Consider the following 55,706-nt stretch of genomic DNA (forward strand, 5'->3'; position numbering starts at 1 on the left):
AGCAGAAGACCATCCGAAGCCCATGAACGGGGATAATGCATCTTTCGGCATTGACTTTCGGCACGCTGTTGAGTTCTCAAAAATCGGGCGCACACCGCGCTTCAAACTTTCGTTTGAAGCTCCGGGGCAACTCGCCAAACTTTACTGTTTCGTCCGCGGCCGGTCAAATCGGCCTCTTTCGTCCCAGTCCCCCTGCGTGACTCAGTGTCCGAAACCCGCCGAGGCGTGTTTCGGCTTCCGAGACCTTCAGGGAGTTTGTCGGAGGACCGGCCGCTTTCGCGTCCTGCGCCTCGCTCCAACAAGAAGAACATTACTGACATTCGCGGTGCGGATGCAAATCGGGGTCCTGGACCCCTCCGATGCCCGCCGGCCGCGGCCTTCTCGTCCCTCTGTTCCCATCCGCCACTCACGTCTCCGCGAGCGGTGGAACCTCCATCATCCACCCCCGGTCAAGGGGCGGCAGGTGGATCGGGTGGGAGACGATCGCTCGTCCCCCACCCGAGGTACCGCGACTGTCCGGCAGACGCCTCTCGGCGAGTGGCCGCTCGAAGCGGCGGAGGTTGAGGCCCGGGGTCATACATCGGACAGTCGAGAGGTGTAACCCCGGTGCTCGCACACCTATTCCCGGGTGTGCGTCGCTCAGGTGATGCGCGTGCAGGGGATCTCCTCGTCGTTCTGGATGAAGACCAGGTCGCCGTCGCGGAGCTCGAGCTCGGTGTCTGCGGTGGAGGCTGCGAACCTGGTCGCGGAGCGCCCGCTGAAGTGCAACGGGTTCTGCTTCTCGAACGTCACCTCGAGTCCACTCCCCCGCAGTACGACATCGAACGCCGGGCCGCCGTCCAGCCGGTACGCACCGGCCAGTTCAGCTGGAGCCTGTGACGGGAGATCCGGCAGCTCGACGTCCATCGGGTAGCCCTCCCAGCCGTACGCCGCGGCTGCCGCAGCGAAAGCGCGCAGGACGAGCCACATGCCGTTGTCGCTGTTGGTCATCACCGCCGCGCCCTGTCCGCTGTCCCGGTAGGCCAGCAGATGGCACTTGAATCCTTCGTTGCCTCCGCTGTGGCCGAAGCGCTGACCGGCGTCGTCGAGGAACAGTCCCAGTCCGAGATGGCTCAGGCCACCGATCCGCTCGCTGGCAGAGATCTGGGGCGTGAGCATCTCGCGGGCGAGGTCTGGCGACAACACCGCACCATCCACGCCTGCGTAGGCCTGATGGATGCCGATGGCGAACTTGGCGAGATCGGTCGGGGTTGTCCACAATCCTGCCGCGGCCAACTCCGGGTAGGCATGCCAGCGTCCGTCGATGGGCCGGCCTACCTCGTCGTGAGCTGTCGCTGCGGTGGCGTACAGCTCTGGCGGTAGCGGTTGGGCGTAGTCGCTGGCTGACATGTTGAGTGGTTCGAGAACCAGTTCCCGGGCGAGTTGCCGGAACGGTGTGCCCGTCACGTCCTCGAGAAGCTGTTGCAGGACGATTGTGCCGCCGCCGGCGTACCGGAACTGGGTCCCGGGGACGGTGTCGACGCGTACGCCGAAGGTGTTGGTCGGGCTGACGCCGTCGAGGATCTGCCTGGTAGTCGGGAGCGTGGCCTCATGGTGGTACCCAGGGAATCCGTGCACCGTGAGGCCCGCACTGTGGCTGGCCAACTGCCGCAACGTGACGACCGGCTGCCAATCTCCAGTGGGCGGCACTTGCCACGACGTCAGCCGTTTGTTCACATCCTCATCGAGATCCAGCAGGCCGCGATCGACCAGCCGGAGCATCGCGAGGACCGCGACCGGCTTGCTGATCGAGCACGCCTGGAACAAGGTGCCCGGTCCCACCGGCGCAGACTCGCCTGCCTGCATCACGCCGGCGGTCCCGGTGTACCTGATCTCGCCACCCTCGATCACCGCCCAGCTCGCGCCGGGCACCCGGAACTTCTCGAGATCGGCCTCGATCCCCTCGCGCAGAACGTCCACGTTCCCTCCCCTCGGCTCCAACCGGCTCGGAGCCTCGTGGAGGGAACGCTACGACGCGAACGGTGCTACCTCGACGGTTGCGGCGCGCTGCAGTCGATCTTCGGGTTCGCGCCGATGTAGTTCAGTGGACCGGCGACGATGGTGACCAGCGTCGTACCCACCTTGGCGCACGTCGCGTCCGAACCCGCGAAGTAGTTCCGCTGGACCGCGGCCGCGAGGCCGATCAGCAACCAGACGAGAACGATGATCGTGATGGCTCGGGAACCGGTCGTAGACGCTCTACGTGTGCGCATGTCCACCTCCTGGCTGGGCGCACCCCCGTGTGGAACTCCCTTCCGGTGCCCGCTGCGTGACCGCCGGAAACGCAGAGTCAGACTTCGCGACAGTCGTAGTACGGCTTGATGTGCTTGTTCACGTAGGCGCCGATGCTCGGTGCGGCGAGCAGAGCGGCGTACGTCGGCTGCGGGACTTCGTCGTACTGGTAGACGTACCCGTTGACGTACTCGAGCTCGAGCGTGCCGTCGGACCAGCCGACCGACTTGATGCTCGACGAGTTCACCGGCCGCCGTCTCATGCCTCACTCCTTCTGTACGCCGCCACAGGTCAGTGTGCCGGTGATCGCTCCGGCTCGGGCGACTCCAGGCGCGCCACGGCGCGGGCGAGGTCGCCGATGGCTGTGTTGAGCTGGTCGAGCACGGCGTGGTCGAGCGGGATCCGTCGCTCGTCCAGGCCGAGATTGGCCTCGAACCGGACCAAGGCATCAGGCGGCGCGTTCTTGAGTGAGGTGTCGAGTGCCTCCTGTAAGTACGGACTGGGCACGATCTCGGGTCTCTCCCGCCACTTCGTGACCGTGCGAGGCGCAATGCCGAGGTGCTCGGCGAAGGCTTCGTTCGTCAGCCGCAGCGCCGTCCGCAAGGCGTGCGCGTGCCGGCCGGTCCATTCTTCGATGACTGTCATCGGGTTCGCTCCTTGGGCGTCGATCACTCCTTGCAATCAGATTACGGCGATTGGGTGACCGTCGGAGTGCACAATTTGTGCCCTGTGGATACCGGTTGGGTTCATGGTGCGGACCGGCTCCGGCGCGTTGACTTCAGGCATGAACGAGATCGGCGGAAGAACCCCGACGCTGCTGCGGACGATCCCGCGCCGGCGTCATCTGAAGGTCGCGAACAAGTCCGGGCCACGCTGCTTCCAGCTGGTCCGTCATGTCGACGTCTCCGGCATCAGCGGTACGGGCGTCGTCGCCGAAGGGGTCGAGTGGAGCGACGGGACGGTGGCCCTGCACTGGGGAGGCCGCTATCCCACCACCACGGTCTGGCCGGACGGCGTGCACGCACTGCTCACCGTCCACGGCCACAACGGTGCGACCACGATTCGCTGGCTGGACGAGTAGCCATGTGGACCCGATCTCGGTGGGGCGGGCCTCCCCTGCAGCCGGCCCGCCTCACCGACCTACTCCGAGAAGAACTGCTCGCGGTACTCGGCCGGCGTCTCCGTGCTCGATCGGGGTGCAGAGCCGTTCAGTCCCGGAGACGTGGTGGGCGTCGCGCTCGGCTTGTCGACCTCGCTTGGGGGCTGCGTGCCGGCGTCAGGCGGGGCCGGCTGCTGGTGCGATTCGTCCGGTTCCACCAGAGTGTCGACCGCGGCGTTGAAGGCGAGTTCGGCCCGGGTCGGCTTGGTGTGCTCGATGGCGTCGGCGGACGCACGCCGTGCCGGGAGGTCGTTGGCGGCCGCGGACAGTTCGGCGAGGGTGTCGAGCAGACCGAGGGCCGTCTCGACCTCGCCGGGGTGATTGACCAGCCACCAGACCGCAGCCGAGCCAGGCGTAGCAAAGACGTCGTCCTTCAGGTATGCGCGTTTGTCCTGCTCCATCCGGCGTTCGAGCAGAGTCGTCTGCTCCCGGCGGTGCAGAGCCGCGAGATGCTGGAGATGCTTCTGGTCCGCGTCGGGCAGCCGCAGCCGGATCTCGGTCGCCCAGCAGCGCACCTGTCCCTTCTCGTCCAACGCGGGCTCACCAAGGGTCGCGGCGAGGCGGTGCTGGTTGAGCGACTCCTCGGTGACCTGTTGGGTCGCGGTCAGAGCTCTGGCCCGCTCGAGCAAGGCGTGGACGGCGACCGCACCGAGGTCCGCGTGGCGCGAGCCCGACAGCACGGTGGACCACTGCACCACCGCCGAGAAGCTGAACTGGAAGTCGGGCGACGCGGACGGCAGCCGGATGTCGGCCACCGTGCGCGACGGCGGTCCGGAGAAGACGGGGTCCGGATCGGGCAAGACGACGGATGGTGCCGGCGTCTGCCTGGCGATCACGGGACGCGGTTCGTCGGGCTGCTTCCAGACCACCGCCAGCAGGATGAGCAGCACCACCGTGAGTACAACGGCAGCCCAGGCCGGGAGGCCGACGACGAGCGATACGACGTAGAGGACCAGGACAATCGCGGCAGCAGTCAGGAGGGAATTCCGGTGGAGCTTCATGGTGGCGTTCCTTCACCGCGTCGGGCGGACGTCAGTAGGTCGGCGAATGCATACCGGACGGCTTCCCCGTCCTCCGCCACCCAGGTCACCGGCAACCCAGACCACGGATCCCGCCACTCAGCGAGACCACAAAAAGTCTCACATGCGCCACCGAAAGTAGCCGCCCGGAGCGTGTCGGTAGCCGAGCGTGAGTCAGCCGGTGAGGGAGCGGAGGGCTCGGCGGGACGGGGTGAGCACCACGGGCTTGTACGGGCAGCGGGCGTCGGTGAGAGTTTCGTAGGCGCGGATGGCTCGGTTGGCGGCGTCCCAGCCCTGCTCGGCGGGGGTGCGGCCGAGGCCGCGATTGCGGACCAAGGCGCCGTAGAAGGCGGAGCAGAAGACGGTCGCCTCGTACCAGCCGATGACCGTGCTGGTCCCGATGTAGGTGATGTCGTCCTGGAGACAGTCGCGGATGGCCCGCTGCCATTTGCCGATGCCGGTCTTGCAGCCGTCGGCGATGACGACACCACTCGCAATGCCCCACTGCCGGTCGAGGAACCACTCCGCGAGCGAGCGCAGCGAGACCTGGGTCTTCCCGTCGGTCGAGAGGAACGACGGCTCCTCGCTGTGGTCACCGTGTGCCATCACGTGCAGGACGGTCGACGGGGTGGTCAGGGCCGAGAACGCGGTCTCGTGGTCGCGGGTGCGGACGAAGTTCACATCGATCACCGGCTGGTCCCAGCCGGCGTTGATGTTGCCGGTGATGCCCTGGACGAAGCTCATCGAGGCGTCGAACGAACTGTCCAGACCGAGATCCACCAGGGTGATCAGCCGGTTCTTCATTCGCCCATCCCTCCCAAGCGTTTCCTTCCCCGCCGCACCATGATGAACCACGGATCCGACAGTTCGCGCCCCTGTTTATCTGGGCTGAGACGGCCCGCTCGGGTCCGGGCCGGACCGTACGACGTACGGCGGTCGGGCGCCGGTGGAGGACGCGGGAGCGGACCGTGAGCGGCGGTACGGTGGCGGGGCAGCGGCTGCCGAAGGAGGACAGGATGAGTCAGGTTCCGAGTGTCACGCTGAGTCATGGATCGGTGATGCCACGGGTCGGTCTGGGAACGTCACCGATGAACGACGCGGACGCGGAACGGGCAGTCAGTCAGGCGCTCGAGGTTGGATATCGGCTGTTCGACACGGCGGAGAACTACCGCAACGAGGTCGGGGTCGGACGGGCGCTGCGTGGTGCGCCGCGCGACCAGGTGTTCGTCACGTCGAAGTTCAACAAGCGGTGGCACAGCGTCGACGGGGCGCGGACCGCATTCGAGGCCAGCGCGGAGAAGCTAGGCCTCGAGTACCTCGACCTGCTGCTGATTCATTGGCCTAACCCGGAGCAGGACCGGTACGTCGACGCGTGGCGCGGGCTGATCGAGTTGCGGGAGGCGGGGTTGGTGCGGGCGATCGGTACGTCGAACTTCAAGCCTGCTCACCTGTCGCGGCTCATCGACGAGACCGGGGTGGCGCCTGAGGTCAATCAAGTGCAGCTGAGTCCGGTGTGGGCGAAGGCCGCGGAGCGGGAGTTCCATGCGCAGCACGGGATCGTCACCGAGGCGTGGAGTCCGTTGGGTAAGGGGACCGATCTGCTGAGCCATCCGGCTGTGCAGGAGATTGCCAAGGCCCATGGGCGGTCGCCGGGTCAGGTGGTTCTGCGTTGGGAGACCCAGCAGGACGTCGTACCGATTCCCAAGTCAGCCAACCCAGGCCGGCTCGCCGACAACCTGGATATCTTCGACTTCGACCTGACGCCCGCCCAGCTGTCCGCCCTAGCAGCCCTCGACGGCACCAGCCGCCCCGCCGCCAACTCAGACCACTCCGGCCACTAACCACCACCCCCGGACCTCCCCGGACCGGCGCAGAACGGGCGGCTGCTCGTTTGAGCGGGGTTAGGGCTTGTGGGCTAGGTAGTAGGCGTTGAAGGCGTCTGCTTCTACTTGGGCGATGTCTATGGAGGCGAAGCCGGCGTTGGTGAGCATTTCGTGGGCCTTCTGATGGCCCCAGACGGTGCCGAGGCCGGTGCCGCCGGCGGACAGGGAGACGGTCATGCAGTGCATGGTCGAGACGCCGTACAGGAAGGTCGCGAACGGGTTGTCCAGGTTGTCTTCGAGGTTGCTCGACGCCTGGATGTCGACCATCAGGAACACACCGCCTGGGCGCAGCGACGCCGCGATTCCGGCGAGCACCGCCGCCGGCTGTGCCTGGTCGTGGATCGCGTCGAAGGCGGTGACGAGGTCGAATCGTTCGTACTCCCCCAGGTCAGCAACATCGCGAACCACGAACTCCGCGTTCCCCAGACCGTCCGCCTCGGCACGACCGGCCGCGATGCCTTCCGTGGAGATGTCGTAGCCGACGCACCGACTCCGCGGATAGGCCGCGGCGATCAGGTTGATGGCGTGCCCGCTGCCACAACCGATGTCCGCAACGTCGATGCCGTCGACGAGCCGCTCCGGCAGTCCAGGGACCAGCGGCAGGATCGAGTCGAGTAGTGCCGCATCGAAGAGGGCACCACTGTCTTCGGCCATCAGCCGGTGGAACTCGGTGTACTCCGCGTACGGAACACCGCCACCGTGGCGGAAGCACTCGATCAACCGCGACTCCACTCCCGCAAGCAATGCGATGAACTGCGTCGCGCCCGCGAGGTTGTCCGGCCCGGCAGCGCGGGTCAGGAGAGCGGCGTGTTCCCGCGGTAACCAGTAGGTCCGGCGCTCGGCGTCGTACTCCACCATCCGCGCGACCGTCATCCCGCCCAGCCACTCCCGCACGTACCGCTCCTGCAGGCCCGCGGCTCCCGCGAGCTCATGACTCGTGACGGGCGGCAGTTCCGCCATCGTGTCGAATAGGCCCACCTGATGTCCGATGCTCATGAGCAGCGTGAGCACCCCATGGTTGAGCACCTCACCCATCTGCGCGCCGAAAGCCTCGACGCGTGGAGTGTCCAAAAGCATTGTCCGCACCTCCCACAGGCAGCATCACCCCGGAAGATCGCGCGCAGCATCGGTGAACTCGCCTATTCCTCCAGGCGGGTGAGGTACGCGGCCGCCTCGGTCCGGTTACGGACTCCGAGCTTGGACAAGATGCTGGCCACGTGATGCTCGACGGTACGGCGGCTGATGTACAGCCGGGCCGCGATCTCCGGATTGGGCAGCCCGTCGGCCAGCACCGCGAGTACGTCCCGCTCCCGTTTCGTCAGCAAACCAAGGCCCCTGGGACCGGACCGAGCCGCGGACACACCAGCTGCCCGTAGCCACGCAGCCGCCGCATCCGCATCGCGCGAGGCACCGACGTCCTCGAACACCGTGAGCGCCATCCGCGCCTCAGCCACAGCGGGCGCCGAGCCGCCCTCGGCACAGAGCGCCTCGGCCAGCAGCATCCGGGTCCGCGCGACCTCGACCGGCATCTCCAGCAGACCGAACCACGTCAGCGCCGCCGACAACCGGCGTACCGCCACATCAGCCTCTGCCTGGGCCAGCAATACTCGCCCACACAACCGGGCAGCCCGTGCCGCGATCAGTCCGCTGTCGGTCGTCGTACCCAGAGCAGACAGGTGTTCGGCCTCCACAGCAGCGCCCGCAGCGTCGCCGCGAGCGAGACAGGCCTCGCCAAGCACCTCACGGAGTCGGGCCGCCTCCAGCGGATTCGCATCGACGAGCTGACGCCGCACGAGCGACTCAGCCATCGCCGCGTCCCCGGCCGCGAGGTGGACGGCCGCCAGCACCGGCCGTACGACGGGGCGATCCTCGAAGCCGGCGAGGAGCTGCCGAGCCTCGGCAACCCGGCCCTGGCCAAGCCGGAGCTCGGCCAGGAGGGCAGCCGCCTCTGCCTGGACGGCAGGCAACGAGTTACGCGCCAACGCGGCCGCGGCGGTCAGCTCGTTCTCCGCGCGTGGCCAATCGCCGGTCGACACCAGGACAGCGCCGTACGCCGCTCGGCAGGTCGAGTGGAGGTACGGACAGCCGTAGCGATCGATGAACTCGTCCAGCGAACGCATCCACTGCACAACGCGCAGGAAGTCCGCACCGCGCACGCACGACCGCATCAGCAGACAGCTGGTGAGGACGACCGTGTCAGGTCGAGCCCCCTCGCCACCCAGCGCGCCGGCCAGAGCCTCGTCCAGCAACGCGGTGCCTTCCAGCACCTGCCCGAGGTCGATCAGGGCCGCACCCCAGATGCTCAGCGCGCACAGCTCGAGGTCGCGATCCTCCGCCACCGCAGCAACGTCGTACGCCGCTTCCGACCAGGCTGCGGCGAGCTCGGGATCGTCGCCGGACGACGCCCGGGCCAGCGACGCCCACGCCACCAGTACGGGCTCGGCGACCTCCGAGGCGATGCGGACTGCCCGTGCTGCCCATCCCTGTGCTGCGGCGCGATCCCCGAAGTTCGCGTCGTACGAGAGGCTGAGGCCAAGGGCCACGAAGACGGCGTCTGCAGGATCGGACTGACGGTAGAGCGCGTAGGCGCGTTCCCAGCAGGAGAAGGCGGCGGGTACGTCGCCCAGCCACCACTGGGCGTCACCCAGCCCAGCCAGACCTCGAGCCGTTGCCGAGATCCCGACTGCTTCCGCGAACACCGCGCGCGCCGCGCTCCAGTCTCCCTCGCCGAGTGCCTTCGCCCCGGTCGCGAGGAGACCGTCGATCCCCTCCACAGCTTCGACGGTAAACGCGCCGCGGTCCCCGGGAAATAGGCAATTCCGTGTTCGGCCCCATCTACGCGGTGGCTCGCTGCGAAGGCCCGGGCATTCGACCCCGACACTCGGAAGGACAGGACATGACTCTGCGCAATCGCGCCACGATCGTGGCCCTCGCCGCGGTGCTGGCGGCGGGCTCGCCGGCTGCGGCCGGCAATCATCACGCGACAGAAGGCCCGTCATCGTTGGGTCCGGTGTTCGTCCTGGACGGAGGTCGTTACAGCGCCTTCGACCCGCCCGACGGCATCAGCGCCAACGAGTTCGTCGACCTCAACGACCGCGGACAGGTCGCCGGAACGTACGTCGACGCCGACACCGGAGCCAGCCACGGGTTCCTCCGCGAGAAGCGCGGCCGGTTCACCCGCTTCGACGCTCCGGGCGCGATCGACACCTACGTCGCTGAGATCAACGACCGCGGCCAGATCGTTGGCACCGCCTGCGACTCCGAACCGTGCACGCAGTACGGCTTCCTGCGCGACGCACGCCGCTTCGCCACGATCCGCAAGCCGGGCGCCGTCGCCACCCAGGCGTTCGGCCTGGACGACCGCGGTCGGATCGCCGGCGACTACCTCGACAAGGGCGGCAAGTATCACGGCTACCTGTGGGCGAACCGGAAGTTCACCACCATCGACGTCCGCGGCGCCGCCGGGACAACGCTGATGGGCGTCAACGACCGCGGTGACACGGTCGGGCTGTACTTCGAGTCCGACGGATCCATCCACGCGTTCTTCCGCGACGCCCGCGGCCGGGTCACCACGATCGACGCGCCGGACGCGAAGCTGACCTTCCCCGCCGACATCAACGACCGCGGCCAGATCGCCGGTTTCACCACGGATGCGCTGCCGTTGCCCACGGCCACCAATATTCAAGGATTCGTGCTGAGGAACGGACCCACCGGCCCCGTCACTCGGATCGACTACCCCGGCGCGTCGCGAACGATCGTGTTCGGCCTCAACGACCACGGCAGCATCACCGGCGTCTACGAGAACCCGACCCCAGCCGGCGGCGCCCCGCCCAAGGAGGACCGATGAAGACCCGCGCCCTGGCAGGCATATCCGCCGTCGCGCTCGCCACACTCGCCGTACTTCCCGCAGCAGCCGACCCACCGCCGACCGCCGTGGGGAACACAATCCACGGGTTCGTGGTCGCGGACGGCCGACCGCGCACGGTCGACCACCCCCGGGCCACGACCACTCCCGCCACATCAGACGGGTACGCCGGGACCGGCACGCTCGGGATCAACGACCGCGGCGACATTCTCGGTGTGTACGTGGATCGACGCGGCGGCATCATCCGTCACTTCGTCCTCGACCGGAAGGGTCGCTACCGCGAGATCGCACCACCCCGCCAACGCCCACCCGGCCTGTCCGACGAACTGGTCGACATCAACAACCGCGGCGAGATCGTGGGCTTCTACGACGACGACCAGGGGTTCACGACCACGTCGTTCCTCCGCACCAGGAGCGGCCGGTACGTCGGCATCCGCTACCCCGGCTCGCAGGTGACCGGCGTACTGAAGATCAACGACCGGCGTCAGGCCGTCGGCATCTACGCCGACAGCACCGGGGTCCACGGCATGCTCTGGGACAACGGTCGCTACCGGACCGTCGACGTCCCGGATGCCACTGCCACGCTGCTGACCGGGATCAACAACAGAGGTCAGATCGTCGGGTCGTACGTCGACAAGGACGGTGCGTACCACGGCTTCCGCCGGGACCCGGCCGGCGACATCGCGACTCTTCCCGAGGCTCCCGGCGCCGACCCCACCAGCGGAGGGACGCAGCCGGCCTCGATCAACGAACGCGGTCAGATCGTCGGACTCGCGTACGACGCCAACGGCGGATCCCGAGCGTTCCGGTTCCAGCGCAGCCGCTACACGATGTTCGACGGCCCGGATGCGACGTACACCCGCGCGCTCGACCTCAACAACCGCGGCCAGATCGTCGGCGACTACGGCACCAACCCGCCCCGCTCGAGCCCATAGGTAGACGCGCTGCGGCCCCCGGGGAATGTGGGAAGTTCCCGGGGGCCGTGGCGCTATCAGCTGGGGTGGTGCGGCGGCGGACAGCACACCCGCCGCCGCACCCCGTTGGTGTCAGCTGCAGCCGGAGGTGCTGCCGCAGCCTTCGCAGACGTAGCAGGAGCCGCTCGGACGCATCTTCGTGCCGCAGGTGAAGCACAGTGGTGCGTCGACCGACGTACCCGTGATGAGCTCGAACATCTCGGCGGTCGTGCGGACCTCAGAGGTGTCGAGCGGCTTGGCCGCGGCCGCTTCCGCCACGACCGGCTTGTCGGCGCTCTCGGCGGCCGGCTCGACCGACTTCAACGACTCGGCCTCGGAGACCTCGACCGGGGCCGGCTCGTAGGAACCGGTGTCGAGCTGCCGGGACCGCTCGTCCGCGGAGTAGATGCCCAGGGCGGCCCGGTCGTCGAACGGCAGGTAGTCCAGGGCCAGGCGCCGGAAGATGTAGTCCATGATCGACTGCGCCATCCGCACGTCCGGGTCGTCGGTCAGACCGGCCGGCTCGAACTTCAGGTTGGTGAACTTCTGGACGTAGGTCTCCAGCGGTACGCCGTGCTGCAGCGCGATCGAGATCGCGATCGAGAAGGCGTCCATCACCCCGGCCAGGGTCGAACCCTGCTTGCCCATCTTCAGGAAGACCTCGCCCAGACCGTCGTCCGGGTAGGAGCCGGCGGTCATGTACCCCTCGGCGCCGCCGACGCTGAACGACGTGGTCCGCGAGGGCCGCGACTTCGGCAGGCGCTTGCGGGTCGGCCGGTACTCGATGATCTTCTCGACGACCTTCTCCGCGACCGCATCGGTGTCCGCCGAGGCCGATGCCGCGGCGGCCTCGGAGGCCTTCTTCGCCTTGGCGTCGGCCAGCGGCTGACCGACCTTGCAGTTGTCGCGATAGACCGCGAGCGCCTTCAGGCCGAGCTTCCAGCCCTGGAAGTAGACGTCGGCGATCTCCTCGACCGTCGCGGTCTCCGGCAGGTTCACCGTCTTGGAGATCGCGCCGGACAGGAACGGCTGCGCGGCCGCCATCATCCGGACGTGGCCCATCGGCTTGATCGACCGCTCACCCATCGCGGTGTCGAAGATCTCGTAGTGCTCCGGCTTCAGGCCGGGAGCGTCGACCACGTGACCGTGCTCGGCGATGTACTCGACGATCGCCTCGATCGTCTCCTCGGTGTAGCTGTACTGACGCAGCGCCCGCGGCACGGTCTGGTTGACGATCTGCATCGAGCCGCCGCCGACCAGCTTCTTGAACTTGACCAGCGAGAAGTCCGGCTCGATCCCGGTGGTGTCGCAGTCCATCATGAAGCCGATGGTGCCGGTCGGTGCGAGCACCGAGGCCTGCGCGTTCCGCCAGCCGTTCTTGCCGCCGACCTTCAGTACGGCGTCCCACGCGGCCGTGGCGTGCGTGTGCACGTCCTTGTCGATCTCGTGCAGCGTCCGGATCGCGTCGTTGGCCGCGGCGTGCTTGCGCATCACCCGGGTGTGCGCGTCCTTGTTCCGCTCGAAACCGTCGTACGGGCCGACGACGCCGGCCAGCTCGGCCGAGCGCTTGTACGACGTACCCGTCATCAGCGAGGTGATAGCGCCCGCCAGTGCGCGACCACCGTCGGAGTCGTAGGCGTGACCCGTTGCCATCAGCAACGCACCGAGGTTCGCGTAGCCGATGCCGAGCTGCCGGTACGCGCGGGTGGTGTCGCCGATCGCCTCGGTCGGGAAGTCGGCGAAGCAGATCGAGATGTCCATCGCGGTGATGATCAGCTCGACGGCCTTGACGAACTTCTCCGAGTCGAACAGGTCGTCGTCGCGGAGGAACTTCATCAGGTTCAGCGACGCCAGGTTGCAGGACGAGTTGTCCAGGTGCATGTACTCCGAGCACGGGTTGGACGCGGTGATCCGGCCCGTCTCCGGCGTGGTGTGCCAGTCGTTGATGGTGTCGTCGTACTGCAGACCCGGGTCGGCACAGGCCCACGCGGCCTGGGCGATCTTGTCGAACAGCGACCGCGCGTCGACGGTCTCGATCACCGAGTTGTCCAGCCGCGCCCGCAGCCCGAACTCGCCCTTGTCCTCGACCGCGCGCATGAACTCGTCGGTGACCCGGACCGAGTTGTTGGCGTTCTGGTACTGCACCGAGGTGATGTCGCGACCGCCGAGGTCCATGTCGAAGCCCGCGTCGCGCAGGACCCGGATCTTCTCCTCCTCGCGCATCTTGGTGTCGACGAACTCCTCGATGTCGGGGTGGTCGACGTCGAGCACGACCATCTTGGCCGCGCGCCGGGTGGCGCCGCCGGACTTGATCGTCCCGGCGCTCGCGTCCGCGCCGCGCATGAAGCTGACCGGGCCGGACGCCGTACCGCCGCTGGACTGCAGCAGCTCCTTCGACGAACGGATCCGGGACAGGTTCAGACCGGCGCCGGAGCCGCCCTTGAAGATCAGGCCCTCTTCCTTGTACCAGTTCAGGATCGAGTCCATCGAGTCGTCGACGGCGAGGATGAAGCAGGCCGACACCTGCTGCGGCGACGAGGTCCCGACGTTGAACCAGACCGGCGAGTTGAAGCTGAAGTACTGGTGCAGGAGCATCCAGGTGAGCTCGTGCTCGAACACTTCGGCGTCGGCCGGGGTGGCGAAGTACCCGTGCTCCTCGCCGGCCTTGCGGTAGGTCTTCACGACCCGGTCGAGCAACTGCCGCAGGCTCCACTCGCGGTTGTCGTGACCGACCGCGCCGCGGAAGTACTTCGTGGTGACGATGGTGGACGCGTTCACGCTCCAGTAGTCGGGGAACTCGACCCCGCGCTGCTCGAAGACGGTCTCACCGGTCTTCCAGTTCTGCTGTACGACGTCGCGGCGCTCCCACGTCACCTCGTCGTACGGGTGCGCGCCCTCGGTGGTGAAGATGCGCTCGATGGTGAGTCCCGCGGGCGCGTTCTTGCGCCCACGGAACCCGGCCGCCGACCTCTTGGTCGACCCCGAGTGGCCGGTCACCGTCTCTGTCATGGTTGCTCCTCGCCGTGTGTCTGCACTGCCGCGGTCTGTCGGGACCGCCCCGTTGAGTAACGCCAGGTGTTGCAGATGGTGGTGCTGAATCCCCGATTTATGTCTGCTGGGTCGGCTTCAGCGGGCGCGGCTCGGTGCCCTCAGGCTCCTTCTCCGCCCGCAGCAGCGCGATCTCCGTCTCGAAGTCGTCGGCCGACTCGAACTGCCGGTAGACGCTCGCGAACCGCAGGTAGGCGACCTCGTCGAGCTCCCGCAGCGGCCCGAGGATCGCGAGTCCGACCTCGTGCGCGGGCACCTCCGGCGAGCCGCTCGCCTTGAGCGCGTCCTCGACCTTCTGGCCCAGCCGGGCCAGCGCGTCCACGTCGACCGGCCGGCCCTTGCAGGCCTTGCCGACGCCGTTGATGACCTTCTCCCGGCTGAACGGCTCGGTCGCGCCGGAGCGCTTCACGACCGTAAGCTGCATCTGCTCGACGGTGGTGAACCGCTTCTCGCACACCGGGCACTGCCGGCGGCGGCGGATCGCTCCGCCGTCCTCGGCCACCCTGCTGTCGACGACCCGGGAGTCGACGTGCCGGCAATACGGACAGTGCACGACGAATCACTCCTCCCGTGAGGCCGCCCGTGGGCGTCCTGTGGATCTTTCTGGGGACAACTTGTGTATGACGTGTGCGTAACCGACCACTACCTGTGGAAAATTACACCCGTGTAACCACTACATCTAGCGATCCTAGATCGCTGCTCCGACAGTTTGCAAGAACGCCGGAATCTCGCGCGCGTCTCTTTGTTCCAACACCCGCGCGGCCTGGTGTACTCCCGCGTGGCGCCGCCGGAACGGGCCCGCGGAGGAGCAAACTACGGCCCGCCGAGAGGGTCAGGAGCCGGGCAGGCAGAAGTCGAAATCGCAGCCCTGGTCCGCTCCCAGAACGTGGTCGCGGAACAACTTTCGGTAGCCGGTGACCATCGGCGGGGCGGACACCGGGAGATCGGCTCGGCGCTTGTCCAACTCGTCCGGCGGGACCAGCAGGTCGAGCCGGCCCTCGGACACGGACAGCCGGATCTGATCGCCCGTACGGACCAGAGCGAGCGGACCGCCCAGGGCGGCTTCCGGCGAGACGTGCAGGACGATCGTTCCGTACGCCGTGCCGCTCATGCGCGCGTCGGAGATCCTGACCATGTCACGGACACCGCTCCGGGCGAGCTTGGCCGGGATCGGCAGATAGCCGGCCTCGGGCATACCTGCTCCGAGTGGACCGGCGTTCTGCAGGACCAGTACGTCGGACGGCTCCACATCCAGCGCGGGATCGTCGATCCGGGCTGCCAAGTCCTCCAACGAGCTGAACACGACAGCACGCCCAGTCGTCTCGAAGAGCTCTGGGTCGGCGGCGGACCGCTTGATCAGCGCACCGGACGGCGCCAGAGACCCGCTCAGCCAGACCAGACCGCCCTTGTCCCGGCTCGGATCGCTCATCGGCCGCACGACATCCCGGTCCACCCAGGGCGGTCCGTCACCCAGCCGCTCCCCCAGCGTCTCCCCGGTCACCGTCAACGCAGACAGATCCAGCAAGTCCCGCAGCTCATGCAGTACGGCGGGCAATCCGCCGGAGGCATGTAGATCCTCCATGTAGTGAGCACCGGTCGGCTTCAGCTCGACCAGCACCGGTGTGGTGTCACTCAGCTCTTTCAGCTCGTCCGGATCGATCCTGAGCCCGAGCCGTCCGGCGATCGCAGTCAGGTGGATCAAGGCATTTGTCGACCCACCGATCGCCAACAGCACTCGTAACGCGTTGCGTACCGAGGCTGCGGTGACGACCTGGTCCGGCGTACGGCCGGCCACGGCGATCGACACTGCGGCGGCGCCTGTGGCTTCCCCGATCCGCAGCCGGTCAGCGTGCACCGCGGGAGCCGCAGCGCTGTCCGGCAGAGCCATGCCGAGAGCCTCGACGATGCAGGCCATCGTCGACGCAGTGCCCATGACCGCACAGGTGCCGGCTGTCGTCGCCAGGTTGCGCTCCACCCGCCCGATCTCTTCTTCCGACACCTCACCGGCTCGGTAGCTCGCCCAGAAGCGGCGGCAGTCGGTGCACGCACCCAACCGCTCGCCCTGGTACCGCCCGGTCGACATCGGGCCGGTGACGAGCTGGATCGCCGGGCGCCCAGCGGACAACGCTCCCATCAGCTGCGCCGGAACGGTCTTGTCGCAGCCGCCGACGAGGACGACACCGTCCATCGGCTGGGCCCGGACGAGCTCCTCGACGTCCATCGCCATCAGGTTGCGGTAGACCATCGAGGTCGGCTCGAGGAAGCTCTCCCCCAGCGAGACAGTCGGGAACTCCATCGGCAGTCCACCGGCCGCGATGATGCCGCGGGCCACCGACTTCACCAGCTCCGGCTGTTGCCGGTGGCAAGGGTTGTAGTCGCTGGCCGAGGTGGCGATACCGATCACCGGACGGTCCAGCGACTCCGGTGACCGGCCGCTGGCGTGCAGGAATGCCCGCCGCAGGAATCGCGAGAACTCCGGATCCCCGTAGCTGACCAGCCCCCGGTAGATGCCCTTCGTCATAGTGCTCCTGGGGTCCGACGCAGGTGCTCCTCCAGCAACCGCAGCATGCTCTGCGGTGGTACGGCGGCCGGCGCGCGAACGGCGTCGTAGGTGATCAGCCCGCGCAGGACGAGACTGCGCTTGCGCAGGCCGAGCGCGATCCCGGCCTGGAACTCGAAGTTGACCAGCGGCAGGTAGTCCCGCCAGACCTCCCGCGCCGCCTCGAAGCCACCGGATCGGTACGCCGCCACGCACGCGAGCAGCCCCTCCGGGACGGAGAAGCCGGTCATCGCGCCCGCGGCGCCGACCGCCAGTTCGTCGAGCAGGCAGGTGCCGCCGAGCCCGCCGAAGATCGGTACGTCGAGTCCGGCCGCCAACTCGGCCACCGCGGGCGGGCTCGGCGACGACTCGGACTTCACGGCCACAGCAGACGGCACGGCGCGTACGGCGGCGACCAGATCGGCGGTGGCGATCGAGATACCGGTGATCACCGGGTAGTCCTGGACCACGAGCGGGCGTTCGGTGCGCTCGGCAACCTCGTTCAGATGCTTGCTCAGGGCATCCGGATCGCTGGAGTTCACTTGAACCATGAGTCCGGCCAGGCGAGATCCGACCGCCGGCAACACGTTGGCGGCCTCGGCCACCACCTCGTCGAGCTTCAGTGCGCTGATGCCGATGACGAGCGGCAGCCGAGCCGAGGAGGCAACGACCGTCTCCACCACCGTCCGCCGCTCCGCGGGCGTCAGCCGAGCCGCTTCGCCGAAGACACCGAGCACGGTCAACCCGGTCGCCCCGATGGACTCGTAATGCCGGACCTGCCGCGCCAGCGACTCGGTGTCGACCGCGGATCCGTCCGCCGTCAGTGGCGTCGCCAGCACGCCCCACACCCCGGGATCCAACGTCATGGAACTCCTCTCGTCGTCACCGCGGCGGCCGGTGCCACCCTCTCTGCCCTATCCGGACAGCTTTACCCCACCGGACGGCGAGGAATCAGACCGCCCTGGTCAGAACGAGGAGGCTCAGCGACGGAAGCGGAAGATCGAGGGTGAGAGAGAGCGATCCGTCGACCGTGACCGCGGCGTCCGCCGCGAACCGCTCGAGTCCCTGGCGATCGGTGATCGTCGCGAGCTGCTCAGGCGTCGGATCCTGTGGTTCACCGAGGTCCTGCCAGACCGTGTGGCTGTTGCTGTGGCTGTGGTCGATCCGGTAGTGCTGCACGGTCCAGTCGCCGGAGTCCAGTCCGTTCACCTCGAGGTCCACCCGAGCTGTCGTGGTGTCAGCGGCGTACTGATCGTCGGTGTGCCGCCAGACGAGGACGGCGACGCTGCCGTCGGCCGAGGCGCGGCTCGCGAGCACGTCGACCTCCTCGGCCAGGCCGTTGCCCAAGGCACTGATGTCGGAGATGTCGGCGGAACTGTCGGACGACGCTGCGATCCGGCGGTCGCCGAGCAGCGCGAAAGCCCGGTAGGCGTTCATCAGCGGCTTCTCGACCCCGGCCGCCGTGACGAAACTCCGGGTGCCCTCGAAGTACCGCTCGCCTTCGATCTGGAAGCTCCAGGTGGTTGCCTCGTGCACCTTCGCGGTGTGCTGCTCGTTGAGGTCGAGGACCTTCTTCATCAGCTTGGCCTGGAAGACCGGGTAGTACTCGTTGTTGCGGTAGGCGAAGTTCGAGTTGTCGTAGATCCCCCAGTGCGCGGGCACCGACGCGTCGCACTCGTCCACGATCACCGGCTGACCGGCGTACCGCTGGAACTCTTCGATGACGGCCAGTGCGCGGTCGATCTCGCGGAGCATCTTCGGGGTCGACGGCGACTGCTGCAAGGACGCCGGCGCACCGATCGGGCCGTAGGTGCGCCACGGGGTGAAGTGCGAGCCCTTGGTGTGGAAGGAGACGAAGTCGACGGGCAGGTCGCGGTCTGCGCAGGCCTGCAGGAAGCCGCGGAGGAACTCGGCACCACGGTCGCCACCGGTGACAGCGGGTCCGCCGACCTTCGCCTCGGGGTAGACCTCGCGGATCGACTTGACCGTGACGTCGTACAACTCGTGGAACTGTTCGGGCGTGCCCTTCCAGTACGAGATGTCCGGCTCGTTCCACAGCTCCCACAGCCAGTGCTGCACCTCGTCGGCGCCGTACCGCTCCAGGGCGTGCTCGACGAGTGCGGCGACCAGGCCGCCCCACTTCGCGTAGTCCTTCGGCGGGTAGGTCCACCAGCCGGCCTCGTACCCGCTGTACTGGCTGGGGCTGTCGCCGAACGGGAAGTCGGTCCTCGCCTCCTCCGGGACGAGCGCGAGCGGCGTGAACGCGAGCTCGACCAGGGGATGGTGACCGGCCTCGACGATCGCGTCGTAGGTCAGATCGGCGATGGTGAAGTCGTAGAACGGCTTCCCGTCCGCGTCCTCGTGGTAGACGTTGCCGCTCCCCCAGTGCGGCAGGCCGAAGCCGGTGCCGCTGTTGAAGATGTTGTGCGGCCGGACGTGGTACGGCGTCTCCGCGAACCCACCGATCGTCCGCAGGGTCCGGCGTCCCTGCGGCGTGTAGGTCCAGTTGATCTCGTCGTACCCGAGGCTGGCCCACGGGCGGTCGAGCGCGCCGAGCTCCTGCGCCGCGTCGACGGTCACGTGCACCTGCTGCAGCCGCGGCGCGTCGGGGTCGGACGGGGCATACGGGAGTTGCTGAACCGCGCTGGGAGAGCTGTTCTCGGTCATGTCAGCCTTTCAGTCCGGTTGTATCGATAAACACGCTGCTGCACCAAGGCGCGACCTCTTCCCGTGGCGAGTCTGCGAGTTAGCCTGGTGGGGACATTGTTAAATGTCAATGGTTAACAATCAACGGTTTACATCGATGGAGGAACCAACCGTGGCGGGACCGCTGGATCAGCTCGCTCGGCAGGCCGAGCGCAGTCCTGCCCTGTGGGCGACCGTCGTACCGGCTCTGCGGCAGATGATCGTCAGCGGTGCCCTCGCACCAGGCGCACACCTCCCCGAGGGCGAGCTCGCGGCCGCGCTGGAGATGAGCCGTGGCCCGATCCGGGAGGCGCTGATCGAGCTCGAGCGCGAGGGTCTCGTCGTACTGCGCCGGCATCGCGGCGCGCAGGTGATCGCGCTGACCGATGAGGACATCGAGGAGATCTACACGCTCCGGCTGAGCCTCGAACAACTGGCGATCACCCGAGCACTCCCCCGGTTGACCGACGAGCACCTGGCGACGATGGACGACGTACTCGAGCAGATGCGGGCGCTCGGGCCGGACTACGAGCCGCAGACCGCCCTGGATCTGGACTTCGCGTTCCACGACGTGCTCTACCAGGCCGCCGCGCATTCGCGGCTCGACCGGGCCTGGCAGCAGATCCGCAGCCAGGTCGCGATGCTCCTCCACTCACGGCACGTCGCCCGCCGCGACTTCCACGAGATCGCGTACGCCGAGCACAAAGCCATCCGCGACATCATCACCAGCGGTGACACCACCGCCGCCACCGAAGCCATCAACCACCACCTCACCGGCGCCTATCACCGCCTCATCACGGCGCGCCACTGACCTGCTCCGTGGATGCGTGAGGATGGCGGTATGAGGCCGGTGATTCTTGATGTTGATACGGGGTTGGATGATGCGTGTGCGCTGCTGCTGGCGGCGCGGCATCCTGAGCTCGACCTGAAGGCCGTGACATGTGTTGGCGGGAACGTCGGGCTCGACGACGTGGTGATCAACACGCTGACGGTTCTGGAGGCTGCGGGTCGGACTGACGTGCCTGTGGCTCGGGGAGCCGCGGTGCCGTTGCTCCAGCCGGTTCGCGCGGCGCCGCACGTCCATGGCACGGACGGGCTGGGCGACCTGGACTGGCCGCGGTCGACTCGTACGACGGATGGGCGGCATGCGGTCGAGTTGCTCCGCGACGTACTGCGTGAGGCCGCGGCGACCGGTGAACTCGTGACGCTGATCCCGTTGGCTCCGATGACGAACATCGCGCTGCTGCTCCGGACGTACCCCGAGGCGGCGGCCGGGCTCCACGAGATCGTGTTCATGGGCGGCGCGGCCGGGATCGGGAATGCGACGGCGTCGGCGGAGTTCAACATCTGGACGGATCCAGAGGCGGCTGCGGTCGTCCTCACCGCGGCCGGCGAGCTCGGCGTACCGGTGACGATGTACGGCCTGGATGTGTTCTACGACGTGGTGATCACGATGGAGCAGGCGCGCGGGCTGGGTGGATCGCCGTCGGCGGACCTCGCTCGGCGGTTGATCGAGAAGCGGAGCGAGCTCTACAAGTCGGATGGCGCCAGCATCGGCGACGGCGGCGCAGTGTGTGCGGTGATCGATCCGGATGGGCTGACGACGCAGCCCTTCCCCCTGCGGGTCGAGTTGTCCGGAAGTTGGTCGCGCGGTCGGACGATCGTCGACACCCGTGATTGGGCGGCCGACCTGAGCAGCGATCCCCATGGCCCGTCGCCGACCGTCGTACAGGTCGCGACCGCGGTGGATGGCGCGCGGTACGCCGAGCTCTGGTTGAGTACGGTCAAGTAGCCAGCCCCTGGAGACGGGCGCGCAGTCCGTCCATGAACAGCTCGAGGCCATCGCCGAAGAGATCGGGGCTGCCGTTGGACTCAGCGACCACGGCCGCGAGAGTCCAACGGGCACTGACCTCGAACAGGTGACGCGCCTGCGCTTCGGGTACGCCGAGGTCGACGAGGGATTCGATCTGTGTGCGGACCAGCTCAGCCCGCGAACCCTCACCCCGATCGCGGTCCGGCGTCGCCTTCGCCTGGATCAGGCCGGCCAGGCCGGGATGGTCGGCGTAGAACGCCCGCAGTTCCAACGCCCCCGCCTTGGTGACGGCAATCCACTCGTCGACACTGCGCAGCCCCTGGTACGCCGTGTTGTCGCCGGTGAACTGATCGAACGCGTTCCGTGCGACCAGGTCGAGGAGCTCGTCCTTGTTGTGGACGTGGTGGTAGAGCGACGGCGCCCGGACATTCAGGCGCTCGGCGACGGATCGCATGGTGAGTGCGTCGACCCCGTTGCCGCGGATGACCGCCAGGGCGGCGTCGGCGATCGCGCTGACGGAGATCCCCGCGGCGGCATGGGAGGACGGGTCGCGTCTGGTCACGAAAACCTCGTTGTCGGGTCGGGTCCCGGGCGGTTAAATTGCTGTCTAACGACATTAGACAGCCTACCCGAGGACGGCATCGTGCCTGGACTGCACCCGGACTATCCGTTGCGCACCGAGCGACTCGACCTGCGGCCGCACCGGATGGACGACCTGGACGATCTGTACGCGTTCCACTCGCGGCCCGAGGTGGTGCGGTACACGCCGTGGCCGGTGCGGGACCGGGAGCAGACGCGGGTCGCGCTCGAGACCAAGCTGTCGCAGGGCGAGCTGACCGAACCGGGTCAGTGGCTGGTGCTCGCGATCGAGCTCCGCGAGACGGGGACAGTGATCGGCGAAGTCCTGCTGAAGTGGGCCAGCGAGACGGATCGGCAGGGTGAGATCGGGTTCGCGCTGCACACCGACTACCAGGGCAAGGGCCTGGCCGCGGAGGCTGCACGCGAGGTCCTACGATTGGGTTTCGAGGACCTCGGGCTGCACCGGATCGTCGCGATCCTGGACGACCGCAACACGGCGTCCGCGCAGTTGCTGGAGCGCCTCGGGATGCGGCGCGAGGCACACCACATCCACGCCCTGCTCTTCAAGGGCGAATGGGCGAACGAGTACGTCTACGCTCTCCTCGAGGAGGACTGGCGCGCGACGACCTCCTAGGAGGTTGCGGTGGGGATCGACAACCAGATCTACGACCGGATCGGCGGCGGGTGGTGGGACGAGGCCAATCCGCTGAACATGCTGAACGGGAGCTTCACGCCCGGCCGGTTCGCCTACTTCCGTGGCGTACTCGCTCGCCGTGGACTCGACCCGGCCGGTCTGCGCGCCGTCGATATCGGGTGCGGGGGCGGGTTCATGGCCGAGCAGTTCGCCGAACTCGGGTGCCGGGTCGCGGGCGTCGATCCGTCGGAGGTCTCGGTCAGGACCGCTCGGGAACACGCTGCTTCGTCGAGTCTCACCGTCGGCTATGCGGTCGCATCCGGCGAGCGGCTGCCCTTCGACACCGAGAGCGTTGAGCTCGCGTATTGCTGCGACGTACTCGAGCATGTGTCTGACCTGGAGCGGGTGATCGGGGAGACCGCGCGTGTGCTGAAACCTGGCGGGATCTACTTCTTCGACACGATCAACCGGACGCTCGCCTCGAAAGTCTTGGTGATCAAGGTGGTTCAGGACTGGCGGCCGACGAAGGTCATCGACACCGACGTGCACTCGTGGAACATGTTCATCAAGCCGACGGAACTCGAAGAGACCCTGCGCCGGCACGGGCTGCGCCTGGGCGAGCTCACCGGCCTCGGACCTCGCGCGAACAAACTCGTCGTACTGCGGAGCTACCTGCAAGCCCGCCGCGGGCGCATCACCTTCGGCCGGCTCAGCGAACGCATGGACGTCGGCGAGGTGAAGACCACTGGCGTCTCCTACATGGGCTACGCCATCAAGAACGACTGATCACCGGTCAGCGGGCGATCGGGACCTGGAGAGTCTGACCGGGGACCAGGTCTGCCGGGCCGGACAGCTTGTTGAGGTCGGCGATCTTCTCGACGACAGTCGCCGGGTCCTCCGCCGGGTTGGTGTCCTGGGCGATCGACCACAACGTCTGGCCGGGCGCCACCTGGACCGGCACCGTGTGGGTGAAGTCAGGACCGGGCTCGAGTACGCCGCTGATCCGCAGGCCGAGCACGACGATCGCCGAGCCGAAGACCAGCACGGACAGAGCCGTCATCAGCATCCGGCCGCGCCGGGTCAGCCGCAGCGCCGGCGCCTCGGCCTCCGCGGTCCGCCGGACGCGGGCGGAGTCTGCATGCTGCCGAACGCGGGTCTGCTCGGTCGTGTGCCGGCCGAGCACCTCGCCGGAGCAGGCACGGACCGGCAGTGGCTCCGTCGTCGTACCGGCGATCCTCGGGCGGCGGCGGGGCACGCTGTTCGGAGACGGCGCAACCTCGGGCGCCTGGCGTCCTGCCAGTGCGCCGGCCGCGAGAGCCGCTGTGCTCATCGGATCCTCCAGACCTCGGTCAGTCCACGTCCTGCGGTGTCGATCTCCTGTCTACCGGCCGCCTCCGACAGTTTCTGAGAAGCGGCCTGTTCGACCGGCCCGAACACCTGTTCGATCGAACGCCTGTACGAATGATTAACCGACAGGCACCCGTCGCGCAACCACTTCCAACCACGACACGCCCGGGAAATTCCCTGCCCTGCCAGCGCCTTATAACCCGACACACGAACAAACGTACGAACCGACACGCCTTCGAACAGATGTTTGAAGAATCTCAGGATTCGGTCTACGGTCATGTCAGTCGAGCAAGCTTGGCCGGTGCGCGAGCGGCGGCCCGACCCGAGGAGCAACGACCGATGGCCAGGACGCCGAGCGGTTCCAGTAAGGGCGAGCGCAGCGGTGCGGACGAGGTCGCGGACCGGACCGTGACCGAGCTGCCGGACGGCCCCGCCGACGCCACCGGCCTGACGCCGCGCCAGCGTCGCGTTCTGGACGTCATCCGCGACTCGGTCGACAGCCGTGGATACCCGCCGTCGATGCGCGAGATCGGTGAGCGGGTCGGTCTGACCAGCTCGTCGTCGGTGTCGCACCAGCTCCGTGTGCTGGAGCAGAAGGGCCTGCTCCGCCGCGACCCGAACCGCCCGCGGGCCATCGAGGTCCGCTACCCCGGCGAGGTCGACGCCGCCGCCCGCAGGTCGGCGCTCGGCTCGGTGCGGCAGACGTCGTACGACGAGACCGGAGCCGGCGACGCGCACCCGGACGCGGCGTACGTGCCGGTCGTCGGGCGGATCGCAGCCGGTGGCCCGATCCTGGCCGAGCAGGAGATCGAGGAGATCTTCCCGTTGCCGAAGGCAATGGTCGGCGAGGGCACGCTGTTCATGCTGCGGGTCAAAGGTGAGTCGATGATCGACGCGGCGATCTGCGACGGCGACTGGGTCGTGGTCCGGCAGCAGCCGAACGCCGAGAACGGCGACATCGTGGCCGCGATGATCGACGGCGAGGCGACGGTCAAGACGTTCAAGAAGACCAAGACCGAGATCCTGCTGCTACCACACAACCCGGCCTTCGAGCCGATCGACGGCAAAGATGCCATCATTCTCGGAAAGGTCGTAACAGTTCTGCGCCGTGTCTGACATCTCAGACGGCGAGCGAAGTCGGGCGTGTCGTGTCAGCATTGAACCATGACGACTGTCTATGACTTCAGCGCGCGCCGGATCGAAGGCAATGAACAGTCTCTTGCCGAATTCCGCGACCAGGTGCTCCTGGTGGTGAACACGGCGTCGCAGTGTGCCCAGACTCCGCAGTACACGGGGTTGCAGAAGCTCTACAAGGCTTACCGTAGACAAGGCTTCTCGGTACTGGGTTTCCCCTGCGACCAGTTCGGCCACCAGGAGCCTGGTGACGAGACCGAGATCGCGAACTTCTGCTCGACGATCTATCACGTCACGTTCCCCATGTTCGCCAAGATCGATGTGAACGGGTCCAAGACGCTTCCGCTGTTCAACTGGCTCAAGCGTGAGCAGGGAGGCCTGCTCGGCGGGCGGATCAAGTGGAACTTCACCAAGTTCCTGATCGGCCGTGACGGCGGCGTGATCGCCCGCTACGCCCCGACCCACGCACCGGAGAAACTCGCCGACAAGATCGAGGCGGCACTGGCGATTCCCGCACCGTCCCGGGAATCGAACGACTGAACCATCCGGCGCGGTTCCCGGGGGGAATCGTCGCCGCAGGCAACGGTCGTTGACGTGAAGAGCACTGAAGTTCCTTCCGCCGTTGCCGAAATGTCGTTGCGGAATGAGACACCTGAACATCGACCGTCTCAGCGCAACGCAAATCTCTCCGAATTCCGGACAGTGTCGGCAGCGACCGGCCCGGCGCAATTCAGCGGTCGACGAGAACCGCGTCGGCGTTGATGTCCAGCCGCAGACCGCGCCAGACCGGATGACGCAGGCGGGAGTCCGCAGCCCACCCGGAGTAGGTCACCTCCGCGACCAGGACTGGGTCCAGCCAGTGCGCGATGCGGCGGTCGTGGGTCGGGATCGTCGAGGGGTCGAACGGCGGAGCGCCGATCTCGAGGCCGGCCAGCTCCGCGCTGAACATGTCGAGCGTGGCGAAGTCGAGGCCCGAGCCGACCTTCCCGATCAGGACCAGGTCACCACCCGGCTCGGAGTACGCACCGCAGTAGAACGACCCGATCTTGCCCTCGCGATTGCCTTCGCCCGGGTGCCAGCCGCAGAGGATGACGTCGCGGGTCAGCACCGGCTTGATCTTGATCCAGTCCGAACTGCGCCGGCCGGACAGGTAGCGCGACTTCCGGCGCTTCGCCACCACGCCTTCGAGCCCGGTCGACATCGCCACGTCCAGCGCCGCTCCCCCGTCGTCGAACGCCGGCGGCGTCTCCCAGAACGGGTCGCCGATGTCGAGCGAGTCCAGCAGCCCGCGGCGGTCGTCGTACGTTGCCTCCAGCAACCACTTGCCGTCGAAGCGGAGGACGTCGAACAGCCGGACCGAGACCGGCACCTGGGTGATCAAGTGCCGCAGCTGGCGCGGGTCCCGCACGTGCATCCGCCGTTGCAGCAGGCCGAACGACGGTGCGCCGTTCTCGTCCAGGGTGACGATCTCACCATCGAGTACGGCGGGGAGTCGCAGGCCCGGGGCGTCGGCGAGACCGATCAGCTCGGGATAGCCGGCCGAGACATCGCGGCTGTTGCGCGACCACAGCCGGCAGACGCCGTCGTCCACCTCCGCGATCACGCGGATGCCGTCCCATTTCAGTTCGTACGACCAGCCCGCGCCGGATGGCATCTCCCCCAGGGAGGCCATCATCGGCAGCACCGGAGGACTGGTCGCGGGACTCATGTCGACTGCAACCGCTTCAAGGCGCCGAGCACTTTCTCACGATCGGCGGTCGGCCACATCGGAGGCAAGGAGGCGCGCAGATACGCGCCGTACCGCTGGGTGATGATGCGGGGGTCCAGGATCGCGACCACGCCACGGTCACTGCTGCGGCGGATCAGCCGGCCGGTCCCCTGCGCGAGCAGCAGTGCGGCATGGGTCGCGGCGACGGCCATGAAGCCGTTGCCGCCCGCCTCGTCGACGGCGCGCTGGCGGGCCGCCATCAGTGGCTCGTCCGGGCGCGGGAACGGGACGCGGTCGATGATCACCAGGTTGCAGGTCGAGCCTGGTACGTCGATGCCCTGCCACAGGGACAGCGTGCCGAACAGGGACGTCTCCGGGTCGTCGACGAACTCGCGGGCCAACTCGCCCAGTTGCGCGTCTCCCTGGCAGAGCACCTTCAGGTCGGTCGCCTCGCGGACCGCGGCCGTCGCCGCCTCGGCCGCGCGGCGCGACGAGAACAGGCCGAGGGTCCGGCCACCGGCGGCCGTGATCAGGTCGATGATCTCGTCGAACTGCTTCTGCCCCAGTCCGTCGCGATGCGGTGGCGGCAGGTGCTTGGCGACGTACAGGATCGCCTGCTTCTCGTACTCGAACGGGGAGCCGACGTCGAGGCCGCGCCAGGGCAGCGGGCCGGTCTCGGAGCTCTCGCCGAGCTCCGGCATCTCGTCGTCGTCATCGAGTTTGTCCGCCGGGCGCAGGCCGACCTGGCGGGCGATCGCGTCGAAGTCGCCGCCGAGGGTGAGGGTCGCGGAGGTGAGTACGGCGGTCCGGTCCTTGAGCACGAGCTCGCGGAGCAGGCCGGCGACGGTGAGCGGCGCGATCCGGAGCTCGCGGCCGAAGCGGTCTCGGTCGGTCATCCAGACCACGTCGGCGTCGCTGAGCGCCGCGACGCGCTCGGAGACGTCGAAGATCTCCTTGACCGCGCCCTTCGACTGCCGCTTCGCGCCGTCGGGGTCGTCGTCCTTGTCGTCGGACTTCTTGTTCAGGTCGGAGTACAGCGAGCGGGCGGCGTCGCGGACCAGGGCGGCGGCCTCCAGCACCGCGGCGTTCGACGGCTCGATGCGGCCTTCGCGGGTGCTGTCGAGAGCGGCGCGGAGGGCGTCGGAGGCGTCGATCAGGTCGTCGGCCTTGTCGTCGTCGACGAAGCGGCGGGATCGTTTCGCGGCGCGCTCGACCATCTGCGGGGAGAGCTCGTCGCCGGCCGCGCCGGTGACGCGGGCGGGCAGCTCGTGCGCCTCGTCGACGATGATGACGTCGTGCTCGGGCAGCACGGTGCGGTTCTCGAACGCGTCGATCGAGAGCAGGGCGTGGTTCGTGATCACGATGTCGGCCTTGCGGGCCTGGTCCTTGGCCTTCTCCGCGAAGCATTCCTCGCCGTACGGGCATTTCTGCGCGCCGAGGCACTCGCGAGCGGCGATGGCGACCTGCTGCCAGGCTTGGTACTGGTGTGAGGGTGCGTGGTCGCGGTCGCCGGCCTTGCCGTCGAGCAGTTGCTGCTCCGCCCAGTCGCGCAGCTCGAGCACCTGCTGACCGATCTGGCCGGGCGGCGGGACGTCGATGAGCATCCCGTCGTCGTCCGGCGCACCCTCGCGGATCCGGTGCAGGCAGGCGTAGTTGTTGCGGCCCTTCTGGATCGCGTACGACGGTCTGCGCGGGAGGAGCTTCTCGGTCGCGTCCAGGAGCGCGGGGACGTCGCGGTCGACGAGCTGTGACTGGAGCGCGAGGGTCGCGGTGGACACGACGACGCGGCGGTCCTCGATCGCGTGCAGGAGCGCTGGGACGAGGTAGCCGAGCGACTTGCCGGTGCCGGTGCCGGCTTGCACCAGGAGATGTGAACCGTCGTGCATCGAGGTGTCGACGGCCTGCGCCATCTCCACCTGACCGGGCCTGGTCTGCCCGTTGATCCCCGACACAGCAGCCTCGAGCAGTTCCCGCACATCAACACCCACCGCCACACCCTAGCCCGCCCGACGGACAGATTTCTGTTCGGAGGGCGCGGGTGTGGATAACGCTGGACGGCTAAACGACGGCGCCTCGGTCGGGTTGGGTGTCTCGGTCTACTTGGGGGCGTTTGGGGCGTGGGGGTGGGGCTGGGTAGCGGCGTTCCAGCTCCAGCAGTAAGGGGGCTGCGGTGAGGTTGGAGGAGTAGGTGCCGACGAGGATGCCCAGGAGCAGGGCGAGGGCGAAGTCGGCCAGGGAGTCGCCGCCCAGGAAGAGGAGGGCGCTGAGGATGAAGAGGGTGGAGATACCGGTGTTGATGGTCCGGGGCAGGACATTGACGATGGCGGTGTCGATGACCGGGCCGAGGTTCTCGGTGGAGCGGGCGTTGCGGGTCTCGCGGATGCGGTCGAAGACGACCACCGAGTCGTTCACCGTGTAGCCGATGATCGTGAGGATCGCGGCCAGGAAGATCCCGTCGACCGGTTTGCCGGTCCACGCGAACACGCCGACCACGACCGCGACGTTCTGCAGCAACGCCAGCACCGCGCCGGCACCGAACGTCCATCGGAACCGCGCGGCGAGATAGATCAACTGCGCTAGCAGCGCGATCCCGAGGGCGATCAGGCCCTTGTTCCGCAGTTCCTCACCCAGCGAAGGCCCGATGCTCTCGTTGCGCACCAGTTCCGTACCGCCACCGATCTCGGCGATCGACTCGCGGATCTTCTCCGCCTCGTCGTCGCTGATCGTGCCGGTCCGCACGGTGATGTCGTCGGCGCCGGACGCCTGCACCACCGCGTTCGGGTACCCCGCGTCGGCGACCGCGGCCCGCGCCTGGTCCGGCGTGATGCGCTGCGCCGTGCTCACCTCGAGCAGCCGTCCACCGGTGAACTCGATGCCGAGATTCAGCCCGCGTACGGCGACCCCCGCGAGACTCACGATGATGGCGACAGCCGTGATCAGCAGCCAGCGACGGCTGTGCTTCATCAACGACGGACGCCGCGCCTCCAGCCAGGTCCGGACCCGCCCGTGCCCCGCGATCCCACTGATCCGCGGGTGCCGCACCACAAACCCCCGCGACACCGCGAACTCCGCCAGCACGCGAGTCACGACCAGTGCGGACAACATCGAGGCCACCACACCGATGCTCAGCGTGACACCGAACCCGCGGACCGGCCCGGCAGCCAGGAAGAACAACAGCCCAGCAGCCAGCAAGGTGGTGATGTTCGAGTCGGCGATCGCGGACAGCGCGTTCTGGAACCCACTCCGCAGCGACCGTCGCAGCCCGTCCGTCCGCCCCGCGATGTAGTCCTCACGCGCCCGTTCGAACACCAGCACGTTCGCATCGACCGCCATACCGATGGCCAGCACGAAACCGGCCAATCCGGGCAACGTGAGCGTCGCCCCGAGCGCGGTCAGGGCCGCGTACGACATCCCGGCGTACCCGATCAGGCCGAAGACCGCCATCAGGCCGACCAGGCGGTAGACCATCACGATGAACAGCGCGGTGAGTGCCAGACCGATGACGGCGGCCAGCGCGCTCGCCTGGATCGCGTCCTGTCCGAGCGACGGGCCGACCGTGCGCTGGTCGATGACCTCGACCGGCACCGGCAGCGCCCCGCCGGAAATCAGCGCGGCCAGGTCCTTCGCCTGCTCCTCGTTGAACGAGCCCGAGATCGTCGTGCTGCCGCCGCCGATGCCGACGTTGCACAGCTGGCTGCCGCCGTTCGGGTCCACCTGCGGCGCACTGATGATCTCGTTGTCGAGCACGATCGCGATCAGCCGCTGCGGCGTGTTCAGCGGCTGGCAGGCGGCCTGGCCGGTGATCGCGGCCCAGGTCTTGCCACCGTCGCCCTTGAAGTTCATCTCGACGAACCAGCCCATGGCGGCCTGCTGCGGGTCGAGCCGGCCCTCGGCGCCGCTGACCATCTCGCCCGTCATCGCGGGCTTGGCCAGCCGGAGGAACCCCTGCCCGGTGTCGCTGGGCAGATAGACCTCTCCGGCGGCCGGTTTGGCCGGCTTCGTCGCGACCTGGTCGAGCACCTCGTGGAAGGTGAGCTGTGCGGTCTTGCCGATCACCTGCGCGGCCTCGCGCGGATCCTGGACGCCGGGCAGCTCGACGATGATCCGGTTCTCGCCCTGGCGCGTCACGTTCGGCTCGCTGACGCCGAGCGCGTCGATCCGCCGGTGCAGCACCTGGGTGGCCTTGTCGGTGGTGTTCTTGTCCGCCTTGACCGTCGGCGAATCCTTCGCCTCCAGCACGATCTGCGTTCCGCCGCGCAGGTCCAGGCCGAGCTGCGGCTTGGCCGTCAGCACGACGTACGTCGAGGCTGCCAGCACGAAGAACGCCAGCAGCGCGCGGACGAGGGACGACCGGTTCACAACAGCCTCCGGAGGCTCTCGGCGAGGAGCGCTCAGTGTACGGAGCGGCCGCAAAAGTCCATTCGGCTCCGAACTATTCCGGTGCGTCGATCCCGTGTTCGATCGCGTAGCGGACCAGCTCGGCCCGGTTGTGCAGCTGCAGCTTCCGCAGTGTGTTCTGCACGTGATTCTCCACCGTCCGGTGCGACAGGACGAGCCTGGTCGCGATCTGGCGAGCAGTCAGGCCGCGGGCAACCAGACGGAGCACCTCTGTCTCCCGCTCGGTCAGATGCGGCACCTCCGGCCCCGCACCGAGGCGTCGGTACTCCCCCAGCAACAGTCCGGCCAGTCCGGCGCTGAACACCGCATCGCCTTCCGCAGTACGCCGTACTGCGTCGTCGAACTCGTCCAATGACGCCGACTTCACCAGATAGCCGGAGGCTCCGTTCTTCACGGCGTCCAGTACGTCGCTCTGCTCGGCGCTGGCCGACAGCACCAGCACCCGGGTGTCCGGCAGCGCTGCCGTGATCTCACGGGTCGCGTCAACGCCGGACCCGTCGCCGAGCTGCAAATCCATCACCACGACGTCCGGCCGGGTAGCCAGCGCGATCTTCACCGCACCCGACACGTCCGAGGCCGTCGCGCACACGTCGTACCCGCGGCTGCCCAGGTCCCGCGCCACGCCCTCGCGCCACATCGGATGGTCGTCGACGATCATCACGCGTGTCATGTAGCCACCTTCAGTTCCCACTCGGTTCCCTCGCCCGGGGCGGTCCGGACCATGACTGTGCCACCCAGATCGGCGATCCGGCCGCGGATCGACTGGCTGACGCCCAGGTGCCCGTCGACGCGGGCCTGCTCCAGCCGGGCAGGCGTCGTACCGATCCCGTCGTCGCGGATCGACACGACCACCTCCTCGCCAAGGTCCTCGACCACCAACCAGGACCGGGCATCCGGTCCGGCGTGCTTGTCCACGTTGCTCAGCGCTTCGTTGACCGCGGCCACCAGTTCGGCGGCGGTTGCGGCCGGCAACAGGACCGGCGCGGCAGGTACGACGACGTCCACCCGGGTGGTGGCCAGCGGCAACAACAGCCCGCACAGATCGACGCTGCCGCCCTCGCCGAGGGTCGGACGGGACGACATCAGGGTGCGCAGGGCAACTTCCTGCTCGGCAGCCAGCTCTGCCAGCTCCAGCGCCTCACCACCGATCGCCGTACCACGACGCTGTACCTGGGCGAGCACCTGCAGTACGCCGTCGTGGATGGACCGGCTGAGCCGGAGCCGCTCGGCGGTCGCGCTCTCCGTAGCGATCGCCTCGCGCAGACGCGCTCCCGCCTGCCTCATGGTCGAGGCGGCGTACCCGACGACCAGACCGGCGACCAGGAGCAGTTGCACATTGCCGAGAATCTTCGGCATGTGGTCGACACCGCGTAGCGACAGCAGCGCCAAGCTCACGATCACGGCGCCGAGCAGACCGCCGTCCCGCCCGCGGGCGATGGCCAGCGCGAGCACCGGTCCGGCCGCCCACACCGAGGTCAGCACGGAGGCGCCCGCGCGGATGTCCAGTAGCGGCTGCGCGAGCAGGGTCGCGTACATGCAACCGACCGTGATGACCAGGTCGACGAACGCCAGCCGGGTGTTGCGGCGTCCCCAGCGACGGCTGTAGCCGATCGAGGAGACGACGGTCCAGGCACCCATGACGGCCAGCTGCAGCACCGCCCCGGACGGCCGGACGATCCCGTCCCACCGGGTCCAGACGCCGAAGCACGCGGACCCGAAGGCGATCACGCGGAAGGCGACCAGGGCACGCCACAACGGCTGCAGGAGGTCGACGGGGTCGGAGTTCACCGGGACAGTCTGCCAATCGACCGGCCCGCCGCGGCTGAGGCGTCGTACCGGACTGGTCAGGTAGCTCTACTCATGGCGCAGGATCCCCGCAGGTTTCCCGGATTCTCCGCCATCCACTTCAGCTCTGCCGGTTTTCGCCGTACTCTCGCGCAAACACGCTCGGGGGAGCTTCGATCACGCCGCGTCACCATGCACTGGTGGCGCGGCGGCAGCGACCAAGCATGGAGGGGAATCGTGCGCAAGCTACCCGCCGGGTTGTTCAGCCTGGCCCTTGCGGCGACGTTCGGACTGAGTATGGCCTCGTCCGGCGCCGCCGCCCCGCCCTCAGGGGCTCCCGGAGCCACGAGCGCCAGTGAGCCGGTCCAGACGTCCGACGAGCTGTCGAGCCCGCTCGAGGACCAGCGTCGCGAACTGCGCCAGGAAGCACTGACCAAGGTCCTGAACGGCACCGCCAAGGCTGAGAAACGCGGCGCCAGCACGGTCGTGAAGGTCGGCACCAAGTCGGCCGCGGCCAAGGGCCAGACCGGTCCCAAGGCCAAGCAGAAGGTCGACCAGTACGTCGAGCTGAGCCGGGAGAAGACCGACCGGATCTTCGTGATCCTGGCCGAGTTCGGCAACGAGCGGCACCCGAGCTACCCGGACAAGGACCAGGCCCCGAGCATCCCCGGCCCGGCGACGTTCGAGGGACCGCTGCACCGGCCGACCTGAACGCGTGGGACAAGCTGCAGCTGGGCTGGCTGGACTACGAGATCGTCAACTCCGGCCAGAAGCGGACCGTCGAACTCGGCCCGCACGAGTACAACTCGAAGAAGGCCCAGGGGTTGGTGGTGACGCTGCCGAAGAAGGCGCGCGTCAACGAACTCGTGCCACCGGCGGCCGGGACCAAGTCGTGGTGGAGCGGCTCCGGCGACAACTTCACCCACACGATGAACCGCCAGGTCACGCTCCCGGCCGGAGCAGCGGCCAGCCTCACGTTCCAGGCCAACTGGGACATCGAGGACTGCGGTACGACGGCGTGTGACTACGCCTACGTCGAGGTGAACGACGGCACCGGCTACAAGCCGATCCCCGGCAGCATCGCGAACGCGGCCGAGGGCAACGGCATCGACGGCAAGAGCAACGGCTGGCAGCCGGCGACCTTCGACCTGTCCGCCTACGCGGGCAAGACGGTCGGCCTGCAGTTCCGCTACACCACCGACCCGAACACCGGCGGCAAGGGCTTCTTCGCCGACGAGATCACCGTGACGTCCGGGACCACCACGGTGCTGACGTCGGGCGCGGAGACCTCGCCGGACGGCTGGACGCTGAACGGCTTCAGCGCCCAGGGAGCCAGCTTCACCAGCATGCACGACAACTACTACCTGGCGTCGCACATCAACTACGTCGCCCAGGATCAGTACCTGAAGACCGGTCCGTACAACTTCGGCTGGCTGAACACCCTGCCGGACAAGGTCGAGCACTTCCCGTACCAGGACGGTCTGCTGGTCTGGTACTGGGACACCTCGTTCAACGACAACAACACCAACACCCACCCCGGCGGCGGACTGATCCTGCCGGTCGACTCGCACCCGACCCCGATCAACCGGATCGACGGTCAGGTCTGGCGGCCGCGGGTCAGCGCGTACGACGCGCCGTTCGGTCTGGAGAAGGCGGACTCGTTCACCCTGCACATCAACGGGCAGGCGAGCTACGTCCGCGGTCAGGACGCCGTACCGACGTTCAACGACAGCAAGCAGTACTGGTCGGCGGACCTGCCGACGAGCAGCGTGAAGGTCCCGAACAACGGGGTCAACATCAAGGTCGTGTCCCGCAGCGGGACGACCATGAAGGTCCAGGTGTCGAAGCGCAGCTGACCTGCTGAGCACAAGAGGACGGCCCCGGGAGGATTCCTCCCGGGGCCGTCCTCTGTGGCCTTACTGAGCCGTTGCCACCTGGTACGGCGTCAGGTCGCCGGCCAGATCCGGGTGAACCCGGGCGGTGACGCGAGTGCCGTCCGCGGTGTGCTCCAACTGGTCGACCGAGCCCTCGGAGTGGATCCGGGAGACCAGGTCGCCACGCTCGTACGGGAGCAGCAGGTCGAGCGCCACGTCCGGCTGCGGCAGCGACGCCTCGACCAGCGCCTTCAGCTTGTCGATGCCCTCGCCGGTGCGGGCCGACACGACGATCGCCCGCGGCTCGCGGTGCAGGATCGGGGCCAGCGCCATCGGGTCGGCCAGGTCGGCCTTGTTGATGACGATGATCTCCGGGACGTCCGCGGCGCCGATCTCACTCAGCACCTCGCGGACCGCCTGGATCTGCGCGAACGGGTCGGCGTGCGATCCGTCGACGACGTGCAGCAGCAGGTCCGCGTCCGCGACCTCCTCCAGCGTGGACCGGAACGCCTCGACGATGTCGTGCGGCAGGTGCCGGACGAACCCGACCGTGTCGGTGAACGTGTACACGCGCCCGTCGGACGTCGTCGTACGCCGGGTGGTCGGGTCCAGGGTCGCGAACAGGGCGTTCTCGACCAGGACACCGGCACCGGTGATCTTGTTCAGCAGCGAGGACTTGCCGGCGTTGGTGTAGCCCGCGATCGCGACCGACGGGATCGAGTGCCGGCGGCGCTCCTGGCGCATCGTCGACCGCGTGCCCTTCATGCCCTTCAGCTCACGCCGCAGCTTGGAGATCTTGGTGTTGATCCGGCGCCGGTCGGTCTCGATCTTGGTCTCACCGGGACCACGGCCACCGATACCGCCACCGGCCGCACCGACGCGTCCACCGGCCTGCCGGGACAGGTTGCCACCCCAACCACGCAGGCGCTGCTTCATGTACTGCAGCTGGGCGAGCTCGACCTGGGCCTTGCCTTCCTTGCTCTTCGCGTGCTGCGCGAAGATGTCCAGGATCAGCGCGGTCCGGTCGACCACCTTGACCTTGAGCTTGTCCTCCAGGTTGCGCAGCTGCGCGGGCGCCAGCTCGCCGTCCGCGATCACCGTGTCCGCGCCGAGCGACGCGACCAGGTTGCGCAGGTCGGCCACCTTGCCGGAACCGATGAAGGTCGCCGGGTCCGGCTTCTTCCGCCGCTGGATCACGCCGTCCAGTACCTCGGAACCGGCGGTCTCGGCGAGCAGCTTCAGCTCGGCCAGCGAGTTCTCCGCGTCCTCGGCGCTGCCCTCGGTCCAGACTCCGACCAGCAGCACCCGCTCCAGCAGCAGCTTGCGGTACTCGACCTCGCTGATGTCGGTCAGCTCGGTCGACATGCCGACTACACGGCGTAGCGCCTGGCGCTCCTCGAGCTCAAGGCCCTCGGTGCTCAGTTCTTGTTCGAAGTCGTCCTGACCCGTCAACGAGTCGCCTGAGTCATCGCCCTGGATCAGGTCGAGTTCGACATCGGTGGTGTCGTCGTATGAATGCGAATGGGTCGTCATATACCTTCCATCGTGGCACGGGCCACCAGTACAAGCGACCCGATTAACGGTAGTCAACGCCCCACGCGGTACCTGAATTCCCCGTCAGGCAGGCAGCCAGGCCCGATCGAACTCCCCGCGAGCGTGCAGAACGGCCGGTCCGGTCAGCTCCAGGTGGTTGTCCGCACGCCACGTCACGGTGACCTCACCACCCGGGACGCCGACGCGGTACGTGACCGGCAACTCCTCCCGGGCCGCCCGTGCGGCCGCCACCGCGACAGCACAAGTGCCCGTCCCGCAGGACCGCGTCTCGCCCGCTCCGCGTTCGTGCACCCGCATCTCGACGTCCCGTGGACCACGCCGTACGACGAACTCCAGGTTGACGCCGGCGGGGAACGCTTCCTGAGGCGACCAGGTCGGCTGGTCGCACAGGTTGCCCGGCTCGCGCAGGTCGTCGACGAAAGCCACGGCGTGCGGGTTGCCCATGTCCACGTGGACAGCGGGCCACTGGTGGCCGTTCGCCTCCACGACGATGCCCGCCGGACCGGGCAGCACGGGCTCGCCCATGTCCACGGTCAGGGTGCCGTCGTCGTTCTGCACGACTTCCTTGACCCCGGCGCGGGTCCCGACCCGGACCGGCTTGTCCCCGGTCAATCCAGCCTCGGCGAGATACCGAGCGAACACCCGTACGCCGTTCCCGCACATCTCCGCGATCGAGCCGTCGGAGTTGCGGTAGTCCATGAACCAGTCGCCGCCGTCCTCGACGTACGACTGCTTGCCGCCCTCGATCACCCGCAGTACGCCGTCCGCCCCGAGACCGGCGTGCCGGTCGCAGAGGAAGCGCACCAACTCCGCGTCCAGGTCTCCATGGACCGAACCGTCGGGGTCGGGCAGGATCACGAAGTCGTTCTCCGTGCCATGCCCCTTCAGCCAGGCAAACGTGCTCATACCGAAGATCGTACGGTGTCCCTCATGGAGCTGATCGCCTACTTCTGGGAGCAGGAGGACGCCGAAGCGGCCGCCGAACGGCTGGACGGCCAGGTCCGGCGCGGGCGCTTCCACGGCGAGGACGACGACGAGGACCACCCGTGGCTCGTCGTACTGCACGAGGTGGACAAGGCCGAGGTGGACGAGGTCGTGGCGGAGTACGACGGGTGGCTCGAGACCGCGGCCGAGGACGAGCCCACCGCACCTCCCCCACTGCCCACAGCGCCCAAGCGTTTCAAGAAAGCGTGAGCACCCGGCCCGGCCGCACGTCGGTCGGTACGCCGTCCGTCAGCACCGGTCGGCCCGCGACGAGCATGTGCTCGATGCCGACCGACAGTTGCCACGGATCGTCGTACGTCGACCGATCGGCGACCTGAGCCGGATCGAGTACGACGAGGTCCGCGACGGCACCGGCTCTGACCACACCGCGGTCGTCGAAACCCAAGCGGGAGGCCGGGAGCGACGTCATCCGCCGGATTGCCTCGGGCAACGTGAGGACGCCGAGGTCGCGGGCGTAGCGGCCGAGGACGCGGGGGAACGTGCCGAAGTTGCGGGGATGCGGGTGGCCGGAGCCGGTGGCATCGAGGATCCAGCCGTCGCTCGCAACGCTCGTGCAGGGGTGCTGCAGCACGGTGACGACGTCGTCCTCGTTCACCGCGTGGTTGACCACGCCGACGGCGGCGCGGTGGTGTTCGAGCACGCGCAGGGCGGCTTCGGCCGCGTCCACCTCGTCGCGGCGGGCGATCTCGGCCAGGCTGAGACCCCGGCAGTCCTCGTATCGGCCAGGTGGCAGCGAGGCGATGACGACGGCGTTCCCATCGAGCAGGTCGCGGGTCCGGATGGCCTCCGCGATGCGCTCGCGTTCGGTCCGGTCGGCGAGCCTGGCCAGGAGGGCATGCGGGCCGCCGTCCATCGCCCACGTGGGTAGCCGGGCCGTGAGCGTCGTGCTGGAGGCTGTGTAGGGGTAGACGTCCCAAGCCACGTCGACTCCGTCTGCGCGCTCTTGGTCGAGGAGCTCGAGTGCGGCGGTGACGAGGCCGTAGTTGGCCTTGCCCACTGCCTTCAGGTGGGAGACCTCGAGCCTCGCCCCGGCGGCCCTCGCAGCGGCGATCGCCTCGTCCAGCGCCTTCAACAGGTCTGCGCCTTCGTTGCGGATGTGCGTCGAGTAGAGCAGTCCGCACTCGGCCGCGGTCGCCACCAGGGCAGCCACCTCGGACGACTCGGCGTACGCGCCCGGTGCGTAGATCAACCCGGTCGAGAAGCCGACAGCACCTTGGTCCGCAGCCTTGCGCAGCAGGTCCTGCATCGTCCGCAGTTCGTCCGGTGACGGCGCCCGCTCGGCGCTGCCCATGGCGGCGATCCGCAGCGACGAGTGCCCGACCTGCAGCGCGAGGTTCACGGCGGGTTCCAAGGGTGCGGCGAACTCGCTCGTGTCCCGCCACGACCAGTCGTGCTGCGGGTCGAGGAACGCCGTACCGGCCTTCATGGACTCCAGGTCGGTGATCGGGAACGGCGACCAGCCGCAGTTCCCGGTGACCAGCGTGGTGACGCCCTGATGCAGCTGCGTGGTCGCGTCCGGCGACGTGCGCACGCTGAAGTCCGCGTGCGAGTGCAGGTCGATGAACCCCGGTGCCACGATGTTGCCCGCGGCATCGATCACCTCGGCGTCGGCCGGTGCGGAGTCAGGCGGCAGTACGTCGGCGATCCGCCCGCCGTCGATCAGTACCGTTGCAGCTACGGCATCCGCACCGCTGCCGTCCAGGACGAGGCCACCCGTGATCGCGATCATGTTGTCACCAGCAATATCACGGCGTACATCACGCAGGCGGGCACCAGCATCATCCACCCGGTGATCAGCATGCTCTTCAGGTCGGACGATCGAGCCAGGCCCATCGCTCCGACCATGTTCGCGTTCGGGAACGGACCGTACGTGTCAGCCTTCGACGCGAACAGCAGCACCACGACCCAGGCGCCCGGTCCGACCCCGGCGCTCGCCGCAAGCGTCCCGAACACCTTGTCCAGCAGGACGACCTGGGCAGCGGTCGCACCCGGTACGCCGACCCAACCGAGCAGGGCGATCGCGATCGCCACCCCGAAGCCGGACACCGTCGCGAGCTCCGGGCCGAGCTGGTCGAGGATGACCTTGAACGGAGCGAGCTGGTCGATCAGCGCGAAGAGGGCCGCCAGCAACCAGAACAGGAGCAGGATGCTGATCAGCTTCGCTCCACCGCGGTACATGTGCTCGGCGATGTCCTTCGCGGACAGCCGTCCGGCCAACCCCGTGACGATGCCCAGCACCGGCAGCGCGAGCAGCGGGAAGTTGGTGCCGGCCTCGGTCACCGTCGCGTAGACGACGCTGCCGAGCAGGACGACGAGGAAGGTGGCAGTCGCGGCGCGTGGCGCCCGAGCGGTCGTCGCACTGTCGTCCGAGACGAGTTCCGCCAGGTCGTATTCGTCGCCGGTGCGCGCGGTCCGGCGCTGAATGTAGGCCACCACGAACGGCCCGACCACCAGCGAGAGCAGGGCCAGCGGGCCGGCGCCGTACCCGAGGTAGGTCAGGTAGTTGACGTCGGCCGCGGTCATGATCGCCACGTTCGAACCGGCGAAGGGCGCGATCGTGAGGCCGGCGCAGCCGCCGATGAAGATCATCGACGCGGTCGCGGCGCGGGTGTAGCCCAGCCGCGCGGTGATCGGCAGCACGATCGGCGCCGCGATGGCCAGCGCACCGGCCAGCGTGCCGAGACTGGCGACGAGGATCAGGCACGCGATCATCACGCCGAGCACGACCGCGACCTTGCTGCGGTTGCCGGCCACCCGCATCACGCCGGACACGATCGTCGTGGCCACGCCGGTGACTCTGAGGACCTCGCCGACACCGGCGCCGAGCACGATGATCAGGCCGATCGCGGTGACCGAGTCGGCCAGCGACTTGCCCAGCAACGTGCCGGTCTCGATCGGGCTCAGTCCCGCGATCAGTACGCCGGACAGCACCGCGACAACGGTGCCGACGACGATGTCCATGCCGAGCAGGCACAGGACGGCGTACAGCACGATCGGCAGCAGGCCCCACAGCGTCGGGCCGTCGGTGAGCAGGCCGGCGACGATCGAGACGACCAGCCCGGCCGCGGCCAGCGCGTTCACCAGCCGACGGCGCCCGGGCGCGACTTCGACCTGGTAGGCGTTCGCGGACGTGGTCGTGCTCTTCTGGTCCTGGCTCATCAAGAGTCCTGTTCGTTTCAGAGGGACAGCGTGGCCACGGTGTTCGCGGCGATCAACTCCGCGTCGACCGTGTGCCCGAGACCGGTTCCCGTCGGCACCTGGACGACACCCCGGGCGGCAGTCACCGCAGGTGTGATCACGTCCTGGGCGTAGTACTTCTCCGAGGCGGAGACGTCCGAGGGGAGGGAGAAACCGGGCAGGCTGGAGATGGCGACATTGGCGGCGCGGCCGATGCCGAACTCGTGCATGCCGCCGCACCAGACCGGGATGCCGGCCTGCTGGGCGCGGTCGTGCGCGGCGCGGGCGGCGGTCAGGCCACCCATCCGCGAGACCTTGATGTTGAGCACCTTCAGGGCCTCGACGGCCAGAGCCGTCTCCAGGTCGTCGAGGGTCTCGATGCTCTCGTCCAGACAGATCGGTGTCGTCATCGCCTGCTGCAGGCGGGCGTGGGCGAGCAGGTCCCGCGGCGCGAACGGCTGCTCGACCATCGTCAGGCCGAACTCGTCCAGCGCACGCAGCCGGTCCGACTGCTCCGCGGAATAGATGCCGTTGGCATCGACATGGAGATCCAGCTGCGGGTACGCCGCTCGCACCGCACGCACCGGCTCGACGTCCCAGCCGGGCGCGATCTTCAGCTTGACCCGCGGATAGCCGGCCGCCACCTGGCGCTCGACCTCGGCCAGCAGATCGTCGATGGTCGGCTCGATCCCGAGCGACACCCCGGCGATCACCTCGGTCCGCGTTCCGCCGAGTGCCTCGGCCAGCGGCACACCTCGCACGCTCGACCACAACACCCAGGCGGCGACGTCCACGCCCGCCTTGGCGAACTGGTTGCCGCGAACCTTGGCCCACAGCTGCGGAACCTGCTCGGGCCGCTCCCAGGTCTGCCCGAGCACGGCCGGAAGGAGGTAGTGCTCGGCAATCTGCCAGCACGTCTCGACAGTCTCCGGCGCGTAGTACGGATCCGACGGCGACGCGATCTCGCCCCAGCCGACGGCTCCCGACGCGTCTTCCAACTCGACCAGGATGTGATCGAGGTGGGTCTTGCGGTGCGAGCTGGTGCGGAACGCGTGCACCAGCGGCATCCGGACCCGGTGCAGCCGGGCCGCGGTGATCTTCAGATCAGTTGACATACAGGCCCAGCTCCGTGTTCAACCGGTCGCGCTCCCCCAGCCGCCGGCGCGCACCCTTCGCGCTCGCGGTGGTCAGGGTCGCCAGCACGTGCAGCACGCACGCCACCACCGTCGGCGAATCGACGTACGACGCACTGCCGGTGGCGACGTAGATGGACTGGTCCGCGATCTTGGCCAGCGGCGCGTCCTCGAAGTCCGTGACGGCAACGAGTTCGCCACCGGCCTCGACGAATCTGCGGGCGATCTCGACTGTGTCGCGGCGATACCGGCGCAGCGAGAACGCGACCATCAGATCACTCGAGCGGACATCGGACAGTACGTCGACGCCGCGCACGACGGTGCCGTCGATCAGGGTCACCTGGGACAGGCCGGCACTCAGGTCGAAGGCGAGCAGCGAGGCGTACGAGAACGACTTCGCGGAGCCGATGATGAACCGGCGGCGGGCGGCGACGATGCGGGCGGCCGCCTGGGCGATCGAGTCGTCGGCCAGGATCTCGTCGAGCGCCTGCTCGATCGAGGCCCGCTCCTGCTCGACCACGCGTCGCTGCAACATCGTCGACGACCGGCGCTGGAGACGGGCGTCGTACCGCTCCTGTGGGCTGGTCAGTTCGCGGTTCCGCAGATCGTCAGACATCGTCCACCGGTCCGAAGTAGTAGACGGCGTTCCCGTCCGGAAGCCGGCGGCAGGACACGGCCGCGAGACCCTTGGCGAACAACTCCTCGAACGCCGCTCGCACCTCGTGCCGGTCCTTGTCCGTTGACTCGGCCGGCATCACCAGCTCGGTCAGCTCCTGGTCCGGAACAGCCTTGGGTTGGTCGGTCAGGTCCCACTCGACGACGACGCGGTCCGTGCCAGGGCCGTACATGTCCGGGGCGAACCAGCGACCGCGGGCGCCGAGCACATCGAAGTTGAAGTGCCCGTTTCGGATCTGGAACGGATCGTAGGTCCAGCGCATCCGGGTCATGCCCGAGCCGAGCGCCACCTCTCGCTGTGCGTACTTCAGCTGCCGGCCGAGGCCGCGTCCCTGATGCCCCGCGGCGACGACGGCCGACTGCGAGTAGTGGTAGAAGCCGCGCTTGTCGGTCCCGCAGAAGCCGTACGCGAAGGCGACGAGCCGATCGCTCTCGTCCAGTACGCCGACCACCGATCCGCCGTTGCTCGCCAGTGCACCGAGCAGCCGCGGGTTCAGCCCGTAGTCGGGGTGCTGGTAGCCGAAGACCTCGCGATACAGCACCGCGGCCTCGGCGTACCGGTCCTGGGTAGTGAGCGAGACGGATCTGAAGCTGTCCTGCACCGGCCCACTCCTCTCAAAGATACGTAACAGATCCTGAGTAAATCCCCTGGACAACAAGGGAGTCAATCGGTGACCAAATGATGATACGTTGCATATCTATGATGATCGATCGACTCCGGGAGTACGTCGCGCACGAGACGCCGACCGGTGACGCCCAGGCCCTGAACGCCTTCGCCGACCGGCTCCTCGACCGGTACGCCGAGCTCGGCGGGACTGCCCGTCGCGTCGCCGCGCCGACCGGCGACCACGTCGTTGCCGACTTTCCGGGCCGCGGTCCGCTCGCCGCTGAGGCGCCACTGCTCTTCATCGGTCACCACGACACGGTCTGGCCGATCGGGCAACTGCGCGACGTGATGCCCTGGCGTGAGCAGGACGGGCTGCTGCACGGTCCCGGCGTCTTCGACATGAAGGGCGGGCTGGTCGTCCTCGAGGCGGCGCTCGAGCAGATCGCGGATCGCGATCATCGCCCGGTGCGCGTCGTTGTGGTCGCGGACGAGGAGGTCGGCTCGCCGACCGCCCGCGAGCTTGTCGCCGCCGAATCGTCCGGCGTGGTCGCCGCCTTCGGTTTCGAATCGCCGCTGCCGAACGGCGACCTCAAGACCGCGCGCCGCGGCAGCAGCCGGGTCCGCATCGAGGTCACCGGCCGCGAGGCGCACGCCGCCCTCGACCCCGGCCGCGGGGTCTCCGCGATCGACGAGCTCATCGACCAACTGATCGCCGTCCGCGCCCTGGTCGCGTCGTATGCCGACGTGCTGTGCAACGTCGGCACGATCACGGGAGGCGGACGGACGAACGTAGTACCCGGAGCGGCCGCTGCCGACGTCGGGTTCCGGTTCATCGACCCGGAGACCGAGCGGGCGGTGTTGGACGCCGTGACCGGTCTCGAGCCGATCCGGCCCGACGCTCAGCTGCAGGTGTCGGTGATGTCGAACCGGCCCGCCTGGCAACCGTCGGCGGCGACCGATGCGCTGCTGCACAAGGTGCAGGCAGCCGCGCAATCGGTCGGTCAGGAGATCGGTGGTGCGCCGGCGTCAGGCGCCGCCGACACGAACCTGACCGGCTGGCTGGGCATCCCGACGCTGGACGGCCTGGGGCCCCGGGGCAAGGGCGCCCACGCCGTCCACGAGCAGGTGATCGCGGCGAGCCTGGCCGAACGGGCCGACCTGGTCGCCGCCATCATCATGACGATCTAGCATCACGACTATCTAGGCCACAGCTGTTTGACCGTTCCCGCCGCTCCCCCACCACGACGTGTCGGCTCAGCGGCAGCCAGGATCCCACCGCCCGGCAGGAACTCCAGCGCAGCAACGGCACCGATCTCCGCGGCCGACGTGAACGCGTCGCCCGACGCTACCAGCGTGTGGCCGTAGGGCTTGAGGACTGCGTCGTACGCGTCGATGAACGGCGGCTCGGCCGTCACGGTCGCGGTGTTGCGCTGCGACGCCCGCGGTGCCGCGATTGCCTCCGGCAACGTCATGTCGCGGTCGAGCCGGTTCGTCAGCGTCTGCAGGACGGTGGTGATGATGGTCGAGCCACCCGGCGAACCCAGCGCCAGGAACGGCCTGCCGCCGCGCAGCACGATCGTCGGCGACATCGACGACCGCGGCCGCTTACCCGGCTGGATCCGGTTCGGGTCGGCCTCGTCGTAGACCGCGGAGAAGTCGGTCAGCTCGTTGTTCAGCAGGAACCCGCGACCCGGCACCGTGATGCCGCTGCCGCCGGTCTGCTCGATCGTCAGCGTGTACGAGACGACGTTGCCCCACTTGTCGGCGGCCACCAGATGTGTCGTCGACAGGCCCTCGGTGTCCGGCCGTTGCGTGGTCGCTACGCCCTTGCCGCACTGCGAGTACTTCCCGTCGGGCGAGCCGGCCTTCACCGGCTTGGTCGCGGCATGGTCCGGGTCGATCGCACAGGACCGCTCGGCGCCGAAGCCGCGTGACAACAGCTCCTTCGTCGGTACGTCGACGTACGCCGGATCACCGACGTACGCGGCGCGATCCGCGAAGGCGAGGGCGGATGCCTCGAGGTAGGTGTGCAAGGCCTGCGGGGTGTCCATCTTGTCCAGATGCAGTGGCTGGAGGATGTTCAGCGCCTCGCCGACCGTGGTCCCACCGGATGACGACGGCGGCATGCCGTACACGTCCAGGCCGTCGTACCGGACCTTCGTCGGGTCCCGGTTGATCGTCTTGTACTTCGAGAGGTCGCTGGTCGTGAGGTACCCGGGCATCAGGGGCAACGTCGCGCCCGCGGCCTTGGGTGGCGTCTTCACGACTGCCTCGATCTCGGCCGCGAGCGGGCCACGGTAGAAGGCCGACGTACCCTCCTTGCCGAGCATCCGGTAGGTGTCGGCGAGCTCCGGGTTCTTGAACAGCGAGCCGACCTTCGGTGCGTCCCCGCCGGGGAGGAACAGCTTGGCCGTCGGCACGATCTGGCTGAACCGGGCCTTGTTGTCCAAGGTCTGGCCGCGGAACGTGTCGTCCACGACGAAGCCGCGATCGGCCAGCTCGGCGGCCGGCTTGAGCGCCTTGCCCAGCGACAGCGAACCCCATTGCCGCAGCGCCGAGTCCCAGGTCGCCAAGGTGCCCGGGATACCGACCGAGACGCCCGACGTCACCAGCTCCGGGGTGAAGCGGTACGGCTCACCGGTCGCCGGGTCGATGAACGCGTTGTTCGGCATCGTGGCGGGCGCGGTCTCGCGACCATCGATCGTGAACACCTTGTGTTTCTTGGCGTTGTAGAAGACGAAGTACCCGCCTCCGCCGACTCCGGCGGAGTACGGCTCGGTGACACCGAGCGCGGCGGCGGTGGCTACCGCGGCGTCGACCGCGTTGCCGCCACGGCGCAGTACGCCGAGGCCGACGTTCGTGGCTTCGGGGTCGACCGAGGCGACCGCACCACCGAACCCGATGGCGGTCGGATGCTTGGCCGGCGGCTGCGGCGTGCTCGCGGCCGCGCCGCTCGCACTCAGGCCGGACAAGACGAGGGCACCTGCAGACAGGGATGCGACCAGCTTCTTCACCAGTTCTCCCGCGGGGCGTCGGCATACAGGGACATTCAGGGACAAGCCCTTGCCTATCCCGAACCGGGGCCGCGCGCCAGTTGTGGCGCGGCTGGATCCCGCTAGTTCACCGTGCAGGAGTCCAGGAAGCGGCGGAGCAGCTCGGGGTTCCAGTCCTTGTCGCCGGCCGGGAGCTCGACCAGGAGCCACTGGTCGGGCAGCTTGACCTGACCCGCGACGCGGCCGTCGAGCCGGCCGATGTGGAACGTCTTGCCGGCCGACCGGGTGACCTGGACCGACGCGAGCGTGCGCGCCTCCGGAGCCGCCTGCAGGACTACCTTGGTGTCGGTGTCCGCGGTCCGCATCGTCGGCTGGGACAGGATGACGCGGTCCTGCGGGATCGGGGTCTCGGCGCTCCAGCCCTTCGGGGCGAGGGTGCAGCCGATCGTGTTCCAGGACTGCTGGTTGGCGACCAGCTCGACCACCGACGCGCCGAACATCGACATCGTCTCGCCGCCTTCGGCCGGCGCGGGTGACGAGGACGACGGCGCTGCCTGCGCGGTCTCACTGTCGGACGGTCCACCGGCGACCTCGGTCCCCGGGTTGCCCCACCACTTCACCTGGTTGCCGATCGCGAGCACGGCCGCCGACACCGCGGCCACGCACAGCACACCGGTCACCCGGCGACGCCGCTTGATCCGGCGCAACGCCCGGCGCCCACGCGCGACGTCCGCGTCGATATCCGCCGTCGGCAGCCCATCGGCGGCCTCGTCGGCGAACCCCTCCAGCAACCTCTTGACCTCGTCCACTTCTCCTCAACTACTCCCGGTCGCCTGATCCGACGGTTCATCGGTCATCAAGTCCTTCAGTCTCTTCAGCGCCTTCGCGGTCTGGCTCTTCACGGTCCCCTCGGTGCATTGCAGGATCCGCGCACAGGTCGCCACGTCGAGATCCTGGAAATACCGCAGAACCAGGACCGCCCGCTGCCGCGGCGCCAGATCCAGCAGCGCCCGCCGGACGGCCAGCGTGTCCACCGGGTCCGCCTCGTCGGTCAGCCGCGGCTCGAGCGTCTCCGCGGTCACCACCTCGGGGTGGCGGCCGGCCCGGCGGCGCTCGTCCAGGAAGGCGTTGACCAGGATGCGGTGCGCATACGGTCCGGCGCCTTCGTGCTTGATCCGGTGCCAGTGCACGTACACACGGGTGCAGGCGGTCTGGACCAGATCTTCGGCGGTGTGCACATCCCCCGCGGTGAGCAGCAACGCCGTACGCATCAGTCGGGTGCGGTCCGCGAGCAGGTACTCGCGGAACTCGGCCTCACGGTCACCCCCTCGCATCGACGGACCCCCGGCCATGGGCTGGGCCCTCTTCCACCCCGACTACGCCGCCGGTCCCCCTTCGGTTGCCTTCGGCTATCACGTTCAGTGCCTTCTCCACCAGGTCGGGGTCGTCGTACGGGAGCCACCTAATGCGCTGGTCCTTACGGAACCACGAGTCCTGCCGCCGCGCGAACCGGCGGGTGGATTGGGCGGTCCGCTCCCGCGCCTCCGGCTCACTGATCTCACCGTCGAGCAACGCGATCACCTGCGAGTAGCCGAGGGCACGGTTGGCCGTCTTCCCCTCAAGCAAACCCTTGTTCAGCAGATCTCGCACCTCGTCCACGAAACCCGCGTCGAACATCCGGTCCACCCGCCGGCCGATCCGTTCGTCCAGCTCCGGCCGCGGTACGTCGAGACCGAGCTGCACCGCACCCGGATAGACATAGTGATGTTCGGGCAACGTCGCGACGTACGGCCCGCCGGTGATCTCGATGACCTCCAGCGCCCGGACGATCCGCCGCCCGTTGCTCGGCAGGATCTGCCCGGCCGCCTTCGGATCCACCGCGGCAAGCTTCTGGTGCAGCGCTCCGGACCCGATGCGTTCGAGTTCGGCTTCCAGCCGTTCGCGGACGGCGGCGTCCGTACCGGGGAATTCGAAGTCGTCGAGGATCGCGCGCACGTACAACGCGGAACCGCCGGCCAGCACCGGCACCACACCGCGGCTGACACAGTCATCGATCGCTGCCCGCGCCAACTGCTGGAACTCGGCCACCGTCGCGGTCTCGGTGACGTCGAGGATGTCGAGCAGATGATGCGGTACGCCGGCACGCTCGGCCGCAGTGATCTTCGCCGTACCGACGTCCATGCCGCGGTACACCTGCATCGCGTCCGCGTTCACCACCTCGCCACCCAGGCGTTTGCACAGGGCAACGGACAGGTCGGACTTGCCGGCCGCGGTGGGGCCGACGACCGCGACGACGAGTGATTCGGCCATCACTCCAGTGTGTCAGTGTCCCTGCCGTCCCCGCTCCACCGGGCTGAACAGTGCGCCAACTGGGTCGCACTGGGCTTGTGGTTGACCCGGAAAGTTCGGTAGGACTCATCATGATGATCGCAACACCGATACGGGAGGAATGACGCTGTGACGAATCCGTTCGAGGAAGAGTCTGACGCGGCGAAGGACGCGCTGGACCTGGGGGGCGACAGCAAGGAGGACCTTGCTGCCGCAAAGCGCAGTGGTGGGGACGTCGAGTTGAAGCGCAGTGGTGGCGACGTCGAGTTCAGCGGCGGTGACGTCGAGTCCGACTCCGGCGGCGACGTCGAGTCCGAACCCGACAGCAGCGGTGGTGACGTCGAGTCCAGGCCCGGCGGCGACAGCTAATTCCTGTCACGACGGCGGCGGTGCAGGTCCCACAGTTCGGGGCCGGGAGATGCGAAGATCACCGCTAGCTGTCCGTAAGCAGTTCACTACGCAGGAATGGGAGCCCGACGATGGGCATCTTCGACAAGTTCAAGGGCAAGGCCGAGGACCTGAAGGACAAGGCCGGCGACCTGGTCGACCAGCACGGCGACAAGGTAGGCCAGGGTCTGGACAAGGCCGGTGACTTCGTCGACGAGAAGACCGGCGGTAAGTACGGCGACAAGATCGACCAGGGTGTCGAGAAAGCCAAGGAGGGCCTGGACGGCCTCGACGGCCAAAACGACGACATCCCCGACACGAACCGCCCCGCCTGACCGCACCACCCGAAGGGCCGCGAGCTGTTCTCGCGGCCCTTCGGCCTGTCAAGGACACGCCTGCGGCGCGGCGGATCTTCTGGCCGCCTCCGGCGACGCGGGAATCGCAGCGGCAGATGCTGTAGGAGCTCCGGCGCCATCCCCGGTCATTGCCTAAGACAGGAACTGGGTGGGTGGCACAGGGTATTTCCTGTCCAGAGCTACGAGAAAGTGTTCTAGCTCCGCGTGGTGGACCAGCACCGCACCCGGACGCGGCCATAGGCGGAGGCGGTTACCTGTCCGCGAGCGTCGGGCGCTCGGTCAGTCCGTTGCGTGAACGGCCGCGTCAACGTGGTGTCAGGGTGGTGTCAGCGGGTTCGTTGATGGTGGGGGCATGACGACGAACAGCATTCCCTCGAACAGCTCTGAGTGGGCCGGCATGGTGGCGGTTGATGACACGGCTCTGGCGGTTACCGATACCGGCGGGTCTGGCATTCCTGTGGTTTACCTCAATGGGCAGTTTGCGACTCAGGGGTATTGGCGGCGGGTGATCTCCGAACTTGGGTCGGGGTGGCGGCACATCACGTACGACGAACGGGCTCGGGGCAAGAAGTCGAAGCTATCCGCGGACTATTCGTTCGAGGCCGCCGTACGGGATGTCGATGCTGTGCTCGCGGCGCGGGGTGTGGACCGGGCGCTGGTGGTGGGCTGGTCGTACGGAGCGTTCGTCGGGGCGCACTGGGCCAGCCGGAATCCGGAGCGTGCCATCGGCGCGGTCTTGGTTGACGGTGCGGAGCCGTACGACTGGCTGGACGACGCCATGGAGCAGCGGATCCGGAAGCTGTTCCGGCGGATGGGGTGGTTCACGCCGCTCCTGCGCCCGACTGGTCTGGTACCGCGGATGAGCGCCGCGCAGCAGGCCGAGAGCAACATCGAGCTCGGCAAGATCTCCCGGGAGAGCGAGCTCGGCCCGGTGCTGGACAAGATCAGCGTCCCGGTGCGGTACGTGCTCGCTTCGGGGTCGTCGTTCGGGAGCAAGGGCGATGAGCAGGAACGAGTTCGGGCGAGCCTCGATCCGGTCTTCGAGCGCAACCCGAACCTCAAGCTCAGCGCGAAGGTCGCCAGCAACCACGGCTCGATCCTGAAGAAGGACTTCCGCGCCATCGCCGACGCCGTACGGGAGGTCAATGCACTCGATCGCGCCGATCACTGAGGAGGTCGGCCGACGCTCAGGCCGTGGTTACGCCTCGGGGGCCTTGCGGCGAGTGAATCTCGAGCGGAACTTAGAGTCGTACTCTAGTCGCACGTACCCCGAGGAATGCACTCCCATCGCGACGAACCCGACAGCCAGGAACACGATCCCCGCGATCATCGACATGTGCCAGAACGCCGCCGTGATGCCGACGAACGCCGAGCCTTGTGCGACTGCCTTGGCCAGTCCGACCAACGGTGACTTGCTCGCCCGACGACGAAACTCCTCCTGCCGATTCAGCACCAGCAGCGCAGCAAGCAACGGGATCGACACGGCGAACGCAGTGACGCACACCGTCGCCGATGGGTCGAGCGAGGGTTCGGTCAGGAACGGCTGCACGACCACGAGGCCGGCGGCACCCAATCCGCCGTAGATGAGGTTGGACTGGCGGATCCACTCCTGTTGAGCCGCCGGGTCGGCGGTGGTGTCCTCGGCCTCCTGCCGGATCCGTTCGGCATCGGCTTCGGCTTGCGCTTCGGCCTGGGCTTCGGCGAGCTGCGCCTGCTCAACCAGGAAGTCCTTGTCCTCGTTCATGGGCACATCCTCCCCGAAGCCTCGTTGGTCGCGTCCCTCCGCGGCCGGTCGAGGCGGCGGGCTAGGCGAGCGTCTTGCGCAGGACGGTGATCATCGTTTCGTACCGCGTGACAGTGCCATCCGGTGCCTGGCGGTTCCAGCCGCCGGGTTCGCGGCCGACAACGACGTACCCGAGACGTTCGTAGAGCGCACGCGGCCGCGGCCAGTTCTCGTCGATCCCCAGCTCGGCCGAGGTGAGACCCCGTCCGCGGATCCGCTCCTCCAGCGCTTGGATCAGGATCGAGCCGATGCCACAGGAACGCAGCGGCGCATCGACCTCCAACTGCCACAGCACAGGCACACCCGACGGCTTGGCGTAGTCAACCCCGCCGGTCGCCACCGGAATCCCAGACGGCGGACAGACCGCGAGAAAGTCCACTTCCCCGCGCTTCGCCCGCTCGAGCGCCTCGAGGGTCCCCGCAAGATGCGTATCCGTCCAGCCGGCGAATCCCGGGTACAGATCCTCAGCAACCAGATCCCGCACCGTCAACGGCACCACGACGTCCGCCATACGCGCCACCCTGTCACCAGCCCACCAACCACCGCCACACAATTCCTGACTAGCTGTATCCGGTCAGGAGGTTGGTGCCAACCACGATCGCGCCGACCGGCATCACGGACCCGCGACGAGCCTGCTGAACCCGCAGGATGCGCGCGGGCCGCCCACCTCACACCCACGACCTTGTGCACCGGCCAACCACCCGCCGCCAGCTGACATGGTCGACCCGAGCACAAGGTCGCCGCCCGGCCCCGGTGACTACCCCGGCCGGATCACGGTCCGCACCGGTGGCCGGCCGCCACGGGCGGACCCGCAGCACTCACCAACCATCCGCAGACCGAGGCCGCCGCGCTCACCTCAGGCCTGCAGGTCGCCCGACAGAAACGTTGATGAGTGCTGCACGTCCACACCACCATCACCCGGGATATCGTGCGCCTCCCCACCAGACGCGCTACATCGACCCAGTGATCCCAACCGCAACCAACCCCCTGGCCGGGTACAACTAGCGCAACTGCTCGAGCCGACAGAAGAGCTTGCTACTGCTCGGCTCGACGCCACGCCGATCACCTCCGATCCGGGTCACCCGGATGCACGCCTCCGGAAGCGGCCAGAAGAGCAGCCGCCGTCGAAGGCGGTGTCCTTCCTACGAGCACACCCATCGGCAGGTCAGCCGCCGATCACCCCGGCCCGTGTCAACGGGTGCGCGCCGCCGGAAGTGCAGCCGCCGCCGGAGGCGATGTCGTTGGGTTGTCGGTGGGGGTGATTAGGGTGCTGGTATGGATCGGTTTCGGGTGGTTCCGGCGGCTTATGTGGTGTTGCGGCGGGGGGATGAGGTGTTGATGTTGCTGCGGGCCAACACCGGTTACATGGATGGGTACTGGGCGGTGCCGGCGGGGCATGTGGAGAAGGGTGAGTCGGTTCTCGAGGCGGCGGTGCGGGAGGTTCGGGAAGAGGTCGGGGTGGAGATCGATCCGGCCGATCTCGTGCCGGTGACCGCGATGCATCGGACCGGCGGCAACGGGGACCCGGTCGATGAGCGGGTCGACTTCTTTTTCACGACGTCGCGGTGGAGCGGCGAGCCTCGATTGATGGAGTCCGAGAAGGCTGCGGGCCTCGACTGGTACTCGCTGGACAAGCTTCCCGACCCGGTCGTCCCGCACGAGGCGCGGGTGCTGGCCGGTCTGGCCGGTGACGGCCTTCCCGCGGTGATCGCCCACGGTTTCGCCTGAGTTCACCAACGCTTGGATCGCCTCGCCCTAGAGTTCGCTGCGATGTCAGCGAGCTTCGGAGGCGGGCGATGGACGAGCGGTACGACGGGACGAGCCGGCGGCGACTGTTGCAGGCGGGGGCCCTCGGCGCGGGCGCGGTGCTCGCATCGGGCACGCTGAACACCGGAGGCGCCTCAGCGACGCCGACCAAAGCGACCCAGGCGAGCAAGCCATCGAGTGGGCGGATCGACACCGAGCACCCGAGGTTCACGGTCGCCGTCGTACCGGACACGCAGTACCAGTTCGACCTGGACCGAGGCGACCCGGCGCCGCTGGCCGCGAGCTTGGAGTACCTGATCGACCAGCGGTCGACCGAGAACATCGTGTTCACCGCGCACCTCGGTGACGTGGTCGAGAACGCGCAGGCGTCCGAGTTCGCCCAGGCGGACCCGGTGTTCAAGATTCTCGACCGCGCCCGGATGCCGTACTCGAGGCGTTCGTGAAGCTGGCCGACGATGGCGCCGACCACGCGTGGGTGGGACTGCTCAGCCGGATGGGCACCGGCGCGGATGCGGGCAAGACCGGCAGCGATCCGTCGGAGCCGGTGGTCAACCTCGCGTTCTCCGGCGGGCGTCAGCTGCAGTGGGCCGTGTACCCGCTGGACCGCAACGACACGTTCACCAACTGGGGCCACGAACAGGTCGCGGGCCAGTGGTTCCACCTCGCGGTGGTCAACGACGGAAGGCACAGCACCTTGTACGTCGACTCGTCGCCGCTGCTCCGCAATCCGGCCACCGCGTCCAACGGACTCGCCACCGCCGGCAAGCCCTGGCTCCTGGGTGCGAACCACTACGCCAACATCATCGAGCAATCCTTCGCCGGCCACATCGGCGAGCTCCGCATCGTCACCCGCGCCCTGAAACCATCAGCGTTCCTGAACGCATAGAGCGAACGCTCAGAGATGCTCGCGGATCAGCGCTTCCTGGGCTGGGAGGAGGGCTAGCTCCTCGGGTGTCAGCGTCGGGTTGTTGCCGCGGACCTCGAGAGCGGCGGCGAGGCCGGGAGTCGGGTCGATGGAGTTCGCGAGGTAACTGGCGAGGGCTTCGCGCACGAGCGGGGTAAGCGCCTCGAAGGACGGGTCGAGCGCGACCTGGGCGCAGATGATCGCGGTCATCGCGATGTCGAACTCTGGCGGACCTTCCTCGGCGTTGCGCCAATCGATGACGACCGGGCCGTCGTCGGTCGCGATCACGTTGAGCGGATGCAGATCGCCGTGCACCACGACCACGCCCGGCCTGCCGCTCGGGGCCGGGATCGTATGCAGGCGACGGTGCAGATCGGCGTGGATCTCGCCGAGTTCGGTCCCGCTGAGGTCACCGGCGATCGCCGCGTCGCCGAGGGTCGGACCGGTCAGTCGCTGGATCACCATGTCCGGCCCCGCGATCTCACGGACCGCCGGCACCGGGTAGTCGTACTTCGCGACGTGACGCATGAAGTCCGCCTCGTCCCGCACCGGGTGGCCGTTGCGGTAGCGCCGCAGCACCCAGGAGTCATCCAGCGAGTAGATATCCGCATCCCGACCGGCCGCGAACGGTACGGCGTCGGGCGGGAGGAGGGACGGACGGTCAGCCGCGGAGCTGGTCATCCGGCCTGGCACCCGCCGACCGCGGGCTCCAACGGCTTGGCGCCGATCGTGGGCATCCCGAGCATCACTCCAGGTGTCGAGGCCGGCGCGTCCTGACCTCGCTCCCAGGCGTCGCCGGCGCGAGTACGTCGTACTGCACCGAAGACATCCGCGACGAGGTGGTGTGGTGCGGCGTACGTGACCTCGACCGTTGCCATGTCACCTGGTCGCGGAGTATCGACGCCCTCCGGCAGCGCGAAGTGCACGAGCCGGTTGTCCCGCGCGCGGCCGCTGAGCCGGTGGGTGGCGGCGTCCTTGCGCCCCTCCCCCTCGGCGACGAGCACCTCGAGGGACCGGCCGACGACCTTCTTGTTCTCGTCCCACGCCATGTCGTCCTGCAGCGCGACCAGCCGCTCGTACCGATCCTGCACGACGTCGCGCGGGACCTGGTCCTCCATCGACTCGGCCGGCGTCCCGGGACGCTTCGAGTACTGGAAGGTGAACGCCCCCGCGAACCGGGCCTGCCGGACCACGTCGAGCGTGCCCTGGAAGTCCTCTTCGGTCTCACCGGGGAAGCCGACGATGATGTCGGTGGTGATCGCGGCGTCAGGCATCGCGGCCCGCACGTCCTCGATGATCTTCAGGTACCGATCGCGACGGTACGAGCGCCGCATGGCCTTCAGAACCCGATCCGAGCCGGACTGCAGCGGCATGTGCAGCGAGGGCATCACGTTCGGCGTCTCGGCCATCGCCTCGATGACGTCCGCGGTGAAGTCACGCGGATGAGGCGAGGTGAACCGGACCCGCTCCAGACCGTCGATCGCACCGCAGGCGCGGAGCAGTTTGCCGAAGGCGTAGCGGTCGCCGAACTCCACGCCGTACGAGTTCACGTTCTGGCCGAGCAGCGTCACCTCGAGCACACCCTCGGCGACCAGTGCCTCGACCTCGGCGAGTACGTCGCCCGGCCGGCGGTCCTTCTCCCGGCCGCGCAGCGACGGAACGATGCAGAACGTGCAGGTGTTGTTGCAACCGACGCTGACCGACACCCAGGCCGAGTACGGCGACTCGCGGCGGGTCGGCAGCGTGGACGGGAAGACCTCGAGCGCCTCGAGGATCTCGACCTGCGAATCCTGCTCCACCCGGGCGCGCTCCAGCAACGCCGGCAGCGATCCGATGTTGTGGGTGCCGAAGACAACGTCCACCCACGGGGCCTTCTTGGTGATGGTGGCCTTGTCCTTCTGCGCCAGGCAGCCGCCGACGGCGATCTGCATGCCCGGCGTCTTGGCCTTCACCGGCGCGAGGTGGCCGAGGTTGCCGTACAGCTTGTTGTCGGCGTTCTCCCGGACCGCGCAGGTGTTGAAGACGACCACGTCGGCCTGGTCGCCCTCGGACGCACGGACGTAGCCCGCGTCCTCCAGCAGCCCGCGCAGCCGCTCGGAGTCGTGAACATTCATCTGGCACCCGTAGGTGCGGACCTCATAAGTACGCATGACAGCCACCTAGAGTACGTGCCGCGGTACACATTTCCCCACCTGGCCTTGAGTCCTCGTAACCCCTGACCGGCCGCGGCGATTGCTGCAAGTCACTGTTGCGGAACGGGGGTTAATGGACACTGAAGCGCAGATCATGCGGGCTGTGACCAGCCGGTCACAGCCCGCTCCGCTTTGTTGCAGATCGTTACCA

Annotated in this window: 55 protein-coding genes; 20 read left to right on the forward strand and 35 right to left on the reverse strand. The window is 68.2% G+C overall.

What is annotated here, in order from left to right; translation table 11 throughout:
• Positions 1-639 precede the first annotated feature (639 nt).
• The 4 genes from E0H75_RS33005 to E0H75_RS33020 all read right to left on the reverse strand — a co-directional run bounded on the left by E0H75_RS33005 (position 640) and on the right by E0H75_RS33020 (position 2,916).
• The gene (locus E0H75_RS33005) at positions 640-1,959 is read right to left on the reverse strand and encodes a serine hydrolase domain-containing protein (protein ID WP_131517645.1); all 1,320 of its coding nucleotides are present in this window, start codon (positions 1,957-1,959) and stop codon (positions 640-642) included.
• 65 nt (positions 1,960-2,024) lie between these two features.
• Positions 2,025-2,252: a hypothetical protein gene (locus E0H75_RS33010; protein ID WP_131517646.1), complete on the reverse strand. Its 228-nt coding sequence runs from the start codon at positions 2,250-2,252 to the stop codon at positions 2,025-2,027.
• Positions 2,253-2,329: 77 nt separating this feature from the next.
• On the reverse strand, positions 2,330-2,533 hold the full coding sequence (locus E0H75_RS33015; RefSeq protein WP_131517647.1) for a KTSC domain-containing protein: 204 nt from the start codon (positions 2,531-2,533) through the stop codon (positions 2,330-2,332).
• Positions 2,534-2,562: 29 nt separating this feature from the next.
• Positions 2,563-2,916, reverse strand: a complete 354-nt coding sequence (locus E0H75_RS33020) for a helix-turn-helix domain-containing protein (protein ID WP_131517648.1) — start codon at positions 2,914-2,916, stop codon at positions 2,563-2,565.
• 139 nt (positions 2,917-3,055) lie between these two features.
• Here E0H75_RS33020 and E0H75_RS33025 point away from each other — a divergent pair, with 139 nt between their 5' ends.
• Entirely contained in the window at positions 3,056-3,352 is a 297-nt protein-coding gene (locus E0H75_RS33025) for a hypothetical protein (RefSeq protein WP_238163409.1), read from the forward strand.
• A 59-nt stretch (positions 3,353-3,411) separates the two neighbouring features.
• Here E0H75_RS33025 and E0H75_RS33030 read toward each other — a convergent pair whose 3' ends face one another.
• Positions 3,412-4,431, reverse strand: coding sequence for a hypothetical protein (locus tag E0H75_RS33030; RefSeq protein WP_131517649.1), 1,020 nt, complete (start codon positions 4,429-4,431; stop codon positions 3,412-3,414).
• Positions 4,432-4,623: 192 nt separating this feature from the next.
• The gene (locus E0H75_RS33035) at positions 4,624-5,253 is read right to left on the reverse strand and encodes a hypothetical protein (protein ID WP_131517650.1); all 630 of its coding nucleotides are present in this window, start codon (positions 5,251-5,253) and stop codon (positions 4,624-4,626) included.
• A 212-nt stretch (positions 5,254-5,465) separates the two neighbouring features.
• On the opposite strand from E0H75_RS33035, the gene E0H75_RS33040 reads away from it, so the two are divergent.
• Positions 5,466-6,290: an aldo/keto reductase gene (locus tag E0H75_RS33040; RefSeq protein WP_131517651.1), complete on the forward strand. Its 825-nt coding sequence runs from the start codon at positions 5,466-5,468 to the stop codon at positions 6,288-6,290.
• Between the two features lie 60 nt (positions 6,291-6,350).
• Here the strand turns inward: E0H75_RS33040 and E0H75_RS33045 are convergent, their stop codons facing one another.
• Both E0H75_RS33045 and E0H75_RS33050 read right to left on the reverse strand, forming a co-directional pair.
• Complete coding sequence (locus E0H75_RS33045) at positions 6,351-7,409, reverse strand: class I SAM-dependent methyltransferase (protein WP_131517652.1); 1,059 nt, start codon at positions 7,407-7,409, stop codon at positions 6,351-6,353.
• A gap of 62 nt (positions 7,410-7,471) precedes the next feature.
• Complete coding sequence (locus E0H75_RS33050) at positions 7,472-9,106, reverse strand: helix-turn-helix transcriptional regulator (RefSeq protein ID WP_165554196.1); 1,635 nt, start codon at positions 9,104-9,106, stop codon at positions 7,472-7,474.
• Positions 9,107-9,228: 122 nt separating this feature from the next.
• On the opposite strand from E0H75_RS33050, the gene E0H75_RS33055 reads away from it, so the two are divergent.
• Together E0H75_RS33055 and E0H75_RS33060 are read left to right on the forward strand one after the other, a co-directional pair.
• Entirely contained in the window at positions 9,229-10,179 is a 951-nt protein-coding gene (locus tag E0H75_RS33055; RefSeq protein WP_165554198.1) for a hypothetical protein, read from the forward strand.
• On the forward strand, positions 10,176-11,132 hold the full coding sequence (locus E0H75_RS33060) for a hypothetical protein (protein WP_131517655.1): 957 nt from the start codon (positions 10,176-10,178) through the stop codon (positions 11,130-11,132). The genes E0H75_RS33055 and E0H75_RS33060 overlap by 4 nt, the downstream gene beginning before the upstream one ends.
• A 111-nt stretch (positions 11,133-11,243) precedes the next feature.
• Here E0H75_RS33060 and E0H75_RS33065 read toward each other — a convergent pair whose 3' ends face one another.
• The 5 genes from E0H75_RS33065 to E0H75_RS33085 all read right to left on the reverse strand — a co-directional run bounded on the left by E0H75_RS33065 (position 11,244) and on the right by E0H75_RS33085 (position 19,404).
• Positions 11,244-14,159, reverse strand: coding sequence for a vitamin B12-dependent ribonucleotide reductase (locus tag E0H75_RS33065; protein WP_131517656.1), 2,916 nt, complete (start codon positions 14,157-14,159; stop codon positions 11,244-11,246).
• Positions 14,160-14,256: 97 nt separating this feature from the next.
• Positions 14,257-14,751: a transcriptional regulator NrdR gene (gene nrdR / locus E0H75_RS33070; protein WP_131354813.1), complete on the reverse strand. Its 495-nt coding sequence runs from the start codon at positions 14,749-14,751 to the stop codon at positions 14,257-14,259.
• A gap of 279 nt (positions 14,752-15,030) precedes the next feature.
• On the reverse strand, positions 15,031-16,719 hold the full coding sequence (locus E0H75_RS33075; RefSeq protein WP_131517657.1) for a dihydroxy-acid dehydratase: 1,689 nt from the start codon (positions 16,717-16,719) through the stop codon (positions 15,031-15,033).
• A complete protein-coding gene (locus tag E0H75_RS33080) occupies positions 16,716-17,603 on the reverse strand; it encodes a dihydrodipicolinate synthase family protein (protein ID WP_131517658.1) in 888 nt (295 codons plus the stop codon). Before E0H75_RS33080 ends, E0H75_RS33075 begins: the two co-directional genes overlap by 4 nt.
• Positions 17,604-17,688: 85 nt before the next feature.
• A complete protein-coding gene (locus E0H75_RS33085) occupies positions 17,689-19,404 on the reverse strand; it encodes a GH39 family glycosyl hydrolase (protein ID WP_131517659.1) in 1,716 nt (571 codons plus the stop codon).
• 136 nt (positions 19,405-19,540) lie between these two features.
• On the opposite strand from E0H75_RS33085, the gene E0H75_RS33090 reads away from it, so the two are divergent.
• Both E0H75_RS33090 and E0H75_RS33095 read left to right on the forward strand, forming a co-directional pair.
• Positions 19,541-20,233 (forward strand): GntR family transcriptional regulator, encoded by a 693-nt coding sequence (locus tag E0H75_RS33090; RefSeq protein ID WP_131517660.1) that lies wholly within the window; start codon positions 19,541-19,543, stop codon positions 20,231-20,233.
• 30 nt (positions 20,234-20,263) lie between these two features.
• Positions 20,264-21,214: a nucleoside hydrolase gene (locus E0H75_RS33095; RefSeq protein WP_131517661.1), complete on the forward strand. Its 951-nt coding sequence runs from the start codon at positions 20,264-20,266 to the stop codon at positions 21,212-21,214.
• Here the strand turns inward: E0H75_RS33095 and E0H75_RS33100 are convergent.
• Positions 21,207-21,797, reverse strand: a complete 591-nt coding sequence (locus E0H75_RS33100; RefSeq protein ID WP_131517662.1) for a TetR/AcrR family transcriptional regulator — start codon at positions 21,795-21,797, stop codon at positions 21,207-21,209. The genes E0H75_RS33095 and E0H75_RS33100 overlap by 8 nt on opposite strands.
• 81 nt (positions 21,798-21,878) lie before the next feature.
• Here E0H75_RS33100 and E0H75_RS33105 point away from each other — a divergent pair, with 81 nt between their 5' ends.
• The gene (locus E0H75_RS33105; RefSeq protein ID WP_238163410.1) at positions 21,879-22,448 is read left to right on the forward strand and encodes a GNAT family N-acetyltransferase; all 570 of its coding nucleotides are present in this window, start codon (positions 21,879-21,881) and stop codon (positions 22,446-22,448) included.
• A gap of 9 nt (positions 22,449-22,457) precedes the next feature.
• The gene (gene ubiG / locus E0H75_RS33110) at positions 22,458-23,234 is read left to right on the forward strand and encodes a bifunctional 2-polyprenyl-6-hydroxyphenol methylase/3-demethylubiquinol 3-O-methyltransferase UbiG (protein WP_131517664.1); all 777 of its coding nucleotides are present in this window, start codon (positions 22,458-22,460) and stop codon (positions 23,232-23,234) included.
• A gap of 7 nt (positions 23,235-23,241) precedes the next feature.
• On the opposite strand, the gene E0H75_RS33115 is transcribed toward ubiG, so the two are convergent.
• Positions 23,242-23,778, reverse strand: coding sequence for a LysM peptidoglycan-binding domain-containing protein (locus tag E0H75_RS33115; RefSeq protein ID WP_131517665.1), 537 nt, complete (start codon positions 23,776-23,778; stop codon positions 23,242-23,244).
• Positions 23,779-24,134: 356 nt separating this feature from the next.
• Here E0H75_RS33115 and lexA point away from each other — a divergent pair, with 356 nt between their 5' ends.
• Together lexA and E0H75_RS33125 are read left to right on the forward strand one after the other, a co-directional pair.
• Entirely contained in the window at positions 24,135-24,911 is a 777-nt protein-coding gene (gene lexA / locus E0H75_RS33120; protein ID WP_131517666.1) for a transcriptional repressor LexA, read from the forward strand.
• 48 nt (positions 24,912-24,959) lie between these two features.
• Positions 24,960-25,469 (forward strand): glutathione peroxidase, encoded by a 510-nt coding sequence (locus E0H75_RS33125; protein ID WP_131517667.1) that lies wholly within the window; start codon positions 24,960-24,962, stop codon positions 25,467-25,469.
• Between the two features lie 190 nt (positions 25,470-25,659).
• On the opposite strand, the gene ligD is transcribed toward E0H75_RS33125, so the two are convergent.
• The 5 genes from ligD to macS form a co-directional block, all read right to left on the reverse strand.
• Positions 25,660-26,637: a non-homologous end-joining DNA ligase gene (gene ligD / locus E0H75_RS33130; RefSeq protein WP_131517668.1), complete on the reverse strand. Its 978-nt coding sequence runs from the start codon at positions 26,635-26,637 to the stop codon at positions 25,660-25,662.
• Complete coding sequence (locus E0H75_RS33135; RefSeq protein WP_131517669.1) at positions 26,634-28,631, reverse strand: ATP-dependent DNA helicase; 1,998 nt, start codon at positions 28,629-28,631, stop codon at positions 26,634-26,636. Before E0H75_RS33135 ends, ligD begins: the two co-directional genes overlap by 4 nt.
• Positions 28,632-28,695: 64 nt before the next feature.
• A complete protein-coding gene (gene secD / locus E0H75_RS33140; protein ID WP_131517670.1) occupies positions 28,696-30,996 on the reverse strand; it encodes a protein translocase subunit SecD in 2,301 nt (766 codons plus the stop codon).
• Between the two features lie 73 nt (positions 30,997-31,069).
• The gene (locus E0H75_RS33145) at positions 31,070-31,705 is read right to left on the reverse strand and encodes a response regulator (protein ID WP_131517671.1); all 636 of its coding nucleotides are present in this window, start codon (positions 31,703-31,705) and stop codon (positions 31,070-31,072) included.
• A complete protein-coding gene (macS, locus tag E0H75_RS33150) occupies positions 31,702-32,823 on the reverse strand; it encodes a MacS family sensor histidine kinase (protein WP_131517672.1) in 1,122 nt (373 codons plus the stop codon). Before macS ends, E0H75_RS33145 begins: the two co-directional genes overlap by 4 nt.
• Positions 32,824-33,057: 234 nt before the next feature.
• Here macS and E0H75_RS44360 point away from each other — a divergent pair, with 234 nt between their 5' ends.
• A complete protein-coding gene (locus E0H75_RS44360; RefSeq protein ID WP_238163411.1) occupies positions 33,058-33,531 on the forward strand; it encodes an immune inhibitor A in 474 nt (157 codons plus the stop codon).
• A gap of 119 nt (positions 33,532-33,650) precedes the next feature.
• Positions 33,651-34,676 (forward strand): hypothetical protein, encoded by a 1,026-nt coding sequence (locus tag E0H75_RS33155; protein ID WP_337589523.1) that lies wholly within the window; start codon positions 33,651-33,653, stop codon positions 34,674-34,676.
• Positions 34,677-34,736: 60 nt separating this feature from the next.
• Here the strand turns inward: E0H75_RS33155 and hflX are convergent, their stop codons facing one another.
• Together hflX and dapF are read right to left on the reverse strand one after the other, a co-directional pair.
• Positions 34,737-36,227, reverse strand: a complete 1,491-nt coding sequence (gene hflX / locus E0H75_RS33160; protein WP_131517673.1) for a GTPase HflX — start codon at positions 36,225-36,227, stop codon at positions 34,737-34,739.
• Positions 36,228-36,311: 84 nt separating this feature from the next.
• Positions 36,312-37,154: a diaminopimelate epimerase gene (dapF, locus tag E0H75_RS33165; protein WP_131517674.1), complete on the reverse strand. Its 843-nt coding sequence runs from the start codon at positions 37,152-37,154 to the stop codon at positions 36,312-36,314.
• Between the two features lie 24 nt (positions 37,155-37,178).
• Here dapF and E0H75_RS33170 point away from each other — a divergent pair, with 24 nt between their 5' ends.
• Positions 37,179-37,442: a hypothetical protein gene (locus E0H75_RS33170; protein ID WP_131517675.1), complete on the forward strand. Its 264-nt coding sequence runs from the start codon at positions 37,179-37,181 to the stop codon at positions 37,440-37,442.
• Here the strand turns inward: E0H75_RS33170 and E0H75_RS33175 are convergent.
• Genes E0H75_RS33175 through E0H75_RS33195 form a run of 5 tightly spaced genes read right to left on the reverse strand, consistent with a single transcriptional unit; the run spans position 37,429 to position 42,840 of the window.
• Entirely contained in the window at positions 37,429-38,982 is a 1,554-nt protein-coding gene (locus E0H75_RS33175; RefSeq protein WP_131517676.1) for an N-acyl-D-amino-acid deacylase family protein, read from the reverse strand. The genes E0H75_RS33170 and E0H75_RS33175 overlap by 14 nt on opposite strands.
• Complete coding sequence (locus E0H75_RS33180) at positions 38,979-40,412, reverse strand: Na+/H+ antiporter NhaC family protein (protein WP_131517677.1); 1,434 nt, start codon at positions 40,410-40,412, stop codon at positions 38,979-38,981. The genes E0H75_RS33175 and E0H75_RS33180 overlap by 4 nt, the downstream gene beginning before the upstream one ends.
• A 17-nt stretch (positions 40,413-40,429) precedes the next feature.
• The gene (menC, locus tag E0H75_RS33185) at positions 40,430-41,545 is read right to left on the reverse strand and encodes an o-succinylbenzoate synthase (protein WP_238163412.1); all 1,116 of its coding nucleotides are present in this window, start codon (positions 41,543-41,545) and stop codon (positions 40,430-40,432) included.
• Positions 41,535-42,179: a MurR/RpiR family transcriptional regulator gene (locus E0H75_RS33190; RefSeq protein ID WP_131517678.1), complete on the reverse strand. Its 645-nt coding sequence runs from the start codon at positions 42,177-42,179 to the stop codon at positions 41,535-41,537. The genes menC and E0H75_RS33190 overlap by 11 nt, the downstream gene beginning before the upstream one ends.
• Positions 42,172-42,840 (reverse strand): GNAT family N-acetyltransferase, encoded by a 669-nt coding sequence (locus E0H75_RS33195; RefSeq protein ID WP_131517679.1) that lies wholly within the window; start codon positions 42,838-42,840, stop codon positions 42,172-42,174. The genes E0H75_RS33190 and E0H75_RS33195 overlap by 8 nt, the downstream gene beginning before the upstream one ends.
• Before the next feature lie 98 nt (positions 42,841-42,938).
• Between E0H75_RS33195 and E0H75_RS33200 the strand changes: the two genes are divergently transcribed.
• Entirely contained in the window at positions 42,939-44,033 is a 1,095-nt protein-coding gene (locus tag E0H75_RS33200) for a M20/M25/M40 family metallo-hydrolase (RefSeq protein WP_238163413.1), read from the forward strand.
• Between the two features lie 8 nt (positions 44,034-44,041).
• On the opposite strand, the gene ggt is transcribed toward E0H75_RS33200, so the two are convergent.
• The 4 genes from ggt to miaA all read right to left on the reverse strand — a co-directional run bounded on the left by ggt (position 44,042) and on the right by miaA (position 48,148).
• Entirely contained in the window at positions 44,042-45,859 is a 1,818-nt protein-coding gene (gene ggt, locus E0H75_RS33205) for a gamma-glutamyltransferase (RefSeq protein WP_238163414.1), read from the reverse strand.
• Between the two features lie 101 nt (positions 45,860-45,960).
• Positions 45,961-46,647 (reverse strand): hypothetical protein, encoded by a 687-nt coding sequence (locus E0H75_RS33210; RefSeq protein WP_131517681.1) that lies wholly within the window; start codon positions 46,645-46,647, stop codon positions 45,961-45,963.
• 6 nt (positions 46,648-46,653) lie between these two features.
• Positions 46,654-47,172: a SigE family RNA polymerase sigma factor gene (locus tag E0H75_RS33215; RefSeq protein ID WP_131354892.1), complete on the reverse strand. Its 519-nt coding sequence runs from the start codon at positions 47,170-47,172 to the stop codon at positions 46,654-46,656.
• Positions 47,159-48,148: a tRNA (adenosine(37)-N6)-dimethylallyltransferase MiaA gene (gene miaA / locus E0H75_RS33220; protein WP_131517682.1), complete on the reverse strand. Its 990-nt coding sequence runs from the start codon at positions 48,146-48,148 to the stop codon at positions 47,159-47,161. Before miaA ends, E0H75_RS33215 begins: the two co-directional genes overlap by 14 nt.
• A gap of 147 nt (positions 48,149-48,295) precedes the next feature.
• On the opposite strand from miaA, the gene E0H75_RS33225 reads away from it, so the two are divergent.
• The 3 genes from E0H75_RS33225 (at position 48,296) to E0H75_RS33235 (ending at position 50,080) form a co-directional block, all read left to right on the forward strand.
• Positions 48,296-48,535 carry a hypothetical protein gene (locus E0H75_RS33225; protein ID WP_131517683.1) on the forward strand — a complete coding sequence of 80 codons (240 nt, stop codon included), beginning with the start codon at positions 48,296-48,298 and terminating at the stop codon, positions 48,533-48,535.
• A 110-nt stretch (positions 48,536-48,645) separates the two neighbouring features.
• Positions 48,646-48,888, forward strand: coding sequence for an antitoxin (locus tag E0H75_RS33230; protein WP_131354900.1), 243 nt, complete (start codon positions 48,646-48,648; stop codon positions 48,886-48,888).
• Positions 48,889-49,306: 418 nt separating this feature from the next.
• Positions 49,307-50,080 (forward strand): alpha/beta fold hydrolase, encoded by a 774-nt coding sequence (locus tag E0H75_RS33235; RefSeq protein ID WP_272948952.1) that lies wholly within the window; start codon positions 49,307-49,309, stop codon positions 50,078-50,080.
• Between the two features lie 27 nt (positions 50,081-50,107).
• Here the strand turns inward: E0H75_RS33235 and E0H75_RS33240 are convergent, their stop codons facing one another.
• Both E0H75_RS33240 and E0H75_RS33245 read right to left on the reverse strand, forming a co-directional pair.
• Positions 50,108-50,653, reverse strand: a complete 546-nt coding sequence (locus E0H75_RS33240) for a hypothetical protein (protein WP_131517685.1) — start codon at positions 50,651-50,653, stop codon at positions 50,108-50,110.
• Positions 50,654-50,714: 61 nt separating this feature from the next.
• Entirely contained in the window at positions 50,715-51,203 is a 489-nt protein-coding gene (locus E0H75_RS33245; protein ID WP_131517686.1) for a GNAT family N-acetyltransferase, read from the reverse strand.
• Positions 51,204-51,967: 764 nt separating this feature from the next.
• Here E0H75_RS33245 and E0H75_RS33250 point away from each other — a divergent pair.
• From E0H75_RS33250 to E0H75_RS33260, 3 genes are all read left to right on the forward strand, one after another.
• A complete protein-coding gene (locus tag E0H75_RS33250) occupies positions 51,968-52,420 on the forward strand; it encodes an NUDIX hydrolase (protein WP_131517687.1) in 453 nt (150 codons plus the stop codon).
• Between the two features lie 68 nt (positions 52,421-52,488).
• Positions 52,489-52,902 (forward strand): metallophosphoesterase family protein, encoded by a 414-nt coding sequence (locus E0H75_RS33255; protein WP_131517688.1) that lies wholly within the window; start codon positions 52,489-52,491, stop codon positions 52,900-52,902.
• A complete protein-coding gene (locus E0H75_RS33260; protein WP_238163416.1) occupies positions 52,899-53,345 on the forward strand; it encodes a LamG domain-containing protein in 447 nt (148 codons plus the stop codon). Before E0H75_RS33255 ends, E0H75_RS33260 begins: the two co-directional genes overlap by 4 nt.
• Before the next feature lie 9 nt (positions 53,346-53,354).
• On the opposite strand, the gene E0H75_RS33265 is transcribed toward E0H75_RS33260, so the two are convergent.
• Both E0H75_RS33265 and miaB read right to left on the reverse strand, forming a co-directional pair.
• The gene (locus E0H75_RS33265; RefSeq protein ID WP_238163417.1) at positions 53,355-54,044 is read right to left on the reverse strand and encodes a phosphotransferase; all 690 of its coding nucleotides are present in this window, start codon (positions 54,042-54,044) and stop codon (positions 53,355-53,357) included.
• Entirely contained in the window at positions 54,041-55,513 is a 1,473-nt protein-coding gene (gene miaB / locus E0H75_RS33270; RefSeq protein ID WP_131517689.1) for a tRNA (N6-isopentenyl adenosine(37)-C2)-methylthiotransferase MiaB, read from the reverse strand. The genes E0H75_RS33265 and miaB overlap by 4 nt, the downstream gene beginning before the upstream one ends.
• Positions 55,514-55,706 lie beyond the last annotated feature (193 nt).

The organism is Kribbella capetownensis, from assembly GCF_004331485.1.
Classification (GTDB): domain Bacteria; phylum Actinomycetota; class Actinomycetes; order Propionibacteriales; family Kribbellaceae; genus Kribbella; species Kribbella capetownensis.

Coding starts and splice junctions, on each gene's coding strand:
- E0H75_RS33045 (WP_131517652.1), bottom strand. CDS start 7,409: ATGCTTTTGGACACTCCACGCGTCGAGGCTTTCGGCGCGCAGATGGGT.
- E0H75_RS33035 (WP_131517650.1), bottom strand. CDS start 5,253: ATGAAGAACCGGCTGATCACCCTGGTGGATCTCGGTCTGGACAGTTCG.
- hflX (WP_131517673.1), bottom strand. CDS start 36,227: ATGACGACCCATTCGCATTCATACGACGACACCACCGATGTCGAACTC.
- E0H75_RS33145 (WP_131517671.1), bottom strand. CDS start 31,705: ATGACACGCGTGATGATCGTCGACGACCATCCGATGTGGCGCGAGGGC.
- E0H75_RS33200 (WP_238163413.1), top strand. CDS start 42,939: ATGATGATCGATCGACTCCGGGAGTACGTCGCGCACGAGACGCCGACC.
- dapF (WP_131517674.1), bottom strand. CDS start 37,154: ATGAGCACGTTTGCCTGGCTGAAGGGGCATGGCACGGAGAACGACTTC.
- E0H75_RS33125 (WP_131517667.1), top strand. CDS start 24,960: ATGACGACTGTCTATGACTTCAGCGCGCGCCGGATCGAAGGCAATGAA.
- E0H75_RS33115 (WP_131517665.1), bottom strand. CDS start 23,778: ATGAGCACAGCGGCTCTCGCGGCCGGCGCACTGGCAGGACGCCAGGCG.
- E0H75_RS33055 (WP_165554198.1), top strand. CDS start 9,229: ATGACTCTGCGCAATCGCGCCACGATCGTGGCCCTCGCCGCGGTGCTG.
- menC (WP_238163412.1), bottom strand. CDS start 41,545: ATGTCAACTGATCTGAAGATCACCGCGGCCCGGCTGCACCGGGTCCGG.
- lexA (WP_131517666.1), top strand. CDS start 24,135: ATGGCCAGGACGCCGAGCGGTTCCAGTAAGGGCGAGCGCAGCGGTGCG.
- E0H75_RS33175 (WP_131517676.1), bottom strand. CDS start 38,982: ATGATCGCGATCACGGGTGGCCTCGTCCTGGACGGCAGCGGTGCGGAT.
- E0H75_RS33020 (WP_131517648.1), bottom strand. CDS start 2,916: ATGACAGTCATCGAAGAATGGACCGGCCGGCACGCGCACGCCTTGCGG.
- E0H75_RS33245 (WP_131517686.1), bottom strand. CDS start 51,203: ATGGCGGACGTCGTGGTGCCGTTGACGGTGCGGGATCTGGTTGCTGAG.
- E0H75_RS33215 (WP_131354892.1), bottom strand. CDS start 47,172: ATGCGAGGGGGTGACCGTGAGGCCGAGTTCCGCGAGTACCTGCTCGCG.
- E0H75_RS33025 (WP_238163409.1), top strand. CDS start 3,056: ATGAACGAGATCGGCGGAAGAACCCCGACGCTGCTGCGGACGATCCCG.
- E0H75_RS33090 (WP_131517660.1), top strand. CDS start 19,541: ATGGAGGAACCAACCGTGGCGGGACCGCTGGATCAGCTCGCTCGGCAG.
- E0H75_RS33080 (WP_131517658.1), bottom strand. CDS start 17,603: ATGACGTTGGATCCCGGGGTGTGGGGCGTGCTGGCGACGCCACTGACG.
- E0H75_RS33235 (WP_272948952.1), top strand. CDS start 49,307: ATGGTGGCGGTTGATGACACGGCTCTGGCGGTTACCGATACCGGCGGG.
- miaB (WP_131517689.1), bottom strand. CDS start 55,513: ATGCGTACTTATGAGGTCCGCACCTACGGGTGCCAGATGAATGTTCAC.
- miaA (WP_131517682.1), bottom strand. CDS start 48,148: ATGGCCGAATCACTCGTCGTCGCGGTCGTCGGCCCCACCGCGGCCGGC.
- E0H75_RS33040 (WP_131517651.1), top strand. CDS start 5,466: ATGAGTCAGGTTCCGAGTGTCACGCTGAGTCATGGATCGGTGATGCCA.
- E0H75_RS33240 (WP_131517685.1), bottom strand. CDS start 50,653: ATGAACGAGGACAAGGACTTCCTGGTTGAGCAGGCGCAGCTCGCCGAA.
- E0H75_RS33180 (WP_131517677.1), bottom strand. CDS start 40,412: ATGAGCCAGGACCAGAAGAGCACGACCACGTCCGCGAACGCCTACCAG.
- E0H75_RS33170 (WP_131517675.1), top strand. CDS start 37,179: ATGGAGCTGATCGCCTACTTCTGGGAGCAGGAGGACGCCGAAGCGGCC.
- ligD (WP_131517668.1), bottom strand. CDS start 26,637: ATGAGTCCCGCGACCAGTCCTCCGGTGCTGCCGATGATGGCCTCCCTG.
- E0H75_RS33250 (WP_131517687.1), top strand. CDS start 51,968: ATGGATCGGTTTCGGGTGGTTCCGGCGGCTTATGTGGTGTTGCGGCGG.
- E0H75_RS33255 (WP_131517688.1), top strand. CDS start 52,489: ATGGACGAGCGGTACGACGGGACGAGCCGGCGGCGACTGTTGCAGGCG.
- E0H75_RS33060 (WP_131517655.1), top strand. CDS start 10,176: ATGAAGACCCGCGCCCTGGCAGGCATATCCGCCGTCGCGCTCGCCACA.
- E0H75_RS33015 (WP_131517647.1), bottom strand. CDS start 2,533: ATGAGACGGCGGCCGGTGAACTCGTCGAGCATCAAGTCGGTCGGCTGG.
- E0H75_RS33030 (WP_131517649.1), bottom strand. CDS start 4,431: ATGAAGCTCCACCGGAATTCCCTCCTGACTGCTGCCGCGATTGTCCTG.
- E0H75_RS33265 (WP_238163417.1), bottom strand. CDS start 54,044: ATGACCAGCTCCGCGGCTGACCGTCCGTCCCTCCTCCCGCCCGACGCC.
- E0H75_RS33075 (WP_131517657.1), bottom strand. CDS start 16,719: ATGACGAAGGGCATCTACCGGGGGCTGGTCAGCTACGGGGATCCGGAG.
- E0H75_RS33230 (WP_131354900.1), top strand. CDS start 48,646: ATGGGCATCTTCGACAAGTTCAAGGGCAAGGCCGAGGACCTGAAGGAC.
- E0H75_RS33010 (WP_131517646.1), bottom strand. CDS start 2,252: ATGCGCACACGTAGAGCGTCTACGACCGGTTCCCGAGCCATCACGATC.
- E0H75_RS33095 (WP_131517661.1), top strand. CDS start 20,264: ATGAGGCCGGTGATTCTTGATGTTGATACGGGGTTGGATGATGCGTGT.
- E0H75_RS33085 (WP_131517659.1), bottom strand. CDS start 19,404: ATGACCGAGAACAGCTCTCCCAGCGCGGTTCAGCAACTCCCGTATGCC.
- E0H75_RS33190 (WP_131517678.1), bottom strand. CDS start 42,179: ATGTCTGACGATCTGCGGAACCGCGAACTGACCAGCCCACAGGAGCGG.
- E0H75_RS33065 (WP_131517656.1), bottom strand. CDS start 14,159: ATGACAGAGACGGTGACCGGCCACTCGGGGTCGACCAAGAGGTCGGCG.